We start from the raw sequence: 56907 nt of genomic DNA, 5'->3' as shown, positions 1-56907 counted from the left end.
CCACCCCGTCGCGGCCACGCCCCTCGCCGCCGGCGGCCTCACCAACGCCGCCGCAGCCCGGCGGCCCGTCGGCGTCGTCGGCTGCATCACCTCCTACAACTTCCCGATCGTCAACCTCGCCGGAAAGCTCGCCCCGGCGCTCGCGATGGGCAACACCGTCGTTGCCAAGCCCGCCCCGCAGGACCCTCTCGCCTGCCTCAAGCTCGGCGAGATCTTCGTCGAGGCGGGCGCCCCCGCCGGGCTGTTCAACGTCGTCACCGACTCCGGCGCGGCCGCCGGAGCCGCCCTCGTCGCCTCGCCCGACGTCGACATGATCAGCTTCACCGGCTCGACCACCGTCGGCCGCCGCATCGCCACCGACGGCGGCGCCACCATGAAGCGGCTGCTGATGGAGCTCGGCGGCAAGGGAGCGGCGATCGTCCTTCAGGACGCCGACCTGACCAAGGCGATCCCGGCGATCGGCTCCACCTGGGCCTTCCACTCCGGTCAGATCTGCACCGCGCCCACCCGGGCGCTCGTGCACCGGTCCCGCTACGACGAGTTGGTCGCGGGCCTGGCCCGCTTCGCCGCCCGGCTGCCCGTCGGGGATCCGCTGCTGCAGACGACGGTCGTCGGCCCGGTCATCTCCGCCGCGCACCGCGACCGTGTCGAGGGCTACATCACCGGCGCCCTCGCCGAGGGGGCCCGGCTGGTGCTCGGCGGCACCCGCAAGGAGCACACCCCGGACACGCCCGAACTCCCTGGCACCGGCTTCTTCGTCGCGCCCACGCTGCTCGCGGAGGTGACGCCGCGGATGACGATCGCCCGCGAGGAGGTCTTCGGTCCGGTCGTCGTGGTGATCCCGTTCGAGGACGACGAGGAGGCCCTGGCCATCGCCGGCTCCACCGAGTACGGGCTCTACGACTACGTCTTCACCGCCGACACCGCCCGCGCCTACGCGCTCGCCGCACGCCTGCGCAGCGGCAACGTCGGCATCAACACCGCCCAGCGCCACCCGGAGACGCCCTTCGGCGGCTTCAAGCAGAGCGGGGTAGGCCGCGACGGCGGCTCCTTCGGTCTGCACGCCTACAGCGAGCAGCAGGCCATCGTCTGGCAGTCCTGACAGGGCTGGAGAGCAGAGAGTGAGGTTCGGGCAGCATGAAAGGTGTCATCTTCGACGGCAAGGCTCCTTCGGTGGTCGACGACCTGACGGTCCGTGACGCGGGGCCCGGCGAGGTGCTGGTGCGGATCGCCGCCGCAGGCCTCTGCCACAGCGACCTGTCCGTGATCGACGGGACCATCCCCTTTCCCGTCCCGGTGGTGCTCGGGCACGAGGGCGCGGGGACGGTCGAGGCGGTCGGCGCGGGCGTCACCCACGTCAAGCCGGGCGACCACGTCGCGCTCTCCACCCTCGCCAGCTGCGGCACCTGCCGCGAGTGCGCGCTGGGGCGGCCGACCATGTGCCGCAAGGCGATCGGCATGCCGACCAAGCCGTTCACGCGCGACGGGAGTGGCCAGGAGCTCTACAACTTCGCCTCCACCTCCGTCTTCGCGGAGCGCACCGTGGTCAAGGCCGTCCAGGTCGTGCCGATCGACCCGGCGATCCCCTTCACCTCCGCCGCCCTGATCGGCTGCGGCGTGCTGACCGGGGTCGGCGCGGTGCTGAACCGGGCCCGGGTGGAGACCGGCGACACGGTCGCCGTCATCGGCTGCGGCGGTATCGGCCTCAACGTCATCCAGGGCGCGCGGATCGCGGGCGCCTCCCGGATCGTGGCGATCGACGCCGTCGCCGGCAAGGAGGGCGTCGCCCGCACCTTCGGCGCGACCGACTTCGTCGATGCGCGCGCCGTCCAGGACACGGTCGCGGCGGTCAAGGCCCTCGTCCCGAACGGCGTGGACCACGCCTTCGAGTGCGTCGGCCCAACCCTGCTGACCCGCCAGGCCATCGACATGCTGGACCGCCACGGCCAGGCGGTCCTGCTGGGCATGCCCGCGGCCGACGCGGAGGCCTCCTTCCGCCCCGCGGAGCTCTTCCTGGACAAGTCCATCCTCGGCTGCCGGTACGGCTCGTCGCGCCCGCAGCGCGACATCGCCCGCTACGCCCAGCTCTACGCCTCCGGTCGGCTGCTCCTGGACGAACTCGTCACCTGCACCTTCCCGGTCACCGAGTTCGAGGCAGCGGCCGAGGCCACCCACACCGGCGGAGTCGCCCGGGCGGTGCTCACCTTCTGACTCCCGGCCCCTTTCGGTCGACGACGCCGGAACTGCCTGCGGGACGCGCCGCGCCGCTGCATGATCGGTCTGGACACACCGGTCAGGCACACCACAGAGCAGACAGGGAACGCGCATGAAGATCGCAGTCCTCGGCACGGGCGAGGTCGGCCGCACGCTCGCCACGAGGCTCGCCGGGCTGGAGCACCAGGTCACCATGGGCTCGCGGACCGCCGACAACGCCGCCGCCAAGGAGTGGGCGGAGGCCAACGCCGCCGCCCACGGCACCTTCGCCGAGGCGGCGGCCGGCGCCGACCTGGTCGTCAACGCGACCGGGGGCCTCGTCTCCCTGGCGGCGCTGACCGCGGCGGGCGCGGAGAACCTGCGCGGCAAGGTCGTCGTCGACGTCTCCAACCCGCTGGACTTCTCGGAGGGCTTCCCGCCGAAGATCGTCACCCCGGACGGCGTCAGCGTCGCCGAGCAGCTCCAGCGCGCCTTCCCGGAGGCCCGGGTGGTGAAGACGCTGAACACGATGAACAACGCGGTCATGGTCGACCCGAGCCGGGTGCCGGGCCACCACAACGTGTTCCTCAGCGGCGACGACGCGGAGGCGAAGGCCGAGGTGAGCGCCTTGCTCCAGTCCTTCGGCTGGTCGGACGACCAGATCCTCGACCTCGGCGACCTCACCAGCGCGCGCTCGGTCGAGCAACTGGTCGGCCTCTGGGTTCGCCTCTACGGCCTGCTGGGGACGGGGGACTTCAACTTCGCCGTGGTGGGGTAGCGCCGCCCGGACGCCGCCGCCCGTGGCGCTGCGCCGCCCTTCTGCCAGGGCGGTGCCGAGCCCACGGCGGCGGCATCCCGGCGTCGGCCTCGGGCCGGCGAGGGCCTGTCGCGCGCCTCCTTCTCGCGCCCCGGAGGGCCCGCCCCGGCGTCCGTCCGGCCGTCAGACGACCGCGCGGAAGGTCCTGCGGTAGGCCGTCGGGGAGACCCCGAGCACCGTGTGCATGTGCTGCCGCAGGCCCGCCGCGCTGCCGAAGCCGACCTGGTGGGCGATCCGGTCCACCGTCAGCTCCCCTTCCTCCAGCAGCCGGCGGGCCCGGTGCACGCGTTGGACCAGCAGCCACTGCACGGGGCTCTGGCCGGTCTCCTCGCGGAAGCGACGGGTGAAGGTGCGCACGCTCATGCCGCAGCGCTCCGCCAGCAGGCCGAGGGTGAGGTTGTCGGCGAGGTGCTGCAGCGCGTAGGCGCGGGCCGGGGCCGTGCCGGAGGCGCCGATCTCGGGGACGGCGACGTCGACGTACTGGGCCTGGCCGCCCTCGCGCCAGGGCGCGACCACGCAGCGGCGGGCGACGTGGTTGGCCACGGCGGAACCGAGGTCGCGGCGGACGACGTGCAGGCACAGGTCGATTCCGGCCGCGACGCCGCCCGACGTCAGCACCTCGCCGTCGTCGGTGAACAGCACGTCGGGGTCGAGCAGGACCTGCGGGAAGAGCTGCCGGAACTGCTCGGTGTAGCGCCAGTGCGTCGTCGCGCGGCGGCCGTCGAGCAGGCCCGCCGCGGCGAGGACGAAGGAGCCGGTGCAGATGGAGACCATCCGCGTGCCGGGCCTGACGTGGGCGAGCGCGCGTTCCAGCGCGGCGGGCAGGCGGCCCTCGTCGAAGACCGGGCCGAGCTCGAAGGAAGCCGGGACGATCACCGTGTCGGCCTGCGCGAGCAGCTCCGGGCCGTGGTCGACGAGGACCCTGAAGTCGGTGCTGGTCCGCACCGACCCGCCGTCCAACGAGCAGGTGCGCACCCGGTAGTGGGGCGCGTCCCCGCGTTCGTGCGCGGACTCGAAGATGCGCGACGGCGTCGACAGCTCGAAGGCCACCACGCCGTCCAGCGCCAGGACGGCGATCTCGTGCGGGCGGGCCTGAGCCCGGGTCGTGTCGGTGGTATCGATGGTCTCGGCGGTGCTGGGGGCCATGACGTCAGCCTGCCTCGTGGCCCGATCTTTGCGCAAGGTGGCCTTCCGGCCACTCGAAGCCGCTACGGGCCACCGGGCAAGCTCTGCGGGTGACCGATCAGCTGCCCCCCGCCTCCGCCGTCGAGCCTTCCGGCCACACCCGCCCGCGCGCGCAGCGCCCCTTCGGCAGGCCGCGCCGCTCACGCCCCCCGCGTGGGCCGCATCTGCACTACGCGTGGATCGTCGCCGCCGTCGCGCTCGTCGTCCTCGTCGGCGCGGCGGGTTTCCGTTCGACGCCGTCGCTCCTGATGGAGCCGCTGCACCACGAGTTCGGCTGGTCGCACGGCCTGGTCGGCGCGGCCGTCTCGATCAACGTGCTGCTCAACGGCCTCGCGGCGCCGTTCGCCGCCGCGCTCATGGACCGCTTCGGGATCCGGCTCGTGGTCTCCGTCGCACTCGCGGTGATGGCGCTCGGCGCGGGGGTGACCGTCGTCATGGACCAGCCCTGGGAGCTGCTGCTGGGGTGGGGCTTCCTCGTCGGCCTCGGCTCCGGCTCGATGGCGCTGGCGTTCAGCGCGACGGTCACCAGTCGGTGGTTCGTGGGGCAGCGCGGGCTGGTGACCGGGGTCCTGACGGCGGCGAGCGCCGCGGGCAACCTGGTGTTCCTGCCGGTGCTGGCCTGGCTGGTGCAGCAGTACGGGTGGCGCAGCGCCTCGGTCACGGTCGCGGTCTGCGCACTGGCCGTGGTTCCGGTCGTCGCTCTGCTCATGCGCGAGCGCCCGTCCGACCTCGGACTGCTGCCCTACGGCGCGCCCGAGGACCACATCGAGCCGCAGGCGGCCGCCGGACGTGGCCTGCGTGCCCTGCGGGTCCTGCGCGAGGCGGCGCGCAAGCGCGCGTTCTGGCTGCTGACGGGGTCCTTCGCGATCTGCGGGGCGACCACCAACGGCCTGGTCGGGACCCACTTCATCCCGGCCGCGGGCGACCACGGCATGCCGGAGACCGCCGCGGCCTCCCTGCTCGCGCTCGTCGGGATCTTCGACGTGGTCGGCACGGTCTTCTCCGGATGGCTCACCGACCGGCTCGACTCCCGCCGCCTGCTCGGGGTCTACTACCTGCTGCGCGGGGCCTCGCTGCTGGTGCTGCCCGTCCTGTTCGCCAGGACCGTGCACCCGAGCATGGTCATCTTCATCATGTTCTACGGCCTGGACTGGGTTGCCACCGTGCCGCCGACGGTCGCGCTGTGCCGCGAGTGGTTCGGCGAGGACGCGCCGGTCGTCTTCGGCTGGGTGCTCTGCGGCCACCAGGTGGGCGCGGCGATCGTCGCCGCCGTGGCCGGCGTGATCCGCGACCAGCTCGGCAGCTACGACCTCGCCTGGTACGGCGCGGGCGCGCTGTGTGCGGTCGCGGCGGCGTGCTCGCTGATGCTGCGCAGACCGGACGGCGGCGATTCCGCGGTGCTCAGTCCTGCGGTTCCAGCAACTGTCTGAAGCCGCTGCGGTAGAAGACCAGCGGCCCGGCCTCCCCGCCGCGCGGCGCGGCGAGTTCACGCACCCGGCCGAGCACGATCAGGTGGTCCCCGCCGGTGTGAACGGCGTGGATGGTGCAGTCGACCCACGCCAGCGCGCCCTCCAGCCGCGGCGAGCCCGTCGCGGGCGCTGCCTCCCAGGCCACGCCCGCGAACTTGTCCGCGCCGGTCGACGCGCTGACGGCGAACGACCGGCACAGTGCGCCCTGGTCCTCGGCGAGCACGTTCACGCAGAACGCCCCGGCGCGCGCGATGCGCGGCCAACTGGAGGAGGTCCGGGCCACGTTGAAGCAGATCAGCGGCGGGTCGAGGGACAGCGAGGCGAAGGACTGGCAGGCGAACCCCACCGGCTGCCCGTCCTCGCCCGCGGCGGTGATGACCGTCACCCCGGTGGCGAAGTGCCCGAGGGCGTCCCGCAGGACCCGCGCGTCCGCGTCCGCCTGCAGCTCCGGCCCTGCGACGGCCTCCGCCACCACGGGCGCGACGCTCAGCGGCGCACCCGCCGCCCGCAGGTAGCGGACGGCCGCGACCGCCATTCCTTCGTGCCCCATGGGTTCGCTCCTCCGGGTGTGGTCCTGCCCATTGAATCTGATGATTTGTCAGAGCGGAAGCCGTGGCCCTGAAGAGGAGGCGGTGCCTCTACCGGCCCTCGAATCCGGCGTCGCGCCGCTCCACGAAGGCCCGGACGCCCTCCTGGGCGTCGTGCGTCATCATGTTGATCTCCTGTGCCGTCGCCTCCGCCGCGAAGGACGTGGCGCGGTCCACGTCCAGAGATGCGTTGACCAGGGCCTTCGTCAGTGCGAACGCGCGCGTCGGGCCGGCGGCGAGGCGCTCGGACCATTCCGCCACCGCCTTGTCCAGCTCCGCTTCCGGCACCACGCGGTTGACCAGCCCCAGGCGTTCCGCCTCCGCCGCGCGGACCTTCTCGCCGAAGAACAGCAGCTCCTTCGCCCGTTGCGCGCCCACGAGCCGCGGCAGCAGCCAGGCGGCGCCGCCGTCCGGAACCAGGCCGCGCTTGGCGAAGACCTGCACCAGGGACGCCTCCTCGGCGGCGACGACCAGGTCGCACGCCAGCGCCAGCTGGACGCCGACCCCGGCCGCCACGCCGTTCAGCGCGCACAGCACCGGCTTCTCGCAGTCCAGCACCGAGGCGACCATGCGCTGCACACCCCGCCGCAGCATCCGCGCCACGTCACCGGCCACCGGGGGAGCGGGAGCCGTCGCGGGAGCAGTCGTGCTGCGCGTGACGCTGCCCGTGCCGCCGCTGAGGTCCGCGCCCGAGCAGAACGCCCGGCCCGCGCCCGTCAGGACGACGACCCGCACCGCCCGGTCGGCGGAGGCCTCGTCGAGTGCGGCGATCAGCCGCTCCCGCAGCTCCGCCGTGACGGCGTTCAGCGCCTCGGGGCGGTTCAGCGTCAGCCGCCGCACCCCGGTCGCGGCGTCCTCCACCAGCAGCACGGCGTCGCCGCTCATCGGCACACCGCCAACGCGTCCAAGGCCACGACTCCCTTTCCGCGTTCCAGCACCACCAGCGGGTTGATGTCCAACTCCGCGAGCTGGTCGCCCAGGTCCAGCGCCATGCGCTGGACCCGCAGCACCACCTCGACCAGCGCGTCGACGTCCATCGGCGGCAGCCCGCGCACGCCGTCCAGCAGCGGGCGACATCGCAGCCGGGCCAGCGCCGCGCGCACGTCGCCGGGGCCGAACGGCGGGACCAGCACCGTGGTGTCGCGCATCACCTCGACGAACACACCGCCCATGCCGACCGTCACGGTCGGCCCGAACACCGCGTCGTCCGTGACGCCGACGACCATCTCGACGCCCGCCTCCACCATCTGGCAGACCAGCACGCCGTCGAGTCGGGGAATGCCGCCGGCCCGCGCGTTCTCCGTCAACTCCCGGAACGCCTCGCGCACCTGGCTCGCGCTGGTCAGACCGACCTTCACCAGACCCAGTTCGGTCTTGTGCGCGACGCCGGGCGCGGAGCCCTTGAGTACCACCGGGTAGCCGACCACCCCGGCGGCCCGCACCGCGCCCGCCGCGCTGGTCACCAACTGCTCGCGCGGCACCCGGATGCCGTAGGAGCGCAGCAGCTGCTTGGCGGCGAACTCGCTCAGCTTCTCGCCCTCGCGGAACAGTCGCTGGGCCTTCGCCTTGCCGGCGCAGGGCTCGCGCGGGGCCTCGTCGAAGGGGGAGCGGTAGGAGCGCACGAATGCGTGGTGGTCCAGGTAGGCGGCGACCGCGCGGACGCAGTTGCCGAAGGTGCGGAAGACGGCGACCCGCGAGGAGCCGAGCAGCGTCTCCCGGTAGGCCGCCTCGGTGCCGACCGGCGAGCCCCAGATGACGCAGACCAGCTTGTCCGTGGTCTCGGCGACCTCGACCAGGTCCTTCGCCAGCTTGTCGCTCATCGGCGGGAACGGCCCGGTGATCGGGCAGATGAGGACGCCGACCTCCGGGTCGTCCAGGATCGCGTCGAGGATCCTGCGCCCGCGCCAGTCGCCCACCGGGTGGCCGCCGTTGTCGACGGGGTTGGCGACGCTCAGGTACTCGGGGATCCACTGGTGCAGCTCGTCCTGCTTGGCCTGGGAGAGCCGGGGCAGGACCAGCCCGGTCGCCGAGGCCATGTCGGCGAGGTGCGCGCCGGTCCCTCCGGAGATGGAGTAGACGACCACGCCGGGCGCCTTCGGCGGCTTGGCGCGCGCCAGCAGGGCCGCGGTGTCCTGCAGTTCGTCCAGCCCCTCGACGCGGATCACGCCGAACTGGCGGAAGGCCGCGTCCACGACGTCGTCCGCGCCGGTCAGCTTGCCGGTGTGGGACTGCGCCATCCGCGCGCCCTCGTCGGTGCGGCCGACCTTGACGGCGACCACGGGGACACCGCGTCTGGCCGCGTGGTCCGCCGCGAGCAGGAAGGCCCGGCCGTCCTTGATGCCTTCGATGTAGGCGGCGATCGCGCCGATCTCGGGCTGGTCGGCGAACCACTGCACGAAGTCGGCGACCTCCAGGTCCGCCTCGTTCCCCGTCGGCGCCCAGTGGCTGAGCCGGATGCCGAGCTCCTGCAGCGTGAACAGCGGACGGCCCTGGTGGCCGGACTGGGTGATCAGCGCGATCGCCGGCCCGGTCAGGTCGTCGCGGAACCGCTCGAACGCGTTGAGGTTGGTGTTCGGGCCGAGCAGCCGCAGGCCCGTCGGCGCCTCCGCGACCAGGCCCTCCAGCCGCCGCTGCGCCTCACGCCCGCTCTCGCCGGTCTCCGCGAAGCCCGAGGCGAAGGCGACGGCGAACTTGACCTTCGCCTCGACCAGCTGCGGCACGACGGCCGCCGGATCGGCGAGCAGGATCACGGCCAGGTCGATCGGGTCCGCGTCCGGGTCGGCCGGGATGGCGGCGAGGTCCGGGTAGCAGGGCAGGCCGTCGACCTCGTCCCGCCCGGGGTTGACCGGGTACATCCGCGCTCCGACCCGCTCCGACCAGGCCCGCAGCTGCCGGGTGATCCCGGTGTTGGGCCGGCCCGGCGTGTCGGACGCGCCGATGACGGCGACGGACGAGGGCCGGAAGAAGCGGTCCAGATCCACCGGCCGCGGTCGGAGCGGCCGTCCGCTCGCGTCGGTCACGGTGTCCGTCTCCCGCATGGCGCGCCTCCGATCCGGTCTGTGCCGCTCTCTGGAATCTGACGTACCATCAGATTACTGTCAGCGGAGCTTTGCAGGAAGACACCGAACTGACGGAGCGTCAGTAAACAGTCTCTGTCGCGCACACCGCGCCACCGGCGCGCTACCGGATGGGGAGGCCGCACGTGCAGACGGTGCACACCTACGGACTGTCGGCGGCCCAGTGGTTCGCGGTGCTGCGGATCGGGCTCGGCCTGTGGTGGCTGGAGAGCTGGCGCCACAAGGACAAGAAGGGCTGGCTGCAGCGGTCCAGCGGGATCGAGTGGGCCAGGGGCGTCGCCTCCCGGCACCGCTGGGCCTTCGTCCGCGACTCCTTCGACCGCGTGGTGGCCCCGCGGCCCCGGTTGATGGCCTACGTCGTCGTCCTCGCCGAGCTGGCCCTCGGCCTCGGCTCACCCTCGGTCTGCTCAGCCCGATCGCGCTGGCGGCCGGGCTGCTGCTCAACCTCCTGTACTTCGTGCTGATGATCCACGACTGGGCCGAGCAGGGGCAGAACCTGATGATGGCGCTGATCTCCCTGGTCTGCCTGCTCGCCATGAGCTGGCAGTGCTGGTCCCTCGACCGGGTTCTGCACCTCTTCGGCGCGTGAGCCGGGAGCGCCCGCGCAGGAGCCGTCCGCATCGAACCGACCGACGGAGACGCCTGATGTCCACCCCCCGCACCGACCTCCCCGAGCCGGACGCGTTCACCCAGCCCTACTGGGATGCCGCCGCCGAGGGCCGGCTGCTGCTGCGCCGCTGCCGGGCTTGCGGGGCCGCGCACCACTACCCGCGTGGGTTCTGCCCGCGCTGCTGGAGCGAGGACGTCTCCTGGGAGCAGGCGAGCGGCCGGGCCACCCTTTACACCTGGTCCGTCGTCCACGCCAACGACCTGCCGCCCTTCCGGGACCGGCTGCCCTACGTCGCCGCCGTCGTCGAGTTGGCTGAGGGGCCGCGGATGATGACGACGGTCGTGGACTGCGATCCGACGCTCCTTCAGGTGGATATGGAGCTCTATGCTGATTTTGTCGCTTTTGCTGTAGAAGGTGAATCGGGTCCCAGGGTGCCCGTGTTTCGCCCGACAGCCCGTCGGGCCCCGTCAAAGCCCTGAAAGGCGCGCCCACCCGGTAGCCTGACGCTGTGTAGTAGCTGTGACCTTAGACACATCGGGTGATCCGTGTGCTGACGGTGCGTGGTTGCAGGCAGTGCCCGGTCGCCCCTGGCGGACACGGCGTGTCGCGGATTGACCGGCGCTCAGAAACCTGCGGTTCCAGACACGCCGATGCCCTCCACGATCACCCGATGGGGGTAGCGTGACGCCGGTGACGCCTGCACAGCAAGGTGCGGGCGGAGGGACTGAGAGGTGGTGGCCTGCGGCTCACCGGCCCGCGTCACGTCGACCACCTGCGAGGATCCAGCTATGTCCAGCCACGCCCGTCCCGGCTCCGCGCCTCGGCCCGCCACCCTGCCGCACCCCGACGCGCCCTTCGACGGGAGCGCCGCCTACGGCGACGCCGCGTACATCGACGCGGCCTACGGTGACGGGGCCTTCGGTGACGGTGGGTACGCCGACACGGCCTACGGCGACGCCACTTACCGTGACGCGGCGTACGAGGGGCGCGTGGCGGCACCCCGTGAGGAGTCCGGCTCCCCCCGGCAGACGCGTGCCCAGGCGCGTGTCGCGGCCCGTGCGCGGGCGCGGCGCAAGCGCCTGAAGCGCACCAGCTTCCTCGGTGTCGGCTCGGTCGCCGCCGTCGCGGTGATAGCGGTGGCCGGTTTCGTGAACCCGCACCACGACGCGAACCCCGGGGCGCAGGCGGACTCCTCGGCCGTCCCGGTCGCCGGGCGCACCGGCGTGGGCGACGCCTCCCGCTCGGTCGACCGGGCGACCCCCGCGGCCGAGGTGAAGCAACTGCCCGGTCTCGGTGCGGCCTTCCTCGCGAAGGTGCCGGCCGACGCGCAGCAGGTGCTGCTGGTCACCGGCAAGGGCAAGAACCAGAACACCGGTACGGCTGTCCTGTTCACCCGTACCGCCGGGGGCGGCTGGCTGCCCGGTCCCACCTGGGTCGCGCGCAACGCCAAGGACGGCTGGACCACCGATCACCACGCGGGCGACCTGCACAGCCCGATCGGCGTCTTCTCCCTCACCGACGCCGGCGGCCTCGACGCGAACCCGGGCACCAAGCTCCCGTACACGCACTCCTCCGCGTTCCAGGCCCCGGGCACGGGCTTCGAGGGCGAGTCGCTGGCGGACGCCTTCGACTACGTCGTCGCCATCAACTACAACCACGTCCCCGGCACCTCCCCGCTGAGCGCGGAGCGCCCGATGGGGGCCTCGCGCGGCGGCGGCATCTGGGTCCACGTCGACCACGGCGGTCCCACGCACGGCTGCGTCGCGCTGGCCAAGGCGGACATGCGGGCGCTGCTGCAGGCGCTGGACCCGTCCAAGCACCCGGTGATCGTGATGGGCGACGCGGCCTCGCTCGCACAGTGACGCGAACGTCGCACGTTGTGAGGGTTTGTCCGGGATCTACAGCTCCCATCGGTGGATCCTGTGCCAAGCCTCTCCGGGAGACCCATCGGTAATCAGCTTGAGTGGGAGCCATGACAGGTTCCCGCATCGTCGCGTTGGGTCACTACCAGCCGTCCAAGGTCCTCACCAACGACGATCTCGCGTCGCTGGTCGACACCAGCGACGAGTGGATCACCTCGCGCGTGGGCATCCGCACCCGGCACATCGCGGCGCCCGACGAGACGGTCGCCGACATGGCCTCCCGCGCCGCCGCCAAGGCGCTGGCCGCCAGCGGCTTCGACCCGCAGAGCGTGGACCTGGTCGTCGTCGCCACCTGCACTGCGATGGACCGCAGCCCCAACACCGCCGCCCAGGTCGCCGCCCGCCTCGGCATCCCGACCCCGGCGGCGTACGACGTGAACACCGTCTGCTCGGGCTTCTCCTACGCGCTCGCCACCGCCGACCACGCCGTGCGTGCGGGCGCCGCGCGCCGCGCCCTGGTCGTGGGCGCGGAGAAGATGTCCGACACGATCGACTGGACCGACCGCTCCACCTGCGTGATCTTCGCCGACGGCGCGGGTGCGGCCGTCCTGGAGGCGACGGACGACTTCGAGGGCGTCGGCCCCGTCGTCTGGGGCTCCGACCCCACCAAGGGCGACGCCGTCCGCATCGACGGCTGGGATCCGACCATCAGCCAGCAGGGCCAGGCCGTCTTCCGGTGGGCCACCACCCAGCTCGCCCCGATCGCCCGCGAGGCCTGCGAGCGCGCGGGGGTTCGCCCGGACGAGCTGGTCGCCTTCGTCCCGCACCAGGCCAACCTGCGCATCATCGACGCCATCGCCGGCAAGCTCGGCCTCTCGCCGGACTGCGTCGTCGCCCGCGACGTGGTCGACTCGGGCAACACCTCCGCGGCCTCCGTCCCCCTCGCCCTCTCCCGCCTCTCGGAACGCGGCGAACTCCGCTCCGGTGGCCCCGCCCTCCTCTTCGGCTTCGGCGGCGGCCTCGCCTACGCCGGCCAGGTCGTCCGCTGCCCCTGAACGCGGCGCGGTCGACCCGCCCGTCACGGCAGGCGGGGTGAGCGGCCCGCCGCCCTGGTTCCAGGGCGCGGCGTCCCGAACACCTCCGCCTGCGTGGTGTGCGCTCGCCACTGCGGCAGAGGCGCGGCTCCCCCAGCCCACAGCGTGGACGCCATGGGTTGGGGTGCGTGTCGAAGCCTCTCGGCTCCGCGGGGTTCACTCCTGGAAGGGACGCTCGTGCCAGGACGGGCGTCCCGAGGGGCAGAACCAGCCGTGCGTGGCCCTGATCAGCCCCGGAGGTCGACCGCTTCGCGGAAGTCGGCGAGAGCCGGGGCATACTCGCGTGCCGCGAGGTGGAAGCCCGACCGGTCCGTGAGAGCGCGGGTCAGGAGAGCCGTTCCCCTTGCCGGGTCGGACGCGGCGAGTCGACGCGTCAGGTCGACGCTGCGGTCGAAAACCGGCCGCAGCGGCTCCGCGATCCGGTAGGTCCGGTTGGTCCAGTAGAAGGTCTCGCGGATCGTGAGCCGACGCTGCGTCGTCACGAGAGCGTGCAGATGCTTTCGCGGATCGGCTTCCGCCCGCGGGGTCAGGTCGGCGAGGCCTGCGGCGAGCTCGAACCGGCTGTCGAGGTAGGCCCTGCGCACGTCGGGAGACCACTGGAGCACGTCCTCGCCGAAGGCGGGACTGGGCCGACCTGGCCGCACGGGCTCGTCGGCCCGGCCGGAGACGCCGAGGAGAACAGTCCACCACGACAGAATGTTGCTCCAGCTCCTTCGTTCTCCGGTCGCCGCCAACTCCTGGAGCCGGCGGACGGTCTCGCGGTCGACCTCGCGCCTCCGGTCCGACTCGCCCTGGACGTCCAGGAGGCGCGACAGGTGTGTCAGTTCCCAGCACAGACGCGCCAGCGGCGCGCCCGTCCCGGACAGACGGCCGCGCGTCCGCGAGGCGAGCGTCGACGCGACCTCGGCGGCTGTGGCAAGTCGCCCGCAGGCCTCCAACTCCGCGGACCGTGCGATGAGAGCCCAGTCGGACGGGGTGCCGGCGCCGCCCTCGGCCAGCCGGTCATGGATCTTCGCGGACTCGTCGTGGCGGCCCTCCTCGGCGAGCGCCGCAGCGAGCGGCTGCGGACGGCCGAGGGAGGCCATCTCCTCGCGGACGGCAAGGCCTTCGGTGCGTCGGCCCGACCCGTAGAGGCACCTCTGCCGGGCGTCGAGCGCCTGCAGCAGGAGTTCACCACGCTTCGGTTCCGTCTTGTCGACGAGACGCGCGGCGGCGACCGCCTCGTCGAACACGGTCAGGCGGTACGGCCCTTCGGGGGCCTGGTAGCCCCACAGCACCAGGGCGCCCACGAGTCGAGGCAGGTAGCCGGTCTCGACGCGGGCGAGGATGCGATAGGCCCACACCTTGTCTCGCAGGGTCGGTTTGTCGGACGTCAGGAGCTTCACTCGGGCTCGGATGACCATGTCGGGATGGATGCTCTCGGCAGAAGTCATGACGGAGATGTTCGACCCTGCGGATCCCGCCCAACAAGGCTCCACTCGTGTGCGATCGGTCCTACTAAAACCCGCGCTGACCTGCCATGATGGTGACGCTCACACATCCGGCGCCGGTGCCGGCACCCGCGGCTACCGCCCCAGGACGAGCGTCCCCGAGGAGCAGAACCAGCCGCCCGTGCCGCTGACCAGCGCCAGCTGCGGGTCGCCCGGGACCTGGCGGTCGGGCGCGGAGGTCGCGTAGTCGTGGCGGAGTTGGCGTACGGCCTCGACGATGAGGAAGAGGCCGCGCATGCCCGGGTGGCAGGCGGAGAGGCCGCCGCCGTCGGTGTTGGTGGGCAGTTCGCCGTCGCGCAGCAGACGGCCCGCCTTGGCCTCGACGAAGGGGCCGCCCTCGCCCTTGGCGCAGAAGCCGAGGTCCTCCAGCATCACCAGGGGCATGTAGGTGAACGCGTCGTAGAGCTCGCACAGGTCGACGTCCGCCGGGGAGACGCCCGCCCGTTCGAGGGCGAGGCGGCCGGAGAGCGCGGCGGGGGAGACGGTGAAGTCCTCCCAGTCCGACATCGTGCTGTGGCTGAGCGCCTCGCCCGTGCCCAGGATCCAGATCGGTTCGTGCCGGGTGTCCGGCACGTAGTCCTCCGCCGCGAGCAGCACCGCGCAGCCGCCGTCCGAGCGGATGCAGCAGTGCAGTTTGGTGAAGGGGTCGGCGACCATCGGGCCGGAAAGGACGTCGTCGACGCTGATCGGGGTCCGGTACATCGCGTCCGGGTTGGCGGCGGCGTTGGTGCGGGCCTGGACGGCGACGCCCGCCAACTGCTCGGCCGTCGTCCCGTATTCGTGCATGTGCCGACGGGCGGCCATGGCGTACTTGGCAATCAGGGTGTGCCCGTAGGGGGCCTCGAACTGGAGCGGGCCGCGTGCGCCGAGCGAGAGCGCGGCGGTGCGACGGCGCGCCTTGAGGTCCGCGCGGGCGGTGGAGCCGTAGACCAGCAGGACGGCGTTGGCATGGCCCGCCGCTATCGCGTCGGCGGCGTGGGCGGCCATGACCTCCCAGGTCGAGCCGCCGACCGAGGTGGAATCGGTCCAGGTGGGCCGCAGGCCCAGGTATTCGGAGACCTCCACCGGCGCCAGGATGCCGAGCCCGGCCGAGGCCACGCCGTCGATCACGTCCCGCGGCAGCCCGGAGTCGGTGAGCGCGCGCCGTGCGGCCTGGGCGTGCAGCTGGAACGGCGTGGCGTCGTCAACCCGCCCGCAGTCGCTCAGTGCCACCCCGACCACCGCCACCCGGCGCCGCCCGCGGGCCGCGCCGTCGCTCGGGACGGGGTGACGGAGCGGGCCGGAGCCGCTGGGCGAGGCCGAGGGGCCGGAAGCTGTCATAAATCTGACGGTACATCAGATCCGCTGCCGCGCGCCCCTGTCCGGCGCACACGGTGGAACCTAGTATGACGAACCGTCAGATCTACGTTCTACCTGTAGACGTCAACGAAGCGGCTGGAAGCCAGGAGGCGGCATGGATCCCGCGCTCACCCAGGAACAGGATGAGATCGCCCGCGCCCTGCGCGACGTGCTCGCCAAGCAGGCCGGTCCGGAGGAGGTCCGCCGCGCCGCGGCCTCGGCGACCGGATACGACACCGAGCTGTGGCGGCGGCTCGCCAAGCAGCCGGGACTGGCCGGCCTCGCCCTCCCGGAGCGGCACGGGGGCTCCGGGCTCGGCCCGGTCGAGCTGGCCCTCGCCTGCGAGGAGGCCGGACGCGTCCTGCTGCCCTCGCCGCTGCTCGCCAGCTCCGTGCTCGCCGCCGGAGCGATCACCGCGGGCGGCACCGAGGACCAGCGCGACGAACTGCTGCCGCCCCTCGCCTCCGGCTCCGGCACGGCCGCCCTTGCCCTCCCCGGCACGCCCGCCCTCGCCCTCGGCCTGGTGCCGGACGGGAACCCGCGCATGCTGCCCGGCGACGTTCCGGCGGGCGGCGGGCGGGCCGGGGGAATCCAGGCCAGACCGGCGGGCGACGGCCTGTGGATCCTCTACGGCGAGGCCGCCCACGTCCTCGACGGCGCCCGCGCCGACCTGCTCGTCGTCGCCGCCCATGCGGGCGGTTTCCCGCGCAGCCGCACCGTCCTGTTCGCCGTCGACACGGCGGGCGCCCCCGGCCTGCGCCGCGAACGCAGCGCCGGCATCGACCAGACGCGCAGCGTCGCCCGCGTCGAGCTGCGCGACGTCACCGCCCGCCCCCTCGGCGATCCGGCGCTGGACGCGGCCCCGGCCCTGGCCCGGGTGGGCCGCGCGGCGGCTCTCGCCGTGGCCGCGGAGGCGGTCGGCGCGGCCGCCCAGGCACTCGCCCGAACCGTGGAGTACGTTCAGGTCAGGCAGCAGTTCGGACGCCCGGTGGGCTCCTTCCAGGCGGTCAAGCACCGGCTTGCCGACGTCTACGTGGCCGTCGAGACCGCACGCTCGGCGACGCTCTTCGCCGCCTGGTCCGCGACCACCGATCCCGACGACCCCGTCCCCGCGCTCCTGGCCCTCGCCCACGCGCTGACGGCCGGGCGCGCGGCGGCCGCCGAGGCCATCCAGTTGCACGGCGGCATCGCGATCACCTGGGAACACGACGCCCATCTCTACTTCAAGCGGGCCGCGGCGGACGAGCTGTTCTTCGGCCCGCCCCACCTGCTGCGGGCGCGCGCGGCGGAGCTGGCCGGCGTGCTCGCCCGGACCGGAACGGAAGCGGGAGGACCGACACGATGAGGGCGCTGGAGAACGCCATGCAGAAGGTCTCGGCGACGCCGGCCTTCGCCCGGGTCGCCCCGTCGATCGTGCCCCGCCTGGACAAGGCGGTGCACCGGCTGAGCGGCGGCAAGTTCATGCTGAGTCAGTGGATGCTGCCCTCGCTCTTCCTGACCACGACCGGGCGCAGGAGCGGCGAGCCCCGCACCACCCCGCTGGCCTGCCTCCCGCAGGGGGAGACCTTCCTGGTCGTCGGCAGCAACTTCGGCCGCACCTCCCACCCCGCCTGGACCGGCAACCTGCTCGCCGACGGCGACGCCGTCGTCGAACACCGCGGCCGCACCGTCCCGGTCCGTGCCAGGCTGCTCTCCGGCGACGAGCGCGCCACGGCCTGGTCGGCACTGCTGGCGATGTGGCCCCCGTACGCCTCCTACCAGGCTCGGGTCGAGCGCGAGATCCGCATCTTCCGCCTGGAGCCGCGCTAGGCCGCGTCCGGCGGCCCGGCCGGGCCCGAGGCCCAGACGGCGGTGCGCCAGGTGCGGAAGGTGCCGAATGTGCGGCAGGTGCTTCGGTCGCGCCCCGAGCCGCACGACAGGCTCCCGGCAGGCGGCCGCCGCCCCCGAACAGTGCGAGACCGGGTGGTGCAAAAGGCAAAGGAAAGGGCGGCATCGTCAGGTCATCGACGATGCCGCCCGAGCGGGACGGGCCGTGGGCGCGCAGGACCTACCTCCCCCGAGGCACAGCCCCGGCGCTCACGCCGGCGGACAGGCGACCGGGCCCCACCGCTCCGCAGTGATGGTGTTGTGGTGGCCGGAGAGGCCTACTTCGGGGGCTTCTTGCCCGTCATGCCGAGGTAGACCAGCAGAGCCAGGTTGGGCGTCAGCTCCTTCGCCTTGACGCCCCAGGAGTCGAACCCCTTCTGGTGCTCCGCGACGGCGGCCAGCATCGCCACCAGCGAACCGGCCACAGCCGGTGCGCTGACCGACTTGTCCGCCTTGCCGGAGGCCTGCATGGCCTTGAGGGAGTCCGTGAGGGAGTTGGTCACGGCGTTGAGGATCTTCATGCGGATCTTGAAGAACCGCTTGTCCCCTTCGGCCGCACCCAGCGTCACCACACGCAGGATGGCCTCGTTGTCGCGCCAGAAGGAGAGGAAGCCGTCAACCAGCTCCTCCGCCGTCTGGTAGCCGGCCTTGCCGACCCACGACTTGTCGGCGACCAGGTCCTTGAGGCCGGCGCCGTCCTTGGCCATTTCATCCGCGATCTCGAGGACAGCGCCCTCGACGTCGGGGAAGTACTGGTAGAAGGTTGCGGGGGAGGTACCCGCCATCCGGGCGACGTCGATGACCTTGACGTCCCGGTAGGGCGAGGTCGCGAGCATCTCGCGGAGGCAGTCCAGCAGCTTCTGCCGCGTGGCCTGTCCGCGTCGCCCGGCGACACGCCCATCGACGGTGCGAACTTGTCCTGTCATGCCGTCAGTTTACCGTGGCAAGATCCGGGCGCTATTCGGCGGGAAATGTGAATGCTCCGTCAGGCTGACGAGGCCTCTGCTAGAGCCCTTCTCGGGCCGCTCCAGGCCTCTGATCAGCCACTCCCGTCACGGCTGTCACTCCGGCCCCCTCAGGCGCCTTCGTCCTCTTCCGGCCGCGCAGGGGCGTCTTCCAGCCACGCGCCGCGACTGAGCGGCAGTCCGCTGGCGCCTCCCGAGCCCGTCCTGACGGCCAGGACCTGGTTGACGCCGATCCGGTTCTCCTCGAACGCGAGCGCGCACGCGGCCATGTAGAGGCGCCAGACCCGGGCCCGTCCGAGCCCCACCAGCTTGACCGCCTGCGTCCACTCCTCCTGGAGGTTGGCGACCCAGCGGCGCAGCGTCAGCGCGTAGTGCTCGCGCAGCGACTCCACGTCGCGGACCTCGAATCCGGCCTGCTCCAGCAGCGAGACCGTGGTGCCGATCGGCGCCAGCTCGCCGTCGGGGAAGACGTAGGCGGCGATGAAGGGGCTCAGCCGGTAGGGCTCGCCGGGGGTCGTCGGCCGCCGGCCGATCTGGTGGTTGAGCAGCCGTCCGCCCGGCCGCAGCAGGCCGTGGAGGGTCTTCGCGTAGCGCAGGTACATGGCCGAGCCCACGTGTTCGGCCATGCCGATACTGGAGATCGCGTCGAACGGGCCGTCAACGACCTCGCGGTAGTCCTGCAGCCGGATCTCCACCCGGTCCGTCAGGCCCGCGTCCGCGATCCGCTCGCGGGCCATCCGCGCCTGCTCGGCGGAGAGCGTGACCCCGACCCCGGTGACGCCGTAGTGCCGCGCCGCGTGCAGCAGCATCGAGCCCCAGCCGCAGCCGACGTCGAGCAGCCGGGAGCCCGGCGGCAGCCGGTGCAGGCCGAGCTTGCGGCAGACCAGGTCCAGCTTGGCCTCCTGCGCCGCCTCCAGCGTGGTGGTGCCCGGCGGCCAGTAGGCGCACGAGTAGACCATGGAGGGGCCCAGCACCAACCGGTAGAAGTCGTTGCCCACGTCGTAGTGGTGACTGATCGCCGCCCGGTCGCGGCGCAGCGTGTGCACCGGCCCGCGCGAACGCCGCACCTCCTCCGGCGGGATCGGCGGGCGCGGCCCGATCGCACCGAGCCTGGCCGCCGTCGCGACCATCCGGCGGGAGTCCGGGCCGAACAGCGCCTTCAGGTTGCCCGGCGCGAGCGCGGAACCCGGCACCGGGCGCAGCGTCGGCCGCAGCGACAGCTCCGGCCGGTCCTCGGCGAGCGCGGCGAGGCGGCGCAGCAGCTCGTAGAGCTCGGTGTTGTCGGCGTCGTCGTCCTCGCCGGGGAGCGTGATGGCGCCCGAGACATAGGCGCGGACGAGGCCGAGCTCGTTCGGCGCCCAGAGGAGGTGCCGCAGGGCCCGCCGGTCCGTCAACGCCAGCAGCGGCGCGTCGGCCGGTCCGGCCTCGGCGCCGTCCCAGGTGCGGATGCGGAACGGCGGCTCGACGCCGATCAACTCCGTCAGCAGTGCGCGCAGGGCCAGGGCACTGTCACTCATCACGACTCCTCGAGGATCGTCAGGCCGCTCGAAGGTGGTGCAGGCGATGCGGGTGGTGCGGGTGGTGCGGGTGGTGCGCAGTCGTTCGTGCCGTGCGGGGCGCACCGGAGCGCGGCCGCCGGGCGTGTACCCGGAACGGCGCGGGCCCACCACGGAGCCGGTGCAGAAGTTGCTACGTCACCAATCTAGATCGTCGACGCCACGGCGTGGAGGATTCGTCGCGACTCGGTCGCGCGTCGCGCCGCCCTAGCGGTCCGACCGGCCTAGTTTCCGCAGCCCCGCCGCACGGTTGCCGGTCTGTGGCGCGATTGTGGCGAGGGTGTGTCCCATGTCCCGCCCGGCGGGTTGGCCTGTGGGGCGTCCGGCCGTGGAGAATCAGTGCTGCGTCTGTCCTGCTTCTCCTACCGACGGCGCTTTCGACCCAACGGGGAGGTGCTGAGGACGTGGACCAGCTGACGGCGCACGATCCCAGAAGGATCGGGCCCTTCGAGGTGCTGGGCCGGCTCGGCGCGGGCGGAATGGGCTTGGTCTACCTGGCACGCTCGGCCGCGGGCCGCCGGGTCGCCATCAAGACGGTGCGGGCGGAACTGGCCGAGGACCAGCTCTTCCGGGTGCGCTTCGCCCGCGAGATCGCGGCCGCGCGGACGGTGAGCGGCTTCTACACCGCCGCGGTCGTCGACGCCGACGCCGACGCGGCCGTGCCGTGGCTGGCCACCGCCTACATCCCCGCGCCCTCGCTCGAGGACCTGGTCACCGAGTGCGGCCCGCTCCCGGTCGCCACGGTGCGCTGGCTGATCGCCGGCATCGCGGAGGCGCTGCAGTCCATCCACGCGGCGAACCTGGTGCACCGCGACCTCAAGCCGTCCAACGTGCTCGTCACCGAGGACGGACCGCGCGTGATCGACTTCGGCATCGCGGCGGGCGTCTCGCACACCCGCCTGACGATGACCAACGTCGCGGTGGGCACCCCGGCGTACATGTCGCCCGAGCAGGCCCGCGACAGCCGTGGCGTGCGGGGCGCCTCCGACGTCTTCTCGCTCGGCTCGCTGCTGGTCTTCGCCGCCACCGGGCACCCGCCGTACCACGGAGCGAACCCCGTCGAGACGGTGTTCATGCTGCTCCGCGAGGCCCCGGACCTGTCCGGTCTGCCGGAGGAGCTGGCTCCGCTGGTCCGCGCCTGCATGCGCACCGCTCCGGAGCGGCGCCCGGTCCCCGCCGAGATCGCCGCCGAGCTGGCCCCGCACCTGTACGGTTCCGGCGACGGCTCGGAGGACGACGCGGGCGAGTGGCTGCCTCCGGTGGCGCTCTCTCTGATCGAGAAGAAGAAGGGCCGCCGGACGCCACCGCCGTTCCAGCCGCCTGCGGCTCCGCAGGAGTCGGGTGGGCAGGGCGCCGCCGCAGGCTTCCCGGGCCAGCCGGGTCGACCTGGGACGGGTCAGCCGGGGCGGATGAGTCCGGGGCTTGCCGTGGGCGGCTCCGCGCCCCAGGGGTACCCGATGTCCGAGGCGGCTCCAGGCGGTCCTGCCGCGGCGGGCGGTCCCGGCGTCGGCGTCGGCCCGGGCGCGGGCGGCCACGCACCGGGCGGTCACGCACCGGGTGAGCCCGCGACGCATCGGGGTGGGCAGCACGCGGGTCCGCCGGCGCACGAGTCCGGGGCCACGAACCGCACGCCTCCCGAGGCGGCGACCACCGCCCGGCCGATGGTGCATCTGCCCGGCATGGCCGCGCCCATCGGGCCCGGCGTCCGGCTGCCAGCCAACCCGCCGTCCGAGCCGGTGACCCCGCCCACCACGGGCTGGGTCCAGCGCGGCGCACACGCGGCGCCCTCCGGTCCCGTCTCGACCGGCTCACCTGCAGGCCCCGCCGGCCAGGCCGAACAGCCTTCCGCAGCCCCGGGCGTCCAGGGTTCCTCGGCCGCTCCGCCGAGCACTCCCGGTGCGGCTGGATCGCCCGCCTCTGCCGGTTCTGCCGGAGCCGTGCCGCCGTCGGCGGCGACGCCCGCCCAGGCGCAGACCTCCCCGGCCCCTCCGTCCTCGGCCTCCGCTGCCCGCGCGCAGGCGCAGGCGGCCCCGGAGACGCCCTGGCGTCCGTGGCGTTTCCGCATGTCGCACGACGTGTGGGGGGCGCCGATCATCTCCGACGGTGTGCTGTACGTGGCCAGCTTCGGGGTGCACGCGCTCGACATCGCCAGCGGGCGGCGCCGCTTCCGCACCCAGAGCGTGGCCTGGGCCCTCGCCGTGGCCGACGGCCGGGTCCACGCCGCCGACGGGCCGAACGTGTTCACCCTGCAGGCCGCCGACGGCGCCGAGCGCTGGCGCGTGGCCCTCGACGGCTGGACCTACACCCTCGACGCGGCCGGCGGGGCTCTCGTCGCGGGCACCCGCGGCGGCGGCGTCCACGTGCACTCCGCCATCGACGGCAGCGAGATGTGGCGCACCAACGACGCCCAGCAGGCGTACGAGAACCCGGCGTCGGGCCCCTGCGTGATCGGCGACTCGGTCTACTACTACGGCGGAGGCTCGCTCCGCTCCGTCGAGTTGACGACGGGTCAGCTTCAGTGGGCGTTTCCGCTGGGCGAGGACGTCCCCTCCAGGCCGGTTCTCTCGCGTGGTGTGCTCTACCTCTGCAGCGGCGCCCGCGTCTACGCCGTGGACGAGCAGACGGGCGCGGAGCGCTGGCGCTTCGATGCCCCCGTGGTCCTGTTCACCTCACCCGCCGTCAGTGAGCAGGGCGTCTTCGTCGCCGACTACCTCGGCACCGTCTTCGCCCTGGACCCGGCGAACGGCACCGTCCGCTGGCATGCCCGCACCGGCGGCCGTCAGGGCGCGGACCCCGCCGTCCTCGCCGAGGACGTCGTCCTGGTCGCGAGCGGCGACACGGTGTTCGCGTTCGACACCCGTACGGGCACGGAGCGCTGGCGCTACGCGGCCCGCGCGGAGCTCGCCGGCATTCCCGCCACGGCTCAGGGTCTCGTCCACCTCGGCAGCCGGGACCACTCCCTGCACACCCTCGACCTCGCCACCGGCCGCCTCCGCTGGAAGCTCGACACCGGCGGCGAGATCACCGGGGCTCCGGTCACCGCCGACGGCCGCGTCTTCGCCTGCAGCAAGGACCACTGCGTCTACGCGCTCGACGCGGCACGCGGCACCGCCACGACCCGCGAATGAGCGCTGCAGCGCCGCTGCGGGGGTGAGTAGCAGCAGTGGCGGCGGGCCACCAGGGCCGCCTGCCGCCGGAGGTACGGCGCCGGGCGCCGACGGTTCCGGGCGTTCGGGGCGTCGGGCGTCTCGGGCCGTCTGGTTGTTCGGACCCGCCTGCGCCGGGTGGTCTCCCGCACAGCCGCGGGTCCCGGAACTTGCCCGCGGTGACCGCGCAGCCGCGGGTCCGGGAACTCGCCGCTGCGGTGACTGCACGGCCGCGGGTCCCGGAACTCGCCGCTGCGGTGACTGCATGGCCGCGGGTCCCGGAACTCGCCCCGTGGTGACCGCAGGGGCGACGTGGGCGGGACGCCTCGGCGGGCGCGGCTCCTGCGCGTCAGTGGCGCAGGCGCCAGCCCGCCCACGCGGAGCTGATCATCTCGCGCACGTCGAACCGCGCCTTCCAGCCGAGCTCCTGGGCGATGCGCTCGGCCGAGGCGACCACGCGGGCCGGGTCGCCCGCGCGGCGCGGGGTGACCTCTCCCGTCGTGTCGAGACCGGTGACCTCCCCGATGACGTCGAGCATCTGCCGGACGGAGACGCCTTCGCCGCGGCCGATGTTGAGGATGAGATCGGTGCCGTCCGGGTCGGCCGTGAGTCGCCGCACCGCGGCGACGTGCGCCTCCGCGACGTCGGCCACGTGGATGTAGTCGCGAATGCAGGTGCCGTCCGGCGTGGGGTAGTCGGCGCCGAAGATACGCGGGGGTTCGCCCGCGTCCAGGCGCTCGAAGACCATGGGGACGAGGTTGAAGACGCCAGGGTCGCCCAGCTCGGGCGTCGCCGCACCGGCCACGTTGAAGTAGCGCAGCGACACGGTGCCCATGCCGTGGGCGCGGCCTGCGGCCCGGACCAGCCACTCGCCGACGAGCTTGGTCTCGCCGTAGGGGCTCATGGGGCGGCAGGGGGTCTCCTCGGTGACGAGGTCGACGTCCGGCATGCCGTAGACCGCAGCCGAGGAGGACAGCAGGAAGCGCCGCACACCGGCCTCGGCCGCCGCCTCCAGGACGACCCGGAGGCCCTCGACATTCTCGCGGTAGTACCAGAGCGGCTTCTCGACCGACTCGCCGACCTGCTTCTTCGCGGCGATGTGCAGCACACCGGTGACGTCGTGGTCGCGCAGCACCGAGGCGAGCAGCGGCTGGTCCAGGGTCGAACCCTGGACCAGCGGCACGCCCGCTGGCAGCCGCGCCGGGTCGCCCGTGCTGAGGTCGTCGAGGACGACCACGCCGTGGCCGGCCTCGACCATCGCGCGGACGACGTGTGCTCCGATGTAGCCGGCACCGCCGGTGACAAGCCAAGTCATCCCGACACTCTAGCGGCGTCCGGATTGCGGACGCGCGGAGTGACGGACCGGCGGCAACGGGTGACCGTCGCTCGCTCGGCGACCGACTACGTCAGATGCGCCCTACTTGCGCGCACGCAGCCGCAGACGCCACGGCACGACCGCGGACTCGAGCTGCACCGAGAGGCTCATCTTGGACTCGCCGGCGCGGCGCTCCTCGAAGCGGATCGGGATCTCCAGCGCGCTGAAACCGGCGTGCACGGCACGGAACTTCAGCTCGACCTGGAAGCTGTATCCGGCGCTTGCGAGCGTGGCCAGGTCGACCGCGTGCAGCGCGTCCGCGCTCCACAGGTTGAAGCCGGCGGTGATGTCGCGGACGCGGGTCGAGAGGATGGTGCCGGCGTAGGCGTTGGCCCAGCGCGACAGCAGGCGGCGGTGCCAGCCCCACTCCTCGGCGAGCTCCCCGCCCGGGACGTAGCGGCTGCCGACGACCACGCCGGCGCCGGTGGAGAGGGCGGTGCCGAGCATCTGCGGGATCGCACTCGCCGGGTGGCTGCCGTCGGCGTCCATCTGGACGACGAACCGGGCGCCCTCCTCGACGGCGAGCGCCATGCCCGCCGCATAGGCCTTGCCGAGGCCGTCCTTGCCCTTGCGGTGCAGCACGCTGATGCGGGGCTTTCCGTCCAGCAGGTGGCGCTGCGCGAGCTTCTCCGCCAGCTCGCCGGTGCCGTCGGGGCTGCTGTCGTCGACGACCTTGAGGTGCAGGCCGGGCAGCGGCAGGGCCATGACCTGCTCGACCGTCGCCTCCAGGCTGCCGATCTCGTTGTACGTCGGCATGACGACGGTGACGGGCGTGTCCGCCCAGTCGTCGGGAAGAGCGGCGGGGATGGTCACGATGACTCCTGGTCCTGATTACGGGGTCCGGCCGTGCAACTGCGCGGGGACAGGGCTCGGACGACGTTGCACTGTAGTAGATCGAAGCAGACGTTCGGTGAGGAGTGGGGTAAGTTCACCGCTGCGCAACGCACTGTTCCCAGGCCAGGAGCCACTGCTTCGGTTTCACCCGGACGGAGGATCCCTCCGCGGCCCGCACGCTTGACCGGTCCTGTCCGGTCCCGCGTCGGCCGGGTACGCACGAAGTCGGCGTACGAGGCCGGGGTTCAGCCGCTGCACAGGGCCCAGCGTACGACGGTCACCTCGGGCGTCAGCACCTGGAAGACCGCCTGGACCGGCGCCCCGATCCGCAGCCTTCCGGGCGGCACCGCGTTCCACGGTGCGCCTGGCCTGCGGACGGAGTTCGTCAGCGTCCCCACCAGTCGGATCCGCGGGTCCTCCTCCAACTCCACCAGCGCCACCGGGTAAGGGGCCAGCTCCGCGTACGCGGGGAGCAGCGGCGGGTGGGCGACCACGTAGGACCAGAGCCGTCCTCGCCCGGACATGAGCCGCCACTCGTCGTCGAAACTGCCGCACTGCGGGCAGCAGGGGCGGGGCGGGAAGCGGAGCCTTCCGCAGTCCGCGCACGCCTGTATGCGCAGCTCACCGCGGCGGGCGTGCTCCCAGAACGGCTCGCCGTCGTCGTCGGGCCAGGGGAGCAGCAGCCCCTCCGCGGTCATGGTGTCCATCCCGGCACCCTCTCTCTCGGCTCGCTCCGACTGCACGCCGACTGCGCGTCCGCCTGGGGAAGCGCCTTCGGAATGCATGAAATGCGTAGGAATTCCGTTGCCGTGCGCGCGTCGGACGAGCGGACGCGGATGTGCAGCCAGGAGCGCGGTTCAGCCGCGCAGCAGCAGCGCGGAGGTGGGCACGCCCTCGCCCGCGGTGACCAGGCAGGTGGCGGCGTCGGGCACCTGGGCGGTGGAGGCGCCACGCAGCTGCTTGACGCCCTCGTTGATCAGGTTGAACCCGTGGACATAGCCCTCGGAGAGACCTCCGCCGCCCGTGTTGATCGGCAGTCGGCCGCCCAACTCCAGCGCGCCGCCCTCGGTGAAGGCCGCCCCTTCGCCTCGGCCGCAGAATCCGTACCCCTCCAGGGAGAGCGGGATCAGCGGGGTGAAGGCGTCGTAGATCTGCGCGACGTCGACGTCCTCGGGGCCGAAGTCGGCGGTCTTCCACAGCTGTCGCGCCGCGGTCCAGGCGGGGCCGGTCAGCGGGTCGTCGTTCCAGTAGTTGACCATGCCGTGGTGCTGCGCGGGCAGTCCCTGGGCTGCGGAGTGGACGTAGACGGGCCGGTGCCGGCAGTCCCGGGCGCGCTCCGCGCTGACCACGACGCAGGCGAGGGCGCCGTCGGTCTCCAGGCAGTTGTCGTACAGGCAGAGCGGTTCGCTGATCCACCGTGCGTCCATGTACATCTCGCGGGTCAGCGGCCGCTCGTACATGATCGCGTCGGGGTTCTGGTTGGCACGGTTGCGGCAGGCCAGTGCGACGTTGAACAGGTGGTCGCGGGTGGCGCCGAACTCGTGCATGTAGCGGCGGGCCAGCATGCCGATCTCGTCGGCCGGGCGCAGCAGGCCGAAGGGCCGGGTCCACTGGGCCGGTGTGGGCAGTTGCTGGACCGTGTTGGTCCAGGGCCGTCTGCCGCTGCCGCGCTTCCGGCTGCGCCAGGCGACGCCCACGCCGGCCTGTCCGGTGGCGACGGCCATGGCCAGGTGGGCGACGGTGGCGCAGGAACCGCCGCCGCCGAAGCCGATCCGCGAGAAGAAGGTCACGTCCCCGGCGCCGATCGCCTTGGCGAGCTCGACCTCGTCGGTCTCCTCCATGGTGTAGGAGGCCAGGGCGTCCACCTCGTGCGGCTCGATCCCGGCGTCGTCCAGGGCGGCAAGCACGGCCCGGCAGGCGAGCGCCTTCTCGGACTCCTCCAGATGTTTGGCGAAGCGGGTCTGGCCGATGCCGACGATGGCCGTGCGGTCCCTGAGCATGGACGGCTCCCCGAACTCCGATACGGCGGTCAGCCGCAGAGGAAGATCTTCTGACGTAGCGTCAGAATAGGGTCACCGCCATCTTTCGGGAAGTCCGTCGTCAGCCTAATCTGACGATCAGTCACATGCGCGGCGCCAGAGCCGAACGACGGGAAGGACGGCCATGCGCGGGGATCTGGAGTGGGGCACGATCGCGAACCTGGTCCAGGCGGCGGGCACCCGCTACGGCGGCCGCGAGGCGGTGGTCGGCCCGCGCACCCGGTGCGACTACACCGAGCTGGCGCGCCGGGTCCGCCGTGCGGCGGCGGGCGTCATGGCGGCCGGCGTCCGGCCCGGCGACCGGGTCGGCATCTGGGCGCCGAACACCCCCGACTACGTCGTCGCGGCCCTCGGCGCGGTCAGTGCGGGAGCGGTGCTGGTCCCGTTGGGCACCCGGCTCAAGGGCGGCGAGGCAGCCGAACTGCTGCGGCGGACCAAGGCCTCGCTGCTGTTCGTCACCTCCACCTTCCTGGGCGTCAGCTACGTGTCCGCGCTGCGGGCCGCCGGGCCGCTGCCGGACCTGCGCACCACCGTCGTCCTCGGCGACACCGAGACCGTGCCCGACGGCCTGCTCTCCTGGCGCGCCTTCCTCGGCGCGGGCGCGGACATCCCCGAGCGCTCCGTCCAGGCGCGCATCGCCGCCGTCCGCCCCGAGGACCCGGCCGACATCATGTTCACCTCCGGCACCACCGGACTGCCCAAGGGGGCCGTGACCAGCCACGCCCAGACCCTGCGCGCCTTCGGTACCTGGGCCGACCTGGCCGGACTGGCCGAAGGAGACCGCTACCTGGTGGTCAATCCCTTCACCCACACCTTCGGCTGGAAGGCCGGTGTCCTGGCCGGCCTCATGCGCGGCGCGACGATCCTCCCGCAGCCCGTCTTCGACCCCGAGGCCGTCCTCGCCAAGATCGCCACGGAAGGCGTCACGGTCCTGCCCGGCGCACCCACCGTCTACCAGGCCCTGCTCGACCACCCCGCACGCGACCAGTACGCACTCGGTTCGCTGCGCCTCGCTGTGACCGGCGCCGCCGTCGTCCCGCTCGAGCTGGTCCACCGAATCCGCGACGACCTCGGCTTCACCACGGTGCTCACCGCCTACGGCCTGACCGAGAGCTGCGGCATGGTCACCATGTGCCGCCGCGACGACACCCCCGCCACCGTGGCCTCGACGTCCGGCCGCGCCATCCCCGACGTCGAGGTCCGCGTCCGCGACGCGGACGGCAAGGACGTCCCGCTCGGCGAAGCGGGGGAGGTCCAGGTGCGCGGCTACACGGTGATGCGCGGCTACTTCGAGGACCCGGCCGCCACCGCGGAGACCTTCACCGACGACGGCTGGCTCCGCACCGGTGACATCGGCGTCCTCGACGCCGGCGGCAACCTGAGGATCACGGACCGCCTCAAGGACATGTACACCGTCGGCGGCTTCAACGCGTACCCGGCCGAGATCGAACGCATCCTGGCCCGCCACCCGCTCGTCGCCGACTCGGCGGTGGTCGGTGTCCCCGACCCGCGCCTCGGCGAGGTGGGCCGCGCATTCGTGATCCCACGTCAGCAGCCCTCACCGGCCGCGGCGTCCGAGCTGGTGGACTGGTGCCGCCGGGAGATGGCCAACTACAAGGTCCCGCGCGAGGTGGTCTTCGTCGACGAGCTGCCGCGCAACGCCTCCGGCAAGGTCCTCAAGGGGGAGCTGCGCAAGCTCCGGGGCTGAGCTGTCCGCCGCCACGGCCACGAACGGCGCAGGATCTGCCAGCCAGGCCCTAAACGCTCCACAGGTACGGCACAGCGCCGCGCCCAAGGCTTCAGGGCATGAACCATTCGTCCTCGCCGGCGGCACACGCCGCCCCTCCCGTCGCAGGCCGGGACGGCACTCGCACCGAGCTGGTCGAGGTGGTCGTCCCCGTCTACAACGAGGAGCTCGTGCTCGCCCGCAGCGTGCGCACCCTGCACGGCTACCTGCGTGAGCACTTCCCCTACCCGTTCCGCATCACGATCGCCGACAACGCGAGCGTCGACGCCACCTGGCAGGTCGCGTCCGGACTCGCCGCGGAGCTCCCCGAGGTCCGCGCCGTCCATCTGGACCAGAAGGGGCGCGGTCGCGCCCTGCGCACGGTCTGGGGCAGCAGCGACGCCGACGTCGTGGCCTACATGGACGTGGACCTCTCCACGGGGCTCGACGCCTTCCTGCCGCTGGTCGCACCGCTGCTCTCCGGGCACAGCGACCTCGCCATCGGCAGCCGGCTCCACCGTGGTTCGGCCGTGGTCCGCGGACCCAAGCGCGAGTTCATCTCCCGGACCTACAACCTGCTGCTCCGGGCCACGCTCGCTGCCAAGTTCTCCGACGCCCAGTGCGGCTTCAAGGCAGCCAGGACCGAGGTCGTCCAGGCGCTGCTCGCCGACGTCGAGGACCAGACCTGGTTCTTCGACACCGAGTTGCTGCTTCTCGCCGAGCGCAGCGGTCTGCGCATCCACGAGGTTCCGGTCGACTGGATCGACGACCCCGACAGCCGCGTCGACATCGTCCGCACGGTCAAGGACGACCTCAAGGGCATGTGGCGGGTGGGCAAGAAGGCCGCGTTCGGGGCCACCCGGATGCCCGTTCCACCGCGCGTGCTCCAGGCTCAGCTGCCGACCGGCATGCGCTGGCAGCTCTCCAGCTTCGCGGTGATCGGCGTCCTCAGCACCCTCGCCTACCTGGGGCTCTACCTTCTGGCGCGACAGGCGGCGCCGGCCGTCCTGGCCAACGCGTTCGCGCTGTTGACGACGGCGGTCGCCAACACCGCCGCCAACCGTCGCTTCACCTTCGGCGTCACCGGCCCGCGCGATGCGCTGCGTCATCAGGTCGAGGGCGGCATCGCCTTCGTGATCGGCCTGGTGCTGAGCACGGTCGCTCTCGCCGTCTCCCACGCCGTCGCACCCGGCGCTTCCCACGCAGCCGAGCTCGGCTGGCTGGTCGCGGCGAACGCACTGGCCACCGTGGTGCGCTTCGTCCTGCTGCGCGCCTGGGTCTTCAACCCTCACCGCACGGCCAGGAACGCCCGCGAGGCCGATCTGTCGGAGCTCTCCTCGCTGTCCACGTGCTCGGCGTCCTCGTGCCCCGCGCCCTCGTCCTCGATGCCCTCGTCCTCGGCTCCCACGTCTGTGCATGCGTCCTCCGTGGCTTCGTCCTCCCCGTCCTCGTCCTCCCGCGCCGCCGACGGGGTCGCCCGTCACGCCGGGCAGCACTCCGACCACCGCACCGACCAGGAGGCCCGCCGGTGAGCGCCTACATCGAAGCCCCGACGGAGTCGGCCGCCGTCCCCCCGCATACCGGCTCGCTTCGGCGACCGCGCCGCCCGCGTTGGGTCCGCCCCGCCTACTGGGGGACGCTGGCCCTCGCAGCGCTGGTCTACTGCTACGGCCTGGGCCAGAACGGGAACGCCAACTCCTACTACGCGGCGGCGGTGCTCAGCGGCACGAAGAGCTGGTCCGCGATGTTCTACGGCTCCCTCGACGCGGGCAACTTCATCACGGTCGACAAGCCGCCGTTCGCGCTGTGGCTGATGGAGATCTCCTGCCGCGTGTTCGGCTTCGGCAGTTGGCAGATGCTGCTGCCGATCGCCGGCTGCGGCATCGCCGCCGTGGCCGTTCTCCACAGCGCGGTCCGCCGCAGCTTCGGCCCCGTCGCGGCGACCGTGTCCGGTGTGGTGCTGGCACTCACCCCGATCACCGTGGCCATCAACCGCGACAACAACCCGGACCCGGTCCTGGTGCTGCTCACCGTCTCCGCGGCGTGGTTCTGCCTGGAGGCGATCCGCCGTGGCACGCTGCGCCACCTGGTGATCTCCGCCGTCCTGGTCGGCTTCGCCTTCAACACCAAGATGCTGCAGGCGTACATGGTGATCCCGGCGCTGTTCCTCGCCTATGCCTGGGCGGCGCGGGGGAGTTGGCTGATCCGGGCACGGAACCTGCTGATCGCCGGGGTCGTCCTGGTGGTCTCCAGCGGCTGGTGGATGGTGATCGTCGACTCGATCAAGGACCACCCGTTCATCGGTTCCAGCTCGGACGGCACCGTGTGGAATCTGGTCATCGGCTACAACGGCCTGGAGCGCGTGCTCGGCGCCAACGCCGGCAACGTGACCGGGAGCGCCGGCGGCCGCGTGGGTGGCGGTGGTGGCGGTGGTGGGGCCAACTTCGGCGGTACCTCCGGCGCGGGGCGCCTCTTCAACGACATCCTCGGCGGCCAGATCTCCTGGCTGATCCCCTTCGCGGTGGTCGCGCTCGTCGGCGCGCTCGTGCTCCGCGGCCGTCGCCGCCGCACCGACATGCAGCGGGCCTCCCTGCTGCTGTGGGGGATGTGGCTGCTCACCCACTACGTGGTCTTCAGCTTCTCCTCCGGAACGTTCCACCCGTACTACACGACGATGCTGGCTCCCGCGATCGCCGCACTCACCGGCGCGGGCGGCACGATGCTGCTGCGCGCGCTGCGCTCACCCTCGCGCAAGGCCCTGTGGGCAGCGGTGCTGCCGGCGGGCGTGGTCGTGTCGGCCATCTGGGCGGTGCTGCTGCTCCGGCGGACCACGAGCTTCGCGCCCTGGCTGTGGCCGGTCGTCGCCCTGCTGGCGGTGGGCGGCGTGGCGGCGCTGATGATCGCGCGCTTCGGCGGGGCTTCGGTCGCAGGCGCGGTGCGCAAGCGGGTCCTCGCGGTCGGGGCGATCGCGGCGGCGCTGGCCCTGGTGGCCGGACCGGCCGCCTATGCAGCGGACACCGTGACCGGGGGCGCCATCCAGGGAACCAACCCGACGGCCGGCCCCTCCTCGGGCGACGGCTTCGGCGGTCCGGGGGGCGGCATGCGTGGCGGCTTCCCTGGCGGTATGCGCAGTGGTGAGTTCCCGGGCGGTGCGGGCGGTTTCGGCGGCTCGGTCGGCGGTGGTGGCCGCGGCGGCGCGGAGGGCGCAGGCGGCGCGGGTGGATTCGGGGGCTTCCCCGGCGGGACGTCGTCCGGCGCCGCAGGCGGCCCGGCCGCAACCTCCGGTGCGCCCGGCGGGTCCGGTGTATCCGGTTCGTTCGGTCCGTCGGGCTCGTCCGGCTCAGCCGGTGCGGCCGGGCAGGGCGGACTTCCTGGCGGTGTGGCCGACGGCATGCCGGGCGGGACGTCCGGCGGGAGCGAGCGCACCCGAGGCTTCGGTGGCGCGGGCGGCTTCGGCCCCATGGGCGGAGGCGCGGTCAGCTCGGCGCTTCTTTCCTACCTGGAGAAGAACCAGGGCGGGGCCACCTGGCTGGTCGCGGTCTCCAGCGCCCAGTCGGCGTCAGAGATGATCCTCCAGTCCGGCAAGCCAGTGATCGCCATGGGCGGCTTCACCGGAAGTGACCCGGCGATGAGCCTGACCAAGCTGAAGTCGCTCGTCTCCTCCGGCAAGCTGCGCTACGTGCTGCTCGATTCCGGCGGCGTCGGCGGCATGGGCGGCGGCCCCGGTGGCGGCCAGGCCAACAGCGCGGCGACGAACTACGTGAAGTCGGCCTGCAAGGCGGTCAGCGCCTCGGCCTACGGCGGAACGTCGTCGACCGGCTCGTCGTCGACCACGTCGACCACGTCGGCCGGGACGTCCGGAGGTGCCGGAAGCTCCGCCACCTCCGCCACGTCGGCCGGCAGCGCCGCCTCCGGCGAGACGCTGTACGAGTGCACCGCCTGAGCCACTGAGTCCGGTCGGAGCCGACCGACCGACAGGGCGCGGGTCCGTCTTCAGGACGGGGCCGCGCCCCGTCGTTGTGCCTGCCGTCGCTGCACCTGCCGTCGCTGCACCCGTTGGGCGGCCCGTGAGGTCAGCCGGTGCAGCTCGGCCTCGCGCATCGTCGGGCGCCAGGTGTCGACGGCGGCGGTCACGGCGCAGAGCGTGAAGCCGGCGAGCAGCCATCCGCCCAGGATGTCGGAGGGCCAGTGCACGCCCAGCCCGATCCGCGTCCACCCCACGAGGAACACGAGCGCCGCGGCCACCCCGGCCGTCACCGCACGTGTCGCACGTCTGCGCAGGTGAGGCCAGGCGACGACGACCAGCAGCGGGATCACTGTCGCCGACGTCATGGCGTGGCCGGAGGGGAAGCTCCAGCCGGTTGCCGTGGAGACGGGCTGCGGCAGAAGCGGCCGGGGACGGGCGACCGCCTGCTTGACGCCCACCTCCAGCGCCGCCTGCACCACCCCGCACGCCGCCGCCCACAGCGCGGCGATCCGGGCTCCGCGCCACCAGAGCCAGACGACCAGCACGCCGAGGATCACGCGGAGCACCGTCGGTGAGAGCACCGAGGTGACAGTGCGCATCGACCCGGTCCAGGCGGCGTGGTGCAGCGCCGTCGTGTGCAGGCCGCGGTCGACCGACAGGTCGAAGCGCACCAGGGGGCCCCAGCCTCTTTCGATGAGCGCCAGCAGCAGGCCGAAGATCGCCAGGCAGGCCGCCGCACCCGCCCAGAGCAGCCAGGACTGCTTCCAACGCACGCCTGCCACCTCTCCACTCCGGGGTTTTCCCCTTCCCCGACTCACCGCGCGGGGAACTGTTACGGGGCGGACAATCGTCCCAGAGAGTGACAGAACTGGACGCCCGCCGCGCTGTGTTCGAGCGATGACGCTCTGCTGACGATCGCGGGCGAATCGCACAGCATACTGCTACATGCGAAGAAAAACACCGCTTCGGGAATGTTTCCTCGGACATCGTCGTTCAGTCGTTACGTAAACAGTTCCCAGGTACGGGCCAGCCAGGCCCGTCAGGTCACCCGAGGGAGTTCGTATGGCCACCCGTGCCGTCGTCCGCGACAAGGCCGATCGGACGCGCACCGCGCGCCCGACCGCAGGTGAGGCCGACCGAGACCTCGTCGGTATGTACCTGGACGAGATCGCGCGCACCCCGCTGCTCGACGCGGCGCAGGAGGTCGAGCTGTCGACCCGGATCGAGGCGGGTGTCTTCGCCGAGCAGCTGCTCGAGGAGGGGCGGACCGCGGCCGGGGCGACGGAGGACGAGCTGCGGGCCGTGGCCGCCGACGGACAGCGCGCCAAGGACGTGTTCATCCGCTCCAACCTCCGCCTCGTGGTCGCCGTCGCCCGCCGGTACCCGCGCAGTGGGCTGCCGCTGCTCGACCTCATCCAGGAGGGCAATGCCGGCCTGGTCCGGGCGGTCGAGAAGTTCGACTTCAGCAAGGGCTACAAGTTCTCCACCTACGCGACCTGGTGGATCCGCCAGGCGATCACGCGCTCCATCGCTGACCAGTCCCGCACCATCCGGCTGCCCGTCCACCTGGTCGAGGAGCTCGGCCGGATCCGGCGCGTCCAGCGCGAGAAGTCCAAGGAGCTGGGCCGCGAGGCCGAGCCGGCCGAGGTCGCGGCCGAGCTGGACACCACCGAGGACCGCATCAAGGACGTGCTCGACTGGGCGCGTGACCCGGTGAGCCTCAACATGACCGTCGACGACGACGGCGAGACCCAGTTCGGCGACCTTGTCGAGGACACCGGCGCCACCTCCCCGGAGGACGCGGTGCTGGTGATGCTCCGCCGTGAGGAGCTGGACGCCCTGATCGACCGTCTCGACGACCGCACCGCCTCGATCATCCGCTCCCGCTACGGGATGGAGGACGGTCGCGAGCGGACCTTGACCGAGGTCGGCAAGCAGCACGGCCTCACCCGTGAGCGCATCCGCCAGATCGAGAAGCACGCGCTGGCCGAGCTGCGCAAGATCGCCGACCATGCGGGCTTCGAGGCCGCGTAGGCCGTAGTCCCCGACTCTCTCGAGTCTCCTTCGGAGCCTCCGTTACGCCGAGCAGGTGTGGCGGGGGCTCTTTTGGTCCTTCTCATCCCGCTTGGGCTGTTATGTCCCCCTTAGGCTCGCCGCAGATGGACGACGAGGGGATCTGCGGTGGTCGACAGACGGAAGCTGCGTCAGCGCGCCGCCCTGGTGGGCGCCCTGGTGTCGGTGGCGCTGGTCGTGGCGATCCTGCTCGGCAGCCGCGGTCTGAGGGACTTCGACTCCGCACTGCTCCCGTACGCGGTCGCGACGGTCTTCCTCGCCTTCGGCGTGTCCGAGAGCCGGCTCCATGCGGCCTGCCGTGAGCTGAACGCCAAGGATTCGGGCATCCGGCTCGGCCGTGTGGCCTGCCCCAATGCGGCGAGGAGCTGACCCCCATGGCACATTCCGCAGACCGTCCCGAGCGGTTCGCGAGCGATCCGCACTCCGGTGTTCTCCCCGGGACCGCGGCCTCCTGGAGCGCCCCGGGCAGCGCCCAGCCGCGGTTGAACCGCCCCGTCACCGACCGGTATCCGCAGATCCGGTCGACCAGCGGCTACGGAGACTCCCGGATCCGGCACAGCGGACCCGGCCCTGACGCCGGGACCGACCACAACCCCGAACGCTCGGCGATGCTCACCGGCCGGCTCGTCGTGGTGCTCAGTGTCGTCGCGGGCCAACTCTGGGCGCTCGGCGTCGGCGTGGACGAGTGGATGGAGGGGCACACCTCGACCGCCTGGTGGTGCACCGGCTTCGAGGGCCTGTCCTTCCTTGTCGCCCTGGCCGTCTGGCGCTTCGGCCCGAGCGACCACTGACCCGGCGGACGGCCCGGCCGGGCGTGCGAGCCCGAGTGACCGCTGACTCGGGCCGCCCCTCGCCTGCGCCTACTCTGGACATGTGAGTGGTGGCGAGCAGCAGAACATGAAGCCGGGCCTTGAGAGCGATGCGAAGCGCTCTGAGAGGGCCAAGCGCCGGATCGTCTTCGACGACCCGATGAGCGGCCGCAGCCGGGACGACTCGGATGCCGGCTGGGGCGGCGAGCGCGGCGAGGGCTCGCGTGACAGGGACTGGTACCTGCGCGAGGCCCCGCCGCACCACGGGGAAAAGTGACGGGGCGGTGCTGTCGGGTTGGTCTCAGCCGTTCTGGGCGACGAGCAGGTCGCGGATCTCGCTGAGGATGGCCACCTCGGTGACCTCGGGCGACTTGGACTCCTGGGCCGGGACCTCCTTCTTGGCCATGTAGCGCTTCATGAACGCGTTCATGGGCAGAACGAGGCAGAAGTAGACGACGGCGGCGGTGATCACGAAGCTGAGCGCGGCGCCGAGGACCGAGCCCCACTGGATCAGGATGCCGTCGACCTTGCCGGTGGCCTTGTCGACCAGGCAGGTTCCCTTGAGACACGTCGTGTACGCGTTGAGGTCCTGCGTACCGAAGGCGCCGACGATGGGATTGATGACCCCGTCGACGATGGAATTGATGATCTTCGTGAATGCGGCGCCGATGACGACGGCCACAGCGAGGTCCACGACGTTGCCGCGGAGCAGGAATGCCTTGAAGCCCTTCATGGGCATCGGAAGTTACGGCAGTTCTCCGGACACCTGGGCACGGGAGCGATTCACCCGTGCGGCGCTGTGGCGGCTTCCGTGCCCGGTTCCACCTGAGGAAACGTTCCGGACGGCTGATGGGGGCGCGCGCTTGCGGTCGCCCCCTTTTCACTCGAATCGGGGAACTGTCGCATGGATCCCACGGCGAGTGTGGTGGCCGCGACGAGCAGTCCGGCGGCGATGGGGCCGGGGCGCCGCCGTACCGGCGTGGGCAGCCGATGCCGCCCACGGCCGGCCAGGATCGGCGGGAAGGACGCGATGCAGTAGGTGGGCGGAATGGAGAGGGACATGCTGACCTCCGTGGTGGGGAACCCCTCCGGGAAGGGATCCGCTGTGCACACCACGGTGCCGCTGACCGGTGACCGGGCCAAGTGAGGCCCTCACAGGCTGTGGATAACCAGCCCCTGTGGAAAACTTCTCCACGCCCGAGTGAAGCCGCCCGAAGGGCCTTCCGCAGTCGCTTGCCGACGTCCTACGCTGCTGCGCAGGAGTCCCGTTCCACCCCAAGACCGGTGGTCACCCCGTCCAGCGCGTGAACGCAGATGCACTCGCGTTCCTCCGTCGCCGGCAGGGCCGCCACCGTGGCCGCCAGCACACCGCGCAGTCGGTCGATGTTGCGGCCGAACTCGGCCAGGACCTCTGCGTGCGTCACGCCCTGGCCCGTCTCCACACCCGCGTCAAGGTCCGTCACCAGCGCGAGCGAGGTGTAACAGAGCGCCAGCTCGCGGGCGAGGACGGCCTCCGGGTGACCGGTCATCCCGACCACGGACCAGCCCTGGGAGCTGTACCAGCGCGACTCGGCCCGGGTGGAGAACCGGGGGCCCTCGATCACCACCATCGTGCCGCCGTCGACAGGCGCCCAGCCCGAGGATCGGGCGCCGACGAGGGCCGCCGACCGGCCGCGCGGGCAGTAGGGATCGGCGGCGGAGACGTGGACGACCTCGGGAGTGACCCCGTCGGCGCGGGTCCGGCCGTCGTAGAAGGTCTGGACCCGGCCGTAGGTCCGGTCCACCAACTGGTCGGGGACCAGCAGGGTGCCAGGGCCGTACTGGGGCCGCAGGCCGCCCGTCGCGCAAGGGCCGAGGACCTGCCGGACGCCGAGCGAGCGCAGCGCCCACAGGTTCGCCCGGTAGTTGATGCCGTGCGGGGGAATCCGGTGAGCCCGTCCGTGCCGGGGGAGAAACGCCACACGGCGCCCCGCGAACTCACCCACGAGAAGCGAGTCGCTCGGTGCCCCGTAAGGGGTGTCGACGACGACTTCGTCGAGGTCGTCCACGAGGGCATAGAGCCCCGTGCCGCCGATGATGCCGATCTCGGCCGTTGCCGCGACTGCTGACTGGTCTGTCATGCGCGGCAGCGTAGCCGGGGGAGCATGCTCAGGCGGCGGAACCCGACGAGCCGGACGAGGAGGACGTCGACGAGGAGGAGCTCGACGAGCCGGACGAGCTCGGCGTGGACGACGTCGAGGGCGTGCTCGACGAGGTGGAGTTCGACGAGATGCTGCTGCTCGACGACGAGCGGCTGTCGGTCCGGTAGAAGCCGGAGCCCTTGAAGACCACGCCCACCGCGGAGAAGATCTTGCGCAGCTTGCCGCCGCACTCGGGGCACTCGGTCAGTGCGGCGTCCGTGAACTTCTGGACGGCCTCGAGGCCGTTGCCGCACGCGGTGCACTGGTACTGGTACGTCGGCACTTGTTTCCTCCTGGCACTCTAAGGCTGTGAGTGCTAACGATCCTCAATGATGCTGTATTCCTGGTCGATAAGTCCACTGATCCGGGTGTGAGGCTCAGTACTCTCCGCGGGTGCCGCTGAGCCAGCCAGCCAGCTTGCCGCCCCGGTCGACGGCCCGAAGCCGCCGCTCCGCCCGGTCCCGGACCTGGTCGGTGGTGACCACGAGCAGATCGTCACCGTGTCTGAGCGAGGTCGTGGGGCCGGGGACGAAGCTCGCCCCTTCGCGCACCACCAGTGTCACCGCCGCGCCCTTCGGCAGGCGCAGCTCGCTGACCTCGACGCCCGCAAGACGGGACTCCGGGCCGATCGAGACCGAGAGCAGGTGACCGTGCAGCCGATCCAGCGGAGCCGACTCGACCGCCAGGTCGTCGGCGTGGGCGGCATCCGAGATCCGCAGCACCTTCGCCACAAGGGGCAGGGTCGGGCCCTGGATCAGCGTGAACACCACCACGAGCAGGAACACGGTGTTGAACAGCTGCCCGGCGCCCGGCACCGCGTGCACGACCGGAATGGTCGCCAGCACGATCGGGACCGCCCCTCGCAGACCGGCCCAGCTCAGCAGGGCCTGCTCGCGCCAGGCCACCCGGAACGGGGTCAGCGTCAACAGCACCGAGAGGGGTCGGGCCACCAGGACCAGCACCAGGCCGACCACCAGGGCCGGGACCACAGCGTCCGCCATCGTCCGCGGATTCACCAGCAGCCCCAGCATGACGAACATGCTGATCTGCGCGATCCAGGCCAGTCCCTCGGCGAAGCCACGGGTCGCCGGTCCGTGCGGCAGGCGGGCGTTGCCCAGCACCAGGGCGCACACGTACACGGCGAGAAAGCCGGAGCCGTGCCCCAGGGCCCCGCCTGCATAGGCCAGCAATGTAAGGGCGACCACGGCGATCGGGTAGAGACCCGACGACGGCAGCGCCACGTGGCGCAGGGCGAGGGCGCCCAAGCGGCCCACTGCCAGGCCGACCGCCGAGCCGATGGCCAGCTCCAGCAGCACGGTGCCGACCAGGATCCACCAGGAGTCGATCGGTCCGGCCGTCGCGAAGGCCACGGCCAGGATGACCACCGGCGCGTCGTTGAAACCGGACTCCGCCTCGAGCAGGCCGCTCAACCGGGCCGGCAGGGGTACGCGCCGCAGCACCGAGAAGACGGCCGCGGCGTCCGTGGAGGAGACCACGGCGCCCATCAGCAACGAGATACGCCAGTCGCTGTCGGTCAGCAGGCGCGCCCCGACGGCGACCACCCCGACGCTGATCGCCGTGCCGACGGTGGCGAGCACGGCCGCGGCGGGGACGGCCGGTCTGATGTCGTGCCAGCGGGTGCCGAGGCCGCCCTCGGCCAGGATCACCACGAGGGCCGCATAGCCGAGCACCTGCGCCAGTTGGGCGTTGTTGAAGGTGATGCCCGCGACGCCGTCCTGTCCGAGCAGGACGCCGATTCCCAGATAGATGAGCAGACTGGGGAGCCCGCTGCGGGAGGAGAGCCGGACCGCCGCCACGGCCACCAGCAATACCAGCGAGAACAGCAGGAGGAGCAGGTCGAGCCGGTGGACGGACACGCAGGGGCACCTCGCGCTGGAGAATCGTTGCTTCCGCTTGATTGGAGCAAGATTTTACCGTTCTGCCTCTTGGAACTCCTGGCTCGTCCAAGGGCTGGGCAGTCGCGGTGTACGAAGTGAGCCCGTGGCCGAGGCGCGCTGAGGCGGCGTACCACACGCCCCTCCCAGCGCCCGCGCACCACCGGTTCCGCTTCGGGTGTTAGCGTCAGCACCGCCGCCTTGCCCGGCGGCCCGTCGCGGTACAGTCACTGCCCCTCACAAGGACCCTGATGCCCCGCTCCAAGAAAGTCCGCCGTCTGCGCCTGCTGGTGGTGCTGGTCGTGCTGCTGCTGGTGGCCGGTGTAGCAGTCGGCGGCTGGTACGGCGTGCAGCAGGTGCACGCCTCCTACCCGCAGACCACCGGCAGCATCCACCTTCAGGGCCTGTCCGGCCCGGTCGACGTCGTCCGGGACGACAAGGGCATCCCTCAGGTCTACGCGTCCACCCCCGAGGACCTGTACATGGCCCAGGGCTATGTGCAGGCACAGGACCGGTTCTGGCAGATGGACGTGAACCGGCACATCACCTCGGGCACCCTCGCCTCGATGTTCGGCTCCGGGCAGGTGCAGACCGACGCGTTCATCCGCACCATGGACTGGCAGGGGGTGGCGCAGAAGGAGTGGAACACCCAGCTCTCGGACACCACCAAGAAGTACCTGCAGGCCTACACGAACGGCGTCAACGCCTGGCTCGGACAGCACCCCGGTGGTGCGGGCGCCTCGCTCGAGTACGCCCTGCTGGGAACGGTCTACGGGGGCTACAAGCCGGCCCCCTGGACGCCGGTGGACTCGATCTCCTGGCTCAAGGCGATGGCCTGGGACCTCAGCGGGAACATGCAGCAGGAGATCGACCGCTCGCTGCTGGCCGGGACGTTCACCTCGCAGCAGATCAGTGACCTCTACCCGCCGTACCCCACGGCGAACGGCACGATCATCGCGAAGACCGGCGAGGTCAAGAACGACGCGTACGTCCCCGCTGACGGCGCGAAGACGCCCACCGGCAGCTCGGGCGCGACGGGCGCTTCGGGCACGTCGACCTCGAACGGTGCGACCAGCAGCGGATCCGGGACCGTGCCGGCTGCCTACAGGACCGCGCAGGGCAAGCCCGCCGTCCAGGGCGCGCAGCAGGCAGCGCTGGCGCTCGCCGACAACCTGTCCGTGCTGCCGACCATGCTCGGCCGCCCCGGGGCCGCGGGCATCGGCTCCAACTCCTGGGTCGTCGACGGCAACCACACCACCACCGGCAAGCCGCTGCTGGCGAACGATCCGCACCTGGCGCCCGGGATTCCGTCCATCTGGTACCAGATGGGTCTGCACTGCACCACGGTCAGCGCGTCGTGCCCCTTCGACGTCACCGGCTTCACCTTCCCGGGTATGCCCGGCGTGATCATCGGTCACAACCAGAACGTCGCCTGGGGGTTCACGAACCTCGGTGCGGACGTCCAGGACCTCTACCTGGAGCAGGTCAACAGCGACGGCACCTACCTGCTCGACGGGAAGAACGTCCCGTTCGTCACCCGCCAGGAGACCATCAAGGTGGCGGGCGGCTCGGATCAGACGATCACCGTGCGCACCGCCGACGGCATGCCGATCATCTCCGACCACGACACGCAGGAGCAGAGCGTCGGCGTCAGCGCGCCGGTCGACGGCTCGGCCCCGCCTCGCGGGGGCGGTTACGCCATCGCGCTCAAGTGGACGGCCCTGATTCCCAACAAGACCATGGACGCCGTCTTCGCCCTGGACAAGGCGGGCGACTTCTCCCAGTTCCGCTCCGCAGCCCAGGACTTCGCGGTCCCCGCGCAGAACCTGATCTACGCGGACACCCGGGGCAACATCGGCTACCAGATGCCCGGCGACATCCCGATCCGTCCGAGCGTCGACGGTGCGGCCTCCGACGGCACCTACCCGCAGCCCGGTTGGGACTCCCGCTACCAGTGGGAGAAGGACGCCACGGGGCAGACCAGGTTCGTGTCCTTCAGCGCGTTGCCCTGGGAGGAGAACCCGAGCTCCGGCTACATCGTTACGGCCAATCAGGCTGCCGTGGACTCCTCGTACAAGTACCTGATCACCAAGGACTGGGACTACGGCACGCGTGCCGCGCAGATCACCACGTTGATCAAGGGCAAGCTGGCCGGCGGCGGCAAGATCTCGCCGGAGGACATGGCCTCCATTCAGCTGGACGACACCAGCGTCTTCGCCAAGACCCTCGTGCCGTACCTGCTCAAGATCCCGATCACGGAGCCCTACTACAAGCAGGCGCAGGATCTGCTGCGCGGCTGGAACGACCAGCAGGACTCCGGCTCGGCCGCCGCGGCCTACTACAACGCGGTCTGGTCGAACCTGCTGCACCTGGCCTTCGACCAGAAGTTCCCCGCCGAGGTGCGCAGCACCACCGACTGCATCATGGTCGTCCCGGCCGACAAGGCCGGCATCCCGCAGGACGACGTCAACGGCAAGGCCCAGCGCGTGCGCACCTGCGGTCTGCGCGACGACATCACGGCGCAGCCCGACGGCAGCGACCAGTGGACGACCGTCGTCGGCAAGCTGTTGACCGATCCCACCAACGAGTGGTGGAACTGGACCGACGGCAACGGCAAGCAGTACCAGGGCAGGGACACCCTGCTCAAGGAAGCCATGATCGACGCCCGCAAGCAGCTGACCTCGCTCATGGGCAAGGACATCAGCGGCTGGAGCTGGGGCCGGATCCACACGCTCCAGCTCAAGGAGCGCACCCTCGGCACGGACGACTCCTCGATCGCCTCGGGGCTGGTGCACTGGCTGCTGAACCGTGGTCCCTACCAGCTCAACGGCGGTAGCGCTGCCGTTGACGCGGCCAGCTGGGACGCTGCCAACGGCTTCACGGTGGACGAGGCGCCGTCGATGCGGATGGTCGTCGACCTGTCCGACTTCGACTCCTCGCACTGGATCAACATCGGCGGAGCCTCCGGGCACGCGTTCAGCCCGAACTACGACGACCAGATGCAGCTCTGGGTCAACGGCCAGCTGCTGACCTGGTCGTACAGCCGCCAGGCGATCGACGCGACGGCGAAGGACAAGCTCACGCTGACGCCATAGGCCCAGCAGGGGTGAGCACCGCCCAGGGGCGTGGGGAACCAGCAGGTTCCCCACGCCCCTGGCGTTTCAGGGAACACGGCGCGTTGCTTCGGGAGCGCCTGGTGCCGATGCGTCGGCTGCGGCGCGCCGTGGCGAGGTGCTGCTCCGTCGGGTTCCGGCGGGCATCGTCAGCGGAATCGGAGCGTCTGCCGCGGTGTGACCACGGCGTCCACCGGCCGGTCGTGCGGCTCCGCCGGGAGGCCCGGGACGAGCTCGCTGTCGAAGAGCAGGGTGACCAGTCGCGCGGGCGAGCCGGATGCCGCTAGCCGGGACAGGACCCGGTCGTAACTGCCGCCGCCGCGCCCCAGGCGCACACCGGTGGCCGGATCGACCGCCAGGCCCGGAAGCAGCACGACGTCCACCTCGCTGACCGCGTCCGGGCCGAGGTGCGGCCCGGACGGCTCCAGAAGGCCGAGGCGGGCCGGGGTCAGCCGTCCGAAGCCCTCGTACTCGGCCCAGTCCAGGTCGTTGTCCGGCAGGAGGACCGGCAGCAGGACCCGGACCCCGCCCGTGCGCAGGGCGTCCAGCAGGGGGCGGGTTCCAGGCTCGGAGCCCATCGAGACATAGCAGGCGACCGTCCGGGCGCCCGCGGCCGAGACCAGTGCACGTGCGGCGTCGGCCAGCGCGGCCGCAGCCACTTCCCGCTGCCCGGGTGACATCGCGGCCCGTTCGGCGAGCAGCCGTGTCCTGATCGCCTTCTTCTCGTTGAACATCGGATGGGACGGCCTTCCGTCTCGTTACCGGCCAGCACTGTGCGGAGGGACGACATGCCGCCCGTCCTCGCGGACATCCTTGCTGCTCTCTGCCTCCCGGCGCTGCTCGCTGTCGCGGTGTTGGCGCGTGGGAGGGCACGGGCACGGGCGCGGGGGACGGCTCAGGCCGCGGAGCTGGCGCAACTCCGTGCCGGGCGGAAGGAGCTCGAGCGGACCTCCTGCACGGACGCGTTGACCGGCGTGTGGAACTACCGGTACCTCCAGCTGGCCCTGGACCGGGAGGTCGCGCGCTGCAAGCGGCGTCCGGCGGAGCGGGTGCTCGCCGTGCTGCTGCTGGAGATCGACGGCTTCGTCGAGATCCGTCGCGAACACGGCTACCAGCGGGCCGGGGCGGTGCTGCGCGACCTCGCGCAGCGGCTGGCCATGGAGGTCCGCGAGGAGGACGTCTTCGGCCGTTACGGCGGGGAGGAGTTCCTGGTCCTGTTGCCGGACACCGGCGAGGCAGGTGCTCGCACGGTGGCGGACCGCCTGGCGTGGACGGTCCGTCGGCACCCGCTCGCCCTGCCCTCCGTCCCGGTGCTCGCGGATGAGGGCGGTGCGCTCCCAGGCAACGGCCTCTCCGCACGTGTCGGGATCGGCTTGCTGCCGCAGGACGGTTCGCATGCCGCTCTTCTGTTGAGGGCCGCCGACAAGTCTCTGACAGCGGAGAGACAGCCGGCCGACACGCAGGGGAAGCTAGAGTCATCGGTATGACGAAAGCTCGTGCGCGCCAGATCTCCAAGGCGGTCATCCCGGCTGCCGGACTCGGCACCCGCTTCCTGCCCGCCACCAAAGCGACCCCGAAGGAGATGCTTCCGGTCGTCGACAAACCGGCGATCCAGTACGTGGTGGAGGAGGCGGCGTCGGCCGGGCTGACCGACGTGCTGATGATCACCGGTCGGAACAAGCGGCCGCTCGAGGACCACTTCGACCGTGCCTACGAGCTGGAGGAGCAGCTCTCCCGCAAGGGGGACCAGCACAAGCTCGACCGCGTCCGCGAGTCGAGCGAGCTGGCCACCATGCACTACGTCCGCCAGGGTGACCCGAAGGGCCTCGGCCACGCCGTCCTCTGTGCGGAGCCGCACGTCGCGGACCAGCCCTTCGCGGTGCTGCTCGGCGACGACCTCATCGACCCGCGTGACCCGCTGCTCTCAAAGATGATCGAGGTCCAGAGCGAGCTCGGCGGCAGCGTCGTCGCTCTCATCGAGGTCGACCCGGCTCTGGCCCACCTCTACGGCTGCGCCTCGATCCGCCCCGCCGAGTACCACGGCACCCACGGGGTCGACGAGGACATCGTCCGGATCACGGACCTCGTCGAGAAGCCCGCCCCCGGCGAGGCCCCGAGCAACTACGCCGTCATCGGCCGGTACGTGCTCGACCCCAGCGTCTTCGACGTGCTGCACGAGACCCCGCCGGGCAAGAACGGCGAGATCCAGCTGACCGACGCGCTGCGGGTGCTCGCCCAGCGCACCCCGGGGCGCGGCGGTCCCGTCCATGGCGTGATCTTCCGGGGTCGTCGCTACGACACCGGCGACAAGGGCGACTACCTGCGTGCGATCGTTCGCCTCGCCTGCGAGCGTGAGGACCTGGGTCCGGAGTTCCGCGCCTGGCTCAAGGAGTTCGTCGGCACCGGCGAGCTGGACGGCGGGGCCCAGAAGATCTGACCGAAAGCGTCACCGGAACAACGGCCGGGGCGGTCACCGGCATCACGCCGGCTGACGGCCCCGGTCGGAGCCCCGGGACCCGGCGCCTGAGCGGCGACCGCACCGCACGACCATGGGGGAAGGCACCATGACCGACCTGCAGGAGCAGCACGGGCACGACCACGGCCACCGGCGTGAGCACGGCCACGAGCACGGTCACGGCGCCGGTCTCGCGGACCCGTGTGCCGCGGAGCCAGCCGCCGAGCGTCAGTGGACCGTCGAGGAGCACCTCGCGCAGGTGCTCGCCGCCGTCTCCCCGCTGCCGCCGCTGGAGCTCCAGCTGCTGGAGGCCCAGGGTTGCCTGACCGTCGAGGAGATCGTCTCGGCGGTCGCCCTGCCGCCGTTCGACAACAGCTCGATGGACGGATACGCGGTCCGGGTGGCCGACCTCGCCGGCGCCACGAAGGACTACCCGTCCGTGCTCACCGTCGTCGGTGACGTCGCCGCGGGCGCCGCCTCGCTGCCGGTCATCGGCCCCGGCCAGTGCGCGCGGATCATGACCGGTGCGCCGCTGCCGCCCGGAGCGGAGGCCGTCGTTCCGGTCGAGTGGACCGACGCCGGAACCGGCTCCGGCGAGGTGGCCACCACGATGGACCCGCAGGGTGCGGCCCCGGTCGCCACCGGTGGCGAGGTGCGGATCTTCCAGCCGGTCGAGCTCGGCGGCTTCGTGCGCCGTCACGGCGAGGACATCACGGCCGGCCAGGCGCTGCTGCCCGCCGGGACCTGTCTCGGGCCGACACAGATCGGGCTGCTCGCCGCGACCGGGCACGACCGGGTCCGGGTCCGGCCGCGACCGCGCGTCGTCGTGCTGTCCACCGGCAGCGAGCTGGTCCAGCCGGGCACGCCGATCGGGCCGGGCCAGATCCCGGACTCCAACAGCTTCGCCCTCACCGCTGCCGCGCGGGACGCCGGTGCCCTCGCCTTCCGTGTCGGCGGCGTGCCGGACGACGCCGACCGGTTGCGGGAGATCGTCGACGACCAGCTGATCCGGGCCGACCTCATCGTGACCAGCGGTGGGGTCAGCGTCGGAGCGTACGACGTGGTCAAGGAGGCGTTCGGCGAGCAGATCTCGTTCCGCAAGCTGCGGATGCAGCCGGGCAAGCCGCAGGGCTTCGGGGTGCTGGAGGGCTCGGACGGCGGTGTGCCGCTGCTCGCGCTCCCCGGCAATCCGGTCAGCGCCTACATCTCGTTCGAGCTCTTCGTCCGCCCCGCGATCCGGGCGATGCTCGGCCTGACCGAGATCCACCGCCGGGAGGTGACCGCCCGCCTGACCGAGGGCGTCGCCTCCTCGCCGGCCGGTCGCCGCCAGTTCCTGCGCGCCGCCTACGACGCCGAGACCGGCACGGTGACGCCGGTGGGCGGATCGGGCTCGCATCTTCTCGGCGCGCTGGCCCAGGCCGACGCCCTGCTGGTGGTCGACGAGGAGACCACCTCGCTCGACGCGGACGCCGAGGTGCGCGTGATCCTGCTCGACTGAGGTCGCGGCCGCTCGGTCGACGGTTCGGCGGCCGGTCCACAGGTGCGGGCATCCGCTCCCGCCGCCGATGGGACGCTTCGGCCGGGCAGCGATACTCTGGCGCCGCACCCCCGCCGTCACGATCGCAGGAGCGCCAGTGCACAGCACCAGCCCCGTTCCGTCCGGGTCCGGGTTGACTCACGTCGACGCCTCGGGCGCGGCACGCATGGTCGACGTCTCGGAGAAGGCGACGACGGCTCGGACGGCTCGCGCCACCGGACGCGTGCTGGTCTCGCCGCGCGTCGTCGAACTGCTCCGCGGGGAGGGCGTGCCGAAGGGGGACGCGCTGTCGGTGGCCCGGATCGCCGGGATCATGGGAGCCAAGCGCACGCCTGATCTGATCCCGCTGTGCCACCCCATCGCCGTCTCCGGCGTGACGGTGGATCTCGTGGTCGCCGACGACGCCGTGGAGATCACCGCGACCGTCCGCACCGCGGACCGCACCGGCGTCGAGATGGAGGCGCTCACCGCGGTGGCGGTCGCCGGCCTCACCGTGATCGACATGGTCAAGGCGGTCGACAAGGGCGCCAGGATCGACGCCGTGCAGGTCGAGGAGAAGACCGGCGGCAAGAGCGGCGACTGGCGTCGTGCCGACCTCGGCGACACCTCCGCCGTCGCCGAGCCCGCCCGGCCGGAGCCGGGAGCGCAGGCATGATGCGCGCGTTCGTGCTCACTGTGTCGAACCGGGCCCACGCCGGGGTCTACGAGGACCGCGGCGGGCCGATCCTGGCGTCCGGGCTCGCGGAGCTCGGCTGCATGGTCGTCGGCCCGGTCGTGGTGCCGGACGGGGACCCGGTGCTCGTGGCGCTGCGGAAGGCCGTGGCGGACGGCTATGACGTCGTCGTCACCACCGGCGGCACGGGTCTGACGCCGCTGGACCTTACACCGGAGATGACGCAGCAGGTGATCACCCGGCCCGTGCCGGGGATCGCGGAGGCGATCCGCGCCTACGGGCGCGACCACGGCGTTCCGACGGCGGCGCTCTCGCGGGGCCTCTCAGGGCTGGCGGGCAGGACCTTGGTCATCAACCTGCCGGGCTCGCCCGGCGGGGTCAGGGACGGTCTTGCCGTTCTGGGGCCGCTGCTGGCCCACGCCGTCGACCAGGTCGGCGGTGGCGACCACGCGCCCGGGGCGTCGGAGGGCGCCGACGGGAGAGGGGGCCGGCACTGAACGCCTTCTGGCCGGTGGAGTTGCGGGAGGGGCCGGTCGGGCTGCGCCCGATCAAGGTGCGCGACCAGCGGGCCTGGCAGGACGTCAGCCGCCGTAACCGGGACTGGCTGCGCCGCTGGGAGGCCACCGTGCCGCCACCGCCGCCCGGCCATCCGCAGAGCCCGCGCCCGACCTACCGTCAGATGGTGCGCTTCCTGCGGTCGGAGGCGAATGCAGGGCGGATGCTGCCGTTCGTCGTGACCTACGAGGGGGAGCTCGTCGGGCAGCTCACGGTGGGCGGAATCACCTGGGGATCGATGTGCTCGGCGAATATCGGTTACTGGGTCGACCAGGGGCACGCCGGGCGCGGAATCATCCCGGCAGCCGTCGCACTCGCCACCGACTACTGCTTCCGCACGATGGGACTGCACCGGATCGAGATCTGCATCCGTCCGGAGAATCTGCCGAGCCGTCGCGTGGTCGAGAAACTCCGCTTCCGGGAGGAGGGACTCCGCCCGCGCTATCTGCACATCGACGGAGGCTGGCGGGACCACCTCGTCTACGCGTTGACCGCGGACGAGGTACCGGAGGGAATGCTCGCGCGCTGGCGCGGCAACAGTGGATTCCAGAGCCATCATCACCATAAATAGGTCGATATGAAGAAGATTCAGCGACACACCGCCCGAAATTGCCGCCGGGCCGTCCCTCACGCCCGTACGGTGTGAAGCGTGAGCAGTAGCGGCCTCATTTACGCGGTCATCGTCGGGGCCTGGGCCGCGTATCTGGTTCCCATGTGGCTCCGCCGTCAGGACGAGCTCAACGAGGCCCGGCCGACGGAGCGTTTCAGCACGGCGATCCGCCTGCTGTCCGGCCGGGCCGCCATGGAGCGGAAGATCTCCCGGCAGCTGGAGGAGACACAGCCGCTCGCTGTGCCGACCCCGCATCCGCATTCCCCGCACGGCCCCGGCGCGGCCGCCGGGAGTGACGGACAGAAGGGCCCTGCCGAGGCGCAGGAGCTCGGCGAACCCGCCGCCGTCCCGTCCGCGCCGGCCCCGTCGCCCGCGTCGAGCCCTGCCGGGCACCAGGTCGGACCGTCGCCGGCCGTGGCGTCCCGTCGCCGGGCGGCGCTTCTTGCGAGGCGTCGGCGCATGGTGGTGATCCTCTTCGCGGCGTTCACGGCCGGGATGGTGGTCGCGGCCGTCGGCGGCGTCGCGCTGCTGTGGATTCCGGCCCTGCCGGCCGTCCTGTTCTCGATCTACATCGCGCAGATGCGGCGCCAGGAGCACCGCCGCTACGAGGTCAAGCTCGACCGCCGTCGCGCGGCGGAGGCCGCCCAGCGCGTCCGCCAGCAGGCCGTGGCGCGTCGTGAGGCCGCGACGGCCGCTGCGGCGCAGGAGTCAGGCCGGGAGTGGGCGGAGGCCGTGCCCTCGCGCGTGGCGGACGAGCCGGGCCAGGTCGGCCCGACCACGTCCGGCACCGGGGCGCTCGGCGCGAACCACGCCGAGTCGTGGGCGGATGACGACCGTCCCGAGCACGCGGGTGGGGCGGCGCCGTCGGCAGACCGCGGGGATCAGGGCTGGGACCCAGTCCCGGTTCCGCTGCCGACCTACGTCACGGCCCCCGTCGCCCCGCGCGCGACGCTTGGGCTGGACCTGACCGCGCCGGACACCTACTCCTCGGCCCGCGCTCGGCCGACCCCGCCGTCGCAACAGGAGCGGAAGGCCCCGGCCCCTGCGCCCCGCCGTCCGGCGCCGAAGCCGGCCACGCCGCTCTTCGACCAGTACGCCGAGGGCACCCCCCGCGCCGCCAACGAGTAACCCGTGCGCAAGCACCCCCTCGGACCTGCTAGAGTTTCTTCTCGTTGGGGCTGTGGCGCAGTCCGGTAGCGCACCTCGTTCGCATCGAGGGGGTCAGGGGTTCGAATCCCCTCAGCTCCACCCAACGCAGAGGCCCTGCCCGAGAAATCGGGCAGGGCCTCTGTCGTGTCGGCGATGAACCAACCCCGTCTCGCCACTGTCGACCTGCCACTGTGATGTGCGTCATACATGCACCGTGAGGGTCTCCGAAGAGGGTGGAACGGTGTCGAAGCTGGGCCCTGGGCCATCCCCGGTGGCCCAGGGCCCAGGCGCGCGTCTGACGGAGCGTGATCCGACCGGGCGTCCCGCTCTGCTGCGGTGCTGCGCCCGACCCGCACCGCAGGGCCTCGGGGCGGGGCTGCTCCTGTGCCCGCAAACGCGACCAGGGCCTGTAACGGCGGACCTGGTTGACGGAACGTCCGTCGCGAGGTCCGCCGTCAGGGGTGCTCAATCGAGCTCCGCAGCCCATGCGGACAGGTCCGCGAAGTCCTCAGGTCCGAGGCCGCTGCGGGCATCGACCTGGCGGAGCAGGGCCGGGCCGGGGTGGTGCCGAACGATCCAGTCGCCGTCGGCCTGGGAGATCTCGTCGTCGACCCAGGCGAACGGCCGCCCGGCCGCCCAGGCGACGATCTCGGGCGTCTTCCAGCAGCCCCGCCCTTGCGGCACCGGACGTGGCGTCTGCCAGGGGATGTAGGGGAGCTCGGGCAGACCGAGGAGCGGTGCGATGAACTCGTTCGCCTCCGCCTCCCAGGTCGTGGCCCAGACCAGCTGGAACGGGAGGTCGAGCAGTTGCGCGCCGTGGTCGGGGTTGAGCCAGACAGGCAGCGGCGTCGGCTCGCGGCGGCGAGGAGAGGCCGCGATGCGGACGTCCTCGAGCGCGGCCCAGCTCGGCGGCATGAGGAAGTGCTCCTGAAACCCGTCGGGTCGGTGGTCCGGCATGGCCCCGAAGGGGTTGAGGGGCCCGTCGACGTCGAGCATCAGCACCGGCCGTCCCTGTGGGGTGTTCGGGGACGGCAGTGACGTGGCGCTCACTCGACCGGCAGGTCTGAGGGCTGGCCCCACTCGCTCCAGGAGCCGTCGTAGACCGCGAGCTCGCGGTAGCCTGCGACGGTCGCGCCCAGGGCGAGAACGCAGGCGGTGACGCCGGAGCCGCAGCTGAACAGCAGGCGCCTCGGCCCGGCCGCTGTTGCCTCGGCGGAGGCTTCGGTGCCCAGCGCCTCGGCGAAGCGGTTCCGCAGCGTGTCCCGGGGGAGGAGCAGGCCGGCGTCGTCCTGGATGGTCGTGAAGGGCAGGTTGACCGCGCCGGGCATGTGACCGCTGCGCAGGCCGGGACGGGGTTCCGGAGCCGATCCCTGGAACCGGTCGGCCGCGCGGGCGTCCAGGACGACGCCCGTCGGGTCGGCGAGGGCGGCGAGGACCGCCGAGCTGTCGACGAACATGCCCGAGCGGGGGCGCGCGGTGAAGTCCCCGGGCGCGGGTGGGCTCGGGCTGGTCGCCTGCTGCGGCAACCCGGCCGACGTCCACGCGGGCAGGCCGCCGTCGAGCACGGCCACACGGTCGAAGCCCATGGCGCGCAACATCCACCAGCCGCGTGCCGCCGAGTAGAGACCGGCGTTGTCGTAGAACACGACGGTGCCGGTCCCGTTGAGGCCGAGCCCGCGCAGCTCGCGTTCGAACTGCTCGGGCCCCGGCATGGTGTGCGGCAGCGGGCTGTCCGGGGCGGAGAGCGGGCCGTCCAGGTCGAAGACCCGGGCGCTCGGTATCGCGGCGACCTCACGCCGGTGTGACCCGACGCTGGCGTCGAGCACCAGCAGCCCCGGCGTGCCCAGGTGCCGGGACAACCATCCGGTGTCGACGAGGGGGCCGGGCACGGCGAGAGGGACGGTGGCTTCGCTGTCAGTCACGGATGCGCACGCCTTTCTGAACGGTGGCGTCTTCGTGGACGGTGGCACTTCGCGGAGGCGGCGTCCGTCGACGCCCGTTGCTTCAGGCGGCTCAGGCCCTTTGGCCGCCACGGGCAGGTCAGCCGGACACTACCGCCAGCGCGTCGATCTCCACCCGGAATTCCGGGTGGACCAGGGCCGCGACCTGGACCAGGGAGCACGCCGGCGGGCGACCGGTGTCCACGAACTCGTCGCGCACGGCCCGGAAGATCGGCAGATCGGCCAGGTCGGTGAGGAAGACGGTGAGTTTGGCGACGTCATTCCAGCCCGCCCCGGCTGCGGTGAGCGCCGCGCCGAGGTTTTCGAACACCTGGCGGACCTGGGCCTCCGGATCCGCCGGAGTGCCGGCCGGACCTCGGCCGCCGACCAGAGCGCCACTCGCGTCGAGGGGCACCTGGCCGGAGACGGCCACGAGCGTGCCGACCGCGGCGACCGCGTGGCTGTAGCCGTTGACCGGAGGCATTCCTGCAGGCCGAATGTGGTGCTGCACGGGCACGTCGTCCTCTTCTCGTGTCGCCGGCGCCTGCGATCGGACAGGCCGGACCGGTGCGGCGGCCTCGCGGCCGCCGCACCACATGATCACTTCATTACTCGGAGGGCTGCCAGACCCGCAGTCGACCGAGGACCTCGCCGTCGCCGTCGATGCCGAGCGACTCCATCGGGATGCGCCCGTAGAGGGCGAGCACCAGATCGCTCGCGGTGCCCCGTGCCGTCACCGTCGGGCCGGGGACATCCGGAGCCCTGTCCGTGGCCCCGTCCTCGGGGAGCGGCCGGGCGCGCGAGCCCTCGGCGGTCAGTTCCAGCAGCCAGCCACGCCCCTCCGCCGCTCGCAGCGCCACGGTCGCGGGTGTGTACCGCCACGGCCCCGCCGCGCCACATCCGACGTGCAGGAACTCGTCGACCGCGTCGAGCGCCTCCGCGCCGGGCAGTGCTTCGGGGCGGCCGACGGCGAGCTGCGCGTCGTAGGTGTGGACCAGGGCCTCGGCGACCTGGTGTCGGCCGACGGCCGCGGCGGTCTGCGCTGTGTCGGACGCCCCCCACCACGTCCAGCACCCGCCATCCGGACCGGCCGCACGCAGGGCGGACAGCAGCTCCTCCGTGCCGGCCCGGGACCAGGCCGCCAGCTCCTCGGCGTCGAGCCCCTCGGGGGCGGGGAAATCCTCTTCCGGCAGGGGCACGTCGGCCGGGCCGGCTGCGACCGTGGCGGCCCAGAACCGGTGCACCATGCCGAGGTGCACGGCCAGGTCGCGCAGCGTCCACTCCGGGCAGCTGGGCACCTTCGCGTCGAGCGGGACGGCGAGGTCGGCTCCTGTCACGGTGGCTGCGAGGGCCGTACGGAAAGCGGCGGACCGCTCCTCGACGCGGCGCAGATTCTGTTCGAATTCTGGAGTCGTCGTCATGCTGACTGTGTATCACCGAGCGCGGACAAATGGCTTCCCCTTTGGCTGACCGGCCGCAATCCCGCGCCGTGCCACGCTGCGGCAGAATCGAACACGCACCGGTGGCGGAGGCCATGACCTGGGCTCGGCTATCGGGAGAGTGAATCCTGCGCCGAAGTCTGGCCAGAGGCTCGACGCGGGGTTGGCGTCGTCTCTCGTCAGGGCCCGCATCGACGCTGCCGGCCCGGCGGGGGAGAGCTGCCACGGTGGGGCGGCCCACGGGTGCTTGCAGCCGGGGAGCACCGAGAGGGGCACGGGCGGACCGAGCCCAGGGCGCCCGAGGGGCCCGAAGAAGAACTGCCGGGACGTGTCGCGGGCGCTACGGCACAAGGCCTCTTACCGGTTCCTCATGTCGTCGTGGAGAATCGATGTCGTGACGCCGACTGTGCTGCTGGCCGAGGACGACCGTGCCATCCGTGATTCCCTGGACCGCCTGCTTACCCTGGAGGGGTATCAGGTGACTCCGGTGTCCGACGGCATCGAGGCGCTGGCCTCCGTCCACAAGCAACGTCCGGACGTGTTGGTCCTGGACGTGATGATGCCCGGGATCGACGGGCTCGCCGTCTGCCGGGTGCTGCGGGCCGAGGGCGACAACGTGCCGATCCTGATGCTGACCGCGCGGGTGGAGACCTCCGACCGTGTGGCCGGACTGGACGCCGGCGCGGACGACTACATGCTCAAGCCGTTCGAGGCGGAGGAGCTGCTGGCACGGCTGCGCGCCCTGCTGCGGCGCGCCGCGGTGCCCGCGGTCTCGGCGGACCCGGTCGAGGTGGAGTCCGTCACAGCCGGGCACGACCTGATCGAGGTCGACGACCTGCGCATCGACTCGACCGCGCGCCGGGTCTGGCGTGCCGGGGAGGAGATCCAGCTCTCGCGGACCGAGTACGACCTGCTGGAGCTGCTGGCCCGCAACGCGGGGATCGTGCTCGACCACAGCACGGTCTACGACCGGATCTGGGGCTACGACTTCGGGCCGGGCTCGAAGAACCTGGCGGTCTACATCGGCTATCTGCGGCGCAAGCTGGACACCCCTGGCCGCACCCCGCTCATCCACACCGTCCGAGGTGTGGGTTACACGCTGCGAGAGCCGTGAGTCGGCTCCGGGCCAACATAGGCCTGCGGCTCCGGTTCGCGATCGCTTTCGCCGGGCTCGCGGCGCTGGTCACCGTGCTCGTCGGCGGGCTCGGCTACACCTCGGCCGCGTCCCTGATCCGCCAGGACCGGGCCAAGGACTTCCAGGCCTCGCTCAGCACGCTGGTCGCGGACGCGCAGACCCTGGACCTCAACGCCCACGACTTCGTCTCCACGCCGGCGAGCCAGGACCATCTGGTGGACCAGCTGACGCACTCCGGTGACATCGGGCTGCAGGTGCTCGGTTCGGACGGCAAGGTCCTGCAGTACGCCAACAAGCAGAACAGCGAGATGGACCCGTTGCCGATCAGCGCGGAGGACCAGCATCTGGCCCGCAGCGCGGCGGCTGGGAAGACGGGCAACGTCACCGAGGTGACCGGCGGTGACCGTTACCGGGTGGTGACCGTCTCCCTGGGCGGCGGGCGCGGAGCGGTGATGCTCTCGGAACGGCTCAGCGCCACCGATGATCTGCTGGGCTCGCTGATGGTGCGGATCGCGCTGACGGCCGGCGCCGTGATGGTGGCGGCGGGCGCGGCCGGATGGTGGGTGGCGGGGCGGATCACCCGGCGCCTGGTGCGGCTGACGGCCACCGCTGAGCAGGTCTCGGCGACCGGTGAGCTGACCCTGGACGTGCCGCAGCGCGGCCGGGACGAGATCGGCCGACTGGCGCGCGCCTTCGACGACATGCTCGGTCGGCTCGCGCGGTCCAAGGAGGACCAGCGCCGACTGGTCCAGGATGCGGGGCACGAGCTGCGCACCCCGCTGACCTCGCTGCGCACCAACATCGCCGCCCTGCGCCGGATGGATCGGCTCTCCCCGGCCTCCCGCAGCGCGTTGCTGGACGACCTGGAGACCGAGACCCGTGAGCTGACGGTCCTGGTCAACGAGCTGGTGGAGCTGGCGAACGACCGCCGCAGCACCGAGGTGCCGACGCAGACGGAGCTCGACGAGCTGGCCGAGCGGGTGGCCGATCTGACCCGTCGTCGAACAGGTCGGGACATCGTGGTCGAGGCCGACCCGGTGGTGGCCGTCGTCCGCCCGCAGGCGCTGCAGCGCGCGCTGACGAACCTGGTGGAGAACGCGGCCAAGTTCTCCTCCGGGCCGGAGGAGATCCGGGTGGTGGTCCGGGCCGACCGGATCACCGTGCTGGACCGTGGTCCTGGGGTGGAGCCGGAGGATCTGGATCGGATCTTCGACCGCTTCTACCGGGCGACGGCCGCTCGCAGCCTGCCCGGTTCGGGCCTGGGGCTGTCGATCGTCCGCGAGGTGGCCGAGGAGCACGGCGGGGAGGTCTTCGCCCGCAACCGCGTCGGCGGCGGCGCGGAGATCGGATTCACTCTCGAAACGGATGTCGAGTACGCGACCCCGGGCGTTCGCGCGGAGGGCGCCGACCAGCAGCAGGTGGGCCCGTCCGTTCAGCGGCCCCGACACGCTGAGAACAAATCGGACAAATATGGAGCCTCTCGGTAGATTCCCTCCTGACCGACGTCTCGGAGAGACTCGAAGGGAACCTCCATGAGCAGCCTCATCGCCGTCGCGCATCCCGACGTGGCTCCCGCCGAGCAGGTCCGGGCCGAGCTCGTCGAGGGCGACGCAGTCGTGCAGAAGGTGCTGCCGGAGCCGGCGCCCTACGGTGGCCGGATCATCCAGACCTCGCTGAGCTCGGCCGACGAGGACCGCCTCCGCGAGGCGGTCGCCGCCGTGCGCGCGGGTGCCGCCCACGCCGCCTGACCCCGGTCGGTCCCGGAGTGCGCGCCGCCGGCGCCCGCTCCTGCGATCGCGGGGGAGTGAGGCGTCGCCGACACTGTCCGGCGGCGGCTTCGGGGCGCCGGAGGGTACGACGGCGCGCGCCGAGCAGCCGGAGCCGCGCAGCGGACGCTGGGTCGAGCTGCTTCTGCTGGCCCTGGCCGTTGCGATCGCCGCGTACGGCTACGCCGACGTCGGCTCGAACATGGACGGCAGGGTGCCGTCGGACACCCTGCGCTACGGCCTCGGCCTGGGTGGCCTCGCATTGCTCGCGCACCTGGCCGTCCGGCGGTGGGCACGCTACGCCGACCCGCTGCTGCTGCCGATCGCGGTTCTGCTCAACGGCCTCGGGCTGGTGGTCATCTACCGCCTCGACCGGTCCACC

General features: G+C 72.1%; 49 protein-coding genes, 1 tRNA gene and 3 pseudogenes (2 of these 53 running past the window's edge). 31 read left to right on the top strand and 22 right to left on the bottom strand.

All coding sequences use genetic code 11. From position 1 onward, the window contains the following. The 3 genes and pseudogenes from TR49_RS03230 to TR49_RS03220 form a co-directional block, all read left to right on the top strand. Positions 1-1102, top strand: the 3' portion of a protein-coding gene (locus TR49_RS03230) for an aldehyde dehydrogenase family protein (RefSeq protein WP_042376826.1). The gene continues 386 nt to the left of window position 1, outside the view; the window shows 1102 of its 1488 coding nt (coding positions 387-1488); its start codon lies off the left edge, out of view; it ends in the stop codon at positions 1100-1102. A gap of 35 nt (positions 1103-1137) precedes the next feature. Then, positions 1138-2211, top strand: coding sequence for a Zn-dependent alcohol dehydrogenase (locus tag TR49_RS03225; protein WP_042376824.1), 1074 nt, complete (start codon positions 1138-1140; stop codon positions 2209-2211). 88 nt (positions 2212-2299) lie between these two features. Beyond that, a pseudogene (locus tag TR49_RS03220) lies at positions 2300-2971 on the top strand (NADPH-dependent F420 reductase); the annotation flags it as partial. Between the two features lie 162 nt (positions 2972-3133). On the opposite strand, the gene TR49_RS03215 reads toward TR49_RS03220, so the two are convergent. After that, positions 3134-4156 carry a GlxA family transcriptional regulator gene (locus tag TR49_RS03215; protein ID WP_084724501.1) on the bottom strand — a complete coding sequence of 341 codons (1023 nt, stop codon included), beginning with the start codon at positions 4154-4156 and terminating at the stop codon, positions 3134-3136. Positions 4157-4245: 89 nt separating this feature from the next. On the opposite strand from TR49_RS03215, the gene TR49_RS03210 reads away from it, so the two are divergent. Next, positions 4246-5625 (top strand): MFS transporter, encoded by a 1380-nt coding sequence (locus TR49_RS03210; RefSeq protein WP_439654072.1) that lies wholly within the window; start codon positions 4246-4248, stop codon positions 5623-5625. Here the strand turns inward: TR49_RS03210 and TR49_RS03205 are convergent. From TR49_RS03205 to TR49_RS03195, 3 genes are all read right to left on the bottom strand, one after another. Beyond that, positions 5597-6214, bottom strand: coding sequence for a flavin reductase family protein (locus tag TR49_RS03205; RefSeq protein WP_236653199.1), 618 nt, complete (start codon positions 6212-6214; stop codon positions 5597-5599). The two genes, TR49_RS03210 and TR49_RS03205, sit on opposite strands and share 29 nt — an antisense overlap. Before the next feature lie 88 nt (positions 6215-6302). Next, complete coding sequence (locus TR49_RS03200) at positions 6303-7136, bottom strand: enoyl-CoA hydratase/isomerase family protein (RefSeq protein WP_042376818.1); 834 nt, start codon at positions 7134-7136, stop codon at positions 6303-6305. Further along, a complete protein-coding gene (locus tag TR49_RS03195; protein ID WP_042376817.1) occupies positions 7133-9289 on the bottom strand; it encodes an acetate--CoA ligase family protein in 2157 nt (718 codons plus the stop codon). Before TR49_RS03195 ends, TR49_RS03200 begins: the two co-directional genes overlap by 4 nt. Positions 9290-9462: 173 nt before the next feature. On the opposite strand from TR49_RS03195, the pseudogene TR49_RS03190 reads away from it, so the two are divergent. From TR49_RS03190 to TR49_RS03175, 4 genes and pseudogenes are all read left to right on the top strand, one after another. Beyond that, positions 9463-9917: pseudogene (locus tag TR49_RS03190) on the top strand (DoxX family protein). A 56-nt stretch (positions 9918-9973) separates the two neighbouring features. Next, a complete protein-coding gene (locus TR49_RS03185; protein ID WP_042376816.1) occupies positions 9974-10417 on the top strand; it encodes a Zn-ribbon domain-containing OB-fold protein in 444 nt (147 codons plus the stop codon). A gap of 309 nt (positions 10418-10726) precedes the next feature. After that, positions 10727-11800, top strand: a complete 1074-nt coding sequence (locus tag TR49_RS03180) for a L,D-transpeptidase family protein (protein ID WP_052433941.1) — start codon at positions 10727-10729, stop codon at positions 11798-11800. A gap of 110 nt (positions 11801-11910) precedes the next feature. Then, on the top strand, positions 11911-12855 hold the full coding sequence (locus TR49_RS03175; RefSeq protein ID WP_042376815.1) for a beta-ketoacyl-ACP synthase III: 945 nt from the start codon (positions 11911-11913) through the stop codon (positions 12853-12855). Positions 12856-13121: 266 nt separating this feature from the next. Here TR49_RS03175 and TR49_RS03170 read toward each other — a convergent pair whose 3' ends face one another. After that, positions 13122-14327, bottom strand: coding sequence for a hypothetical protein (locus tag TR49_RS03170; protein ID WP_152627031.1), 1206 nt, complete (start codon positions 14325-14327; stop codon positions 13122-13124). Positions 14328-14459: 132 nt separating this feature from the next. After that, positions 14460-15704 (bottom strand): thiolase C-terminal domain-containing protein, encoded by a 1245-nt coding sequence (locus TR49_RS03165; RefSeq protein ID WP_084724500.1) that lies wholly within the window; start codon positions 15702-15704, stop codon positions 14460-14462. A gap of 133 nt (positions 15705-15837) precedes the next feature. Here TR49_RS03165 and TR49_RS03160 point away from each other — a divergent pair, with 133 nt between their 5' ends. Beyond that, positions 15838-17067 carry an acyl-CoA dehydrogenase family protein gene (locus TR49_RS03160; RefSeq protein WP_042376811.1) on the top strand — a complete coding sequence of 410 codons (1230 nt, stop codon included), beginning with the start codon at positions 15838-15840 and terminating at the stop codon, positions 17065-17067. Beyond that, on the top strand, positions 17064-17531 hold the full coding sequence (locus TR49_RS03155) for a nitroreductase family deazaflavin-dependent oxidoreductase (RefSeq protein WP_042376809.1): 468 nt from the start codon (positions 17064-17066) through the stop codon (positions 17529-17531). The genes TR49_RS03160 and TR49_RS03155 overlap by 4 nt, the downstream gene beginning before the upstream one ends. 335 nt (positions 17532-17866) lie before the next feature. Here TR49_RS03155 and TR49_RS03150 read toward each other — a convergent pair whose 3' ends face one another. Next, a complete protein-coding gene (locus TR49_RS03150) occupies positions 17867-18514 on the bottom strand; it encodes a TetR family transcriptional regulator (protein ID WP_042364995.1) in 648 nt (215 codons plus the stop codon). 149 nt (positions 18515-18663) lie between these two features. After that, positions 18664-20070, bottom strand: coding sequence for an SAM-dependent methyltransferase (locus tag TR49_RS03145; protein WP_042376807.1), 1407 nt, complete (start codon positions 20068-20070; stop codon positions 18664-18666). 443 nt (positions 20071-20513) lie between these two features. Between TR49_RS03145 and TR49_RS03140 the strand changes: the two genes are divergently transcribed. After that, on the top strand, positions 20514-23237 hold the full coding sequence (locus TR49_RS03140) for a serine/threonine-protein kinase (protein ID WP_042376806.1): 2724 nt from the start codon (positions 20514-20516) through the stop codon (positions 23235-23237). 367 nt (positions 23238-23604) lie between these two features. Here TR49_RS03140 and galE read toward each other — a convergent pair whose 3' ends face one another. The 4 genes from galE to TR49_RS03120 form a co-directional block, all read right to left on the bottom strand. Then, the gene (galE, locus tag TR49_RS03135) at positions 23605-24570 is read right to left on the bottom strand and encodes a UDP-glucose 4-epimerase GalE (RefSeq protein WP_042376804.1); all 966 of its coding nucleotides are present in this window, start codon (positions 24568-24570) and stop codon (positions 23605-23607) included. Between the two features lie 102 nt (positions 24571-24672). Then, a complete protein-coding gene (locus TR49_RS03130) occupies positions 24673-25386 on the bottom strand; it encodes a polyprenol monophosphomannose synthase (RefSeq protein WP_084724531.1) in 714 nt (237 codons plus the stop codon). Positions 25387-25709: 323 nt separating this feature from the next. After that, positions 25710-26171, bottom strand: a complete 462-nt coding sequence (locus tag TR49_RS03125) for a Zn-ribbon domain-containing OB-fold protein (protein WP_439654071.1) — start codon at positions 26169-26171, stop codon at positions 25710-25712. Between the two features lie 150 nt (positions 26172-26321). Then, entirely contained in the window at positions 26322-27464 is a 1143-nt protein-coding gene (locus TR49_RS03120) for a lipid-transfer protein (RefSeq protein WP_042376799.1), read from the bottom strand. 163 nt (positions 27465-27627) lie between these two features. Between TR49_RS03120 and TR49_RS03115 the strand changes: the two genes are divergently transcribed. From TR49_RS03115 to TR49_RS03105, 3 genes are all read left to right on the top strand, one after another. Then, positions 27628-29211 (top strand): FadD3 family acyl-CoA ligase, encoded by a 1584-nt coding sequence (locus tag TR49_RS03115; protein WP_042376792.1) that lies wholly within the window; start codon positions 27628-27630, stop codon positions 29209-29211. A gap of 98 nt (positions 29212-29309) precedes the next feature. Further along, positions 29310-30761, top strand: coding sequence for a bifunctional glycosyltransferase family 2/GtrA family protein (locus tag TR49_RS03110; protein WP_152627030.1), 1452 nt, complete (start codon positions 29310-29312; stop codon positions 30759-30761). Beyond that, positions 30758-33172, top strand: coding sequence for an ArnT family glycosyltransferase (locus tag TR49_RS03105; RefSeq protein WP_084724499.1), 2415 nt, complete (start codon positions 30758-30760; stop codon positions 33170-33172). The genes TR49_RS03110 and TR49_RS03105 overlap by 4 nt, the downstream gene beginning before the upstream one ends. A 50-nt stretch (positions 33173-33222) precedes the next feature. On the opposite strand, the gene TR49_RS03100 is transcribed toward TR49_RS03105, so the two are convergent. Next, positions 33223-33969 (bottom strand): phosphatase PAP2 family protein, encoded by a 747-nt coding sequence (locus TR49_RS03100; RefSeq protein WP_052433939.1) that lies wholly within the window; start codon positions 33967-33969, stop codon positions 33223-33225. Positions 33970-34258: 289 nt separating this feature from the next. Here TR49_RS03100 and TR49_RS03095 point away from each other — a divergent pair, with 289 nt between their 5' ends. The 4 genes and pseudogenes from TR49_RS03095 to TR49_RS03080 all read left to right on the top strand — a co-directional run bounded on the left by TR49_RS03095 (position 34259) and on the right by TR49_RS03080 (position 36355). Continuing rightward, complete coding sequence (locus tag TR49_RS03095; protein WP_042376789.1) at positions 34259-35230, top strand: sigma-70 family RNA polymerase sigma factor; 972 nt, start codon at positions 34259-34261, stop codon at positions 35228-35230. 147 nt (positions 35231-35377) lie between these two features. Next, positions 35378-35542 (top strand): annotated as a pseudogene (locus TR49_RS42375) (MFS transporter); the annotation flags it as partial. A gap of 101 nt (positions 35543-35643) precedes the next feature. Further along, positions 35644-36060, top strand: coding sequence for a hypothetical protein (locus TR49_RS03085; RefSeq protein ID WP_042376786.1), 417 nt, complete (start codon positions 35644-35646; stop codon positions 36058-36060). 82 nt (positions 36061-36142) lie between these two features. Then, positions 36143-36355 carry a hypothetical protein gene (locus TR49_RS03080; RefSeq protein ID WP_236653198.1) on the top strand — a complete coding sequence of 71 codons (213 nt, stop codon included), beginning with the start codon at positions 36143-36145 and terminating at the stop codon, positions 36353-36355. Positions 36356-36379: 24 nt separating this feature from the next. Here the strand turns inward: TR49_RS03080 and mscL are convergent, their stop codons facing one another. The 4 genes from mscL to TR49_RS03060 form a co-directional block, all read right to left on the bottom strand. Continuing rightward, positions 36380-36811 carry a large conductance mechanosensitive channel protein MscL gene (gene mscL / locus TR49_RS03075; RefSeq protein WP_084724498.1) on the bottom strand — a complete coding sequence of 144 codons (432 nt, stop codon included), beginning with the start codon at positions 36809-36811 and terminating at the stop codon, positions 36380-36382. A 511-nt stretch (positions 36812-37322) separates the two neighbouring features. After that, the gene (locus tag TR49_RS03070; protein WP_042376784.1) at positions 37323-38198 is read right to left on the bottom strand and encodes an S-methyl-5'-thioadenosine phosphorylase; all 876 of its coding nucleotides are present in this window, start codon (positions 38196-38198) and stop codon (positions 37323-37325) included. 28 nt (positions 38199-38226) lie between these two features. After that, positions 38227-38541 carry an FmdB family zinc ribbon protein gene (locus TR49_RS03065; protein ID WP_042376783.1) on the bottom strand — a complete coding sequence of 105 codons (315 nt, stop codon included), beginning with the start codon at positions 38539-38541 and terminating at the stop codon, positions 38227-38229. Between the two features lie 94 nt (positions 38542-38635). Further along, entirely contained in the window at positions 38636-40135 is a 1500-nt protein-coding gene (locus TR49_RS03060; RefSeq protein ID WP_084724497.1) for a potassium/proton antiporter, read from the bottom strand. Between the two features lie 269 nt (positions 40136-40404). Between TR49_RS03060 and TR49_RS03055 the strand changes: the two genes are divergently transcribed. Then, the gene (locus TR49_RS03055) at positions 40405-43248 is read left to right on the top strand and encodes a penicillin acylase family protein (RefSeq protein WP_042376781.1); all 2844 of its coding nucleotides are present in this window, start codon (positions 40405-40407) and stop codon (positions 43246-43248) included. A 167-nt stretch (positions 43249-43415) separates the two neighbouring features. Here TR49_RS03055 and TR49_RS03050 read toward each other — a convergent pair whose 3' ends face one another. Next, positions 43416-44000: a 5-formyltetrahydrofolate cyclo-ligase gene (locus TR49_RS03050; RefSeq protein WP_042376780.1), complete on the bottom strand. Its 585-nt coding sequence runs from the start codon at positions 43998-44000 to the stop codon at positions 43416-43418. Positions 44001-44054: 54 nt separating this feature from the next. On the opposite strand from TR49_RS03050, the gene TR49_RS03045 reads away from it, so the two are divergent. The 8 genes from TR49_RS03045 (at position 44055) to TR49_RS03010 (ending at position 50344) form a co-directional block, all read left to right on the top strand. After that, entirely contained in the window at positions 44055-44753 is a 699-nt protein-coding gene (locus TR49_RS03045; RefSeq protein WP_052433937.1) for a GGDEF domain-containing protein, read from the top strand. Beyond that, positions 44750-45703, top strand: a complete 954-nt coding sequence (locus TR49_RS03040) for a UTP--glucose-1-phosphate uridylyltransferase (protein WP_042376779.1) — start codon at positions 44750-44752, stop codon at positions 45701-45703. Before TR49_RS03045 ends, TR49_RS03040 begins: the two co-directional genes overlap by 4 nt. A 127-nt stretch (positions 45704-45830) precedes the next feature. Beyond that, positions 45831-47219, top strand: coding sequence for a molybdotransferase-like divisome protein Glp (gene glp / locus TR49_RS03035; RefSeq protein ID WP_084724496.1), 1389 nt, complete (start codon positions 45831-45833; stop codon positions 47217-47219). 205 nt (positions 47220-47424) lie between these two features. Next, positions 47425-47913, top strand: coding sequence for a cyclic pyranopterin monophosphate synthase MoaC (moaC, locus tag TR49_RS03030; protein ID WP_236653212.1), 489 nt, complete (start codon positions 47425-47427; stop codon positions 47911-47913). Then, complete coding sequence (locus TR49_RS03025; protein ID WP_084724530.1) at positions 47913-48428, top strand: MogA/MoaB family molybdenum cofactor biosynthesis protein; 516 nt, start codon at positions 47913-47915, stop codon at positions 48426-48428. The genes moaC and TR49_RS03025 overlap by 1 nt, the downstream gene beginning before the upstream one ends. A 14-nt stretch (positions 48429-48442) precedes the next feature. After that, the gene (locus TR49_RS03020; RefSeq protein WP_042376777.1) at positions 48443-49057 is read left to right on the top strand and encodes a GNAT family N-acetyltransferase; all 615 of its coding nucleotides are present in this window, start codon (positions 48443-48445) and stop codon (positions 49055-49057) included. Positions 49058-49135: 78 nt separating this feature from the next. After that, entirely contained in the window at positions 49136-50224 is a 1089-nt protein-coding gene (gene sepX / locus TR49_RS03015) for a divisome protein SepX/GlpR (RefSeq protein WP_042376775.1), read from the top strand. A gap of 46 nt (positions 50225-50270) precedes the next feature. Further along, a tRNA-Ala gene (locus TR49_RS03010) sits at positions 50271-50344 on the top strand. A gap of 366 nt (positions 50345-50710) precedes the next feature. On the opposite strand, the gene TR49_RS03005 is transcribed toward TR49_RS03010, so the two are convergent. The 4 genes from TR49_RS03005 to TR49_RS02990 form a co-directional block, all read right to left on the bottom strand. Next, entirely contained in the window at positions 50711-51241 is a 531-nt protein-coding gene (locus TR49_RS03005; protein WP_042377093.1) for an HAD domain-containing protein, read from the bottom strand. A 50-nt stretch (positions 51242-51291) separates the two neighbouring features. After that, on the bottom strand, positions 51292-52167 hold the full coding sequence (locus TR49_RS03000; RefSeq protein WP_042376773.1) for a sulfurtransferase: 876 nt from the start codon (positions 52165-52167) through the stop codon (positions 51292-51294). A gap of 118 nt (positions 52168-52285) precedes the next feature. Next, complete coding sequence (locus TR49_RS02995) at positions 52286-52669, bottom strand: RidA family protein (protein ID WP_236653196.1); 384 nt, start codon at positions 52667-52669, stop codon at positions 52286-52288. 124 nt (positions 52670-52793) lie between these two features. After that, positions 52794-53606 (bottom strand): maleylpyruvate isomerase family mycothiol-dependent enzyme, encoded by an 813-nt coding sequence (locus TR49_RS02990; RefSeq protein WP_042376772.1) that lies wholly within the window; start codon positions 53604-53606, stop codon positions 52794-52796. A gap of 412 nt (positions 53607-54018) precedes the next feature. Between TR49_RS02990 and TR49_RS02985 the strand changes: the two genes are divergently transcribed. From TR49_RS02985 to TR49_RS02970, 4 genes are all read left to right on the top strand, one after another. Beyond that, positions 54019-54738: a response regulator transcription factor gene (locus tag TR49_RS02985; RefSeq protein WP_042376770.1), complete on the top strand. Its 720-nt coding sequence runs from the start codon at positions 54019-54021 to the stop codon at positions 54736-54738. Further along, on the top strand, positions 54735-56246 hold the full coding sequence (locus tag TR49_RS02980) for a sensor histidine kinase (RefSeq protein ID WP_063770007.1): 1512 nt from the start codon (positions 54735-54737) through the stop codon (positions 56244-56246). The genes TR49_RS02985 and TR49_RS02980 overlap by 4 nt, the downstream gene beginning before the upstream one ends. 45 nt (positions 56247-56291) lie before the next feature. Then, on the top strand, positions 56292-56507 hold the full coding sequence (locus tag TR49_RS02975) for a DUF1269 domain-containing protein (RefSeq protein WP_042376768.1): 216 nt from the start codon (positions 56292-56294) through the stop codon (positions 56505-56507). A 220-nt stretch (positions 56508-56727) separates the two neighbouring features. Further along, positions 56728-56907, top strand: the beginning of a protein-coding gene (locus tag TR49_RS02970) for an FtsW/RodA/SpoVE family cell cycle protein (protein WP_152627044.1). Its footprint extends 1227 nt past the window's final position; the window shows 180 of its 1407 coding nt (coding positions 1-180); its start codon is at positions 56728-56730; the stop codon falls past the right edge of the window.

It is taken from the genome of Streptacidiphilus melanogenes, assembly GCF_000787835.1.
Taxonomy (GTDB): Bacteria; Actinomycetota; Actinomycetes; order Streptomycetales; family Streptomycetaceae; genus Streptacidiphilus; species Streptacidiphilus melanogenes.
This window is presented reverse-complemented; position numbering and strand designations above follow the sequence as displayed.

Bases quoted from the DNA above. Each gene is read 5' to 3' on its own strand.
- TR49_RS03225 (WP_042376824.1), top strand. From the start codon at position 1,138: ATGAAAGGTGTCATCTTCGACGGCAAGGCTCCTTCGGTGGTCGACGAC.
- TR49_RS03215 (WP_084724501.1), bottom strand. From the start codon at position 4,156: ATGGCCCCCAGCACCGCCGAGACCATCGATACCACCGACACGACCCGG.
- TR49_RS03205 (WP_236653199.1), bottom strand. From the start codon at position 6,214: ATGGGGCACGAAGGAATGGCGGTCGCGGCCGTCCGCTACCTGCGGGCG.
- TR49_RS03200 (WP_042376818.1), bottom strand. From the start codon at position 7,136: ATGAGCGGCGACGCCGTGCTGCTGGTGGAGGACGCCGCGACCGGGGTG.
- TR49_RS03195 (WP_042376817.1), bottom strand. From the start codon at position 9,289: ATGCGGGAGACGGACACCGTGACCGACGCGAGCGGACGGCCGCTCCGA.
- TR49_RS03185 (WP_042376816.1), top strand. From the start codon at position 9,974: ATGTCCACCCCCCGCACCGACCTCCCCGAGCCGGACGCGTTCACCCAG.
- TR49_RS03180 (WP_052433941.1), top strand. From the start codon at position 10,727: ATGTCCAGCCACGCCCGTCCCGGCTCCGCGCCTCGGCCCGCCACCCTG.
- TR49_RS03175 (WP_042376815.1), top strand. From the start codon at position 11,911: ATGACAGGTTCCCGCATCGTCGCGTTGGGTCACTACCAGCCGTCCAAG.
- TR49_RS03170 (WP_152627031.1), bottom strand. From the start codon at position 14,327: ATGACTTCTGCCGAGAGCATCCATCCCGACATGGTCATCCGAGCCCGA.
- TR49_RS03165 (WP_084724500.1), bottom strand. From the start codon at position 15,704: ATGACAGCTTCCGGCCCCTCGGCCTCGCCCAGCGGCTCCGGCCCGCTC.
- TR49_RS03160 (WP_042376811.1), top strand. From the start codon at position 15,838: ATGGATCCCGCGCTCACCCAGGAACAGGATGAGATCGCCCGCGCCCTG.
- TR49_RS03155 (WP_042376809.1), top strand. From the start codon at position 17,064: ATGAGGGCGCTGGAGAACGCCATGCAGAAGGTCTCGGCGACGCCGGCC.
- TR49_RS03150 (WP_042364995.1), bottom strand. From the start codon at position 18,514: ATGACAGGACAAGTTCGCACCGTCGATGGGCGTGTCGCCGGGCGACGC.
- TR49_RS03145 (WP_042376807.1), bottom strand. From the start codon at position 20,070: ATGAGTGACAGTGCCCTGGCCCTGCGCGCACTGCTGACGGAGTTGATC.
- galE (WP_042376804.1), bottom strand. From the start codon at position 24,570: ATGACTTGGCTTGTCACCGGCGGTGCCGGCTACATCGGAGCACACGTC.
- TR49_RS03130 (WP_084724531.1), bottom strand. From the start codon at position 25,386: ATGCCGACGTACAACGAGATCGGCAGCCTGGAGGCGACGGTCGAGCAG.
- TR49_RS03125 (WP_439654071.1), bottom strand. From the start codon at position 26,171: ATGGACACCATGACCGCGGAGGGGCTGCTGCTCCCCTGGCCCGACGAC.
- TR49_RS03120 (WP_042376799.1), bottom strand. From the start codon at position 27,464: ATGCTCAGGGACCGCACGGCCATCGTCGGCATCGGCCAGACCCGCTTC.
- TR49_RS03115 (WP_042376792.1), top strand. From the start codon at position 27,628: ATGCGCGGGGATCTGGAGTGGGGCACGATCGCGAACCTGGTCCAGGCG.
- TR49_RS03110 (WP_152627030.1), top strand. From the start codon at position 29,310: ATGAACCATTCGTCCTCGCCGGCGGCACACGCCGCCCCTCCCGTCGCA.
- TR49_RS03095 (WP_042376789.1), top strand. From the start codon at position 34,259: ATGGCCACCCGTGCCGTCGTCCGCGACAAGGCCGATCGGACGCGCACC.
- TR49_RS03085 (WP_042376786.1), top strand. From the start codon at position 35,644: ATGGCACATTCCGCAGACCGTCCCGAGCGGTTCGCGAGCGATCCGCAC.
- mscL (WP_084724498.1), bottom strand. From the start codon at position 36,811: ATGAAGGGCTTCAAGGCATTCCTGCTCCGCGGCAACGTCGTGGACCTC.
- TR49_RS03070 (WP_042376784.1), bottom strand. From the start codon at position 38,198: ATGACAGACCAGTCAGCAGTCGCGGCAACGGCCGAGATCGGCATCATC.
- TR49_RS03055 (WP_042376781.1), top strand. From the start codon at position 40,405: ATGCCCCGCTCCAAGAAAGTCCGCCGTCTGCGCCTGCTGGTGGTGCTG.
- TR49_RS03050 (WP_042376780.1), bottom strand. From the start codon at position 44,000: ATGTTCAACGAGAAGAAGGCGATCAGGACACGGCTGCTCGCCGAACGG.
- TR49_RS03045 (WP_052433937.1), top strand. From the start codon at position 44,055: ATGCCGCCCGTCCTCGCGGACATCCTTGCTGCTCTCTGCCTCCCGGCG.
- TR49_RS03040 (WP_042376779.1), top strand. From the start codon at position 44,750: ATGACGAAAGCTCGTGCGCGCCAGATCTCCAAGGCGGTCATCCCGGCT.
- glp (WP_084724496.1), top strand. From the start codon at position 45,831: ATGACCGACCTGCAGGAGCAGCACGGGCACGACCACGGCCACCGGCGT.
- moaC (WP_236653212.1), top strand. From the start codon at position 47,425: ATGGTCGACGTCTCGGAGAAGGCGACGACGGCTCGGACGGCTCGCGCC.
- TR49_RS03025 (WP_084724530.1), top strand. From the start codon at position 47,913: ATGCGCGCGTTCGTGCTCACTGTGTCGAACCGGGCCCACGCCGGGGTC.
- TR49_RS03005 (WP_042377093.1), bottom strand. From the start codon at position 51,241: ATGCTCGACGTCGACGGGCCCCTCAACCCCTTCGGGGCCATGCCGGAC.
- TR49_RS02995 (WP_236653196.1), bottom strand. From the start codon at position 52,669: ATGCCTCCGGTCAACGGCTACAGCCACGCGGTCGCCGCGGTCGGCACG.
- TR49_RS02990 (WP_042376772.1), bottom strand. From the start codon at position 53,606: ATGACGACGACTCCAGAATTCGAACAGAATCTGCGCCGCGTCGAGGAG.
- TR49_RS02975 (WP_042376768.1), top strand. From the start codon at position 56,292: ATGAGCAGCCTCATCGCCGTCGCGCATCCCGACGTGGCTCCCGCCGAG.